The sequence below is a fragment of the Novosphingobium sp. genome (genome assembly GCF_027531025.1).
Taxonomy (GTDB): domain Bacteria; phylum Pseudomonadota; class Alphaproteobacteria; order Sphingomonadales; family Sphingomonadaceae; genus Novosphingobium.
The window spans coordinates 168296-222064 of record NZ_JAPZQX010000006.1 but is presented as its reverse complement, the minus strand read 5'-3'; the positions used below and the strand labels follow the sequence as shown (position 1 = coordinate 222064).

The 53769-nt window shown below is 67.5% G+C and carries 60 protein-coding genes (2 of these 60 only partly in view); 24 read left to right on the top strand and 36 right to left on the bottom strand.

All coding sequences use genetic code 11. The features are described 5' to 3' along the window. From serA to O9281_RS10795, 4 genes are all read right to left on the bottom strand, one after another. Positions 1–1569, bottom strand: the 5' portion of a protein-coding gene (gene serA, locus O9281_RS10810; RefSeq protein WP_298185546.1) for a phosphoglycerate dehydrogenase. 15 nt of this gene lie to the left of the window's left edge; the window shows 1569 of its 1584 coding nt (coding positions 1–1569); the start codon lies at positions 1567–1569; its stop codon lies off the left edge, out of view. A 128-nt stretch (positions 1570–1697) separates the two neighbouring features. Further along, entirely contained in the window at positions 1698–2825 is a 1128-nt protein-coding gene (locus O9281_RS10805) for a phosphoserine transaminase (RefSeq protein ID WP_298185544.1), read from the bottom strand. Between the two features lie 119 nt (positions 2826–2944). Continuing rightward, entirely contained in the window at positions 2945–3265 is a 321-nt protein-coding gene (locus O9281_RS10800) for a PepSY domain-containing protein (protein WP_298185541.1), read from the bottom strand. Positions 3266–3267: 2 nt separating this feature from the next. Beyond that, positions 3268–3828: a ferric reductase-like transmembrane domain-containing protein gene (locus O9281_RS10795; RefSeq protein WP_298185539.1), complete on the bottom strand. Its 561-nt coding sequence runs from the start codon at positions 3826–3828 to the stop codon at positions 3268–3270. 149 nt (positions 3829–3977) lie between these two features. Between O9281_RS10795 and O9281_RS10790 the strand changes: the two genes are divergently transcribed. Further along, a complete protein-coding gene (locus O9281_RS10790; protein ID WP_298185537.1) occupies positions 3978–4640 on the top strand; it encodes an extensin family protein in 663 nt (220 codons plus the stop codon). Positions 4641–4856: 216 nt separating this feature from the next. On the opposite strand, the gene O9281_RS10785 is transcribed toward O9281_RS10790, so the two are convergent. The 4 genes from O9281_RS10785 to O9281_RS10770 form a co-directional block, all read right to left on the bottom strand. After that, on the bottom strand, positions 4857–5471 hold the full coding sequence (locus O9281_RS10785) for a LuxR C-terminal-related transcriptional regulator (protein ID WP_298185536.1): 615 nt from the start codon (positions 5469–5471) through the stop codon (positions 4857–4859). Positions 5472–5690: 219 nt separating this feature from the next. Further along, positions 5691–6447, bottom strand: a protein-coding gene (locus O9281_RS10780; RefSeq protein WP_298185533.1) for an IS5 family transposase whose coding sequence is annotated in 2 segments (ribosomal slippage) — positions 5691–6114 and positions 6113–6447 — 759 coding nt in all. Because the reading frame shifts where the segments join, the coding sequence is not laid out codon by codon here. A 256-nt stretch (positions 6448–6703) separates the two neighbouring features. Continuing rightward, entirely contained in the window at positions 6704–7492 is a 789-nt protein-coding gene (locus tag O9281_RS10775; RefSeq protein ID WP_298185530.1) for an arginine deiminase family protein, read from the bottom strand. Continuing rightward, positions 7489–8016, bottom strand: a complete 528-nt coding sequence (locus O9281_RS10770; protein ID WP_298185527.1) for a DUF3617 domain-containing protein — start codon at positions 8014–8016, stop codon at positions 7489–7491. The genes O9281_RS10775 and O9281_RS10770 overlap by 4 nt, the downstream gene beginning before the upstream one ends. Positions 8017–8224: 208 nt before the next feature. Here O9281_RS10770 and O9281_RS10765 point away from each other — a divergent pair, with 208 nt between their 5' ends. Then, complete coding sequence (locus O9281_RS10765) at positions 8225–9418, top strand: acyl-CoA dehydrogenase family protein (protein ID WP_298185524.1); 1194 nt, start codon at positions 8225–8227, stop codon at positions 9416–9418. Between the two features lie 26 nt (positions 9419–9444). Then, positions 9445–10575: an acyl-CoA dehydrogenase family protein gene (locus tag O9281_RS10760; protein WP_298185522.1), complete on the top strand. Its 1131-nt coding sequence runs from the start codon at positions 9445–9447 to the stop codon at positions 10573–10575. A 21-nt stretch (positions 10576–10596) separates the two neighbouring features. Here the strand turns inward: O9281_RS10760 and O9281_RS10755 are convergent, their stop codons facing one another. Then, positions 10597–11277, bottom strand: a complete 681-nt coding sequence (locus O9281_RS10755; RefSeq protein WP_298185518.1) for a hypothetical protein — start codon at positions 11275–11277, stop codon at positions 10597–10599. Positions 11278–11368: 91 nt separating this feature from the next. Continuing rightward, complete coding sequence (locus O9281_RS10750; protein ID WP_298185515.1) at positions 11369–12145, bottom strand: SDR family NAD(P)-dependent oxidoreductase; 777 nt, start codon at positions 12143–12145, stop codon at positions 11369–11371. On the opposite strand from O9281_RS10750, the gene O9281_RS10745 reads away from it, so the two are divergent. The 6 genes from O9281_RS10745 (at position 12111) to uvrB (ending at position 17783) form a co-directional block, all read left to right on the top strand. Beyond that, positions 12111–14318, top strand: coding sequence for a TonB-dependent siderophore receptor (locus O9281_RS10745; protein WP_298185513.1), 2208 nt, complete (start codon positions 12111–12113; stop codon positions 14316–14318). The genes O9281_RS10750 and O9281_RS10745 overlap by 35 nt on opposite strands. Positions 14319–14622: 304 nt before the next feature. Next, a complete protein-coding gene (locus tag O9281_RS10740) occupies positions 14623–14829 on the top strand; it encodes a hypothetical protein (protein ID WP_298185510.1) in 207 nt (68 codons plus the stop codon). Between the two features lie 82 nt (positions 14830–14911). Then, complete coding sequence (locus O9281_RS10735; protein ID WP_298185508.1) at positions 14912–15079, top strand: hypothetical protein; 168 nt, start codon at positions 14912–14914, stop codon at positions 15077–15079. Between the two features lie 3 nt (positions 15080–15082). Next, a complete protein-coding gene (locus O9281_RS10730; protein ID WP_298185505.1) occupies positions 15083–15322 on the top strand; it encodes a hypothetical protein in 240 nt (79 codons plus the stop codon). Continuing rightward, on the top strand, positions 15315–15551 hold the full coding sequence (locus O9281_RS10725; protein ID WP_298185502.1) for a hypothetical protein: 237 nt from the start codon (positions 15315–15317) through the stop codon (positions 15549–15551). Before O9281_RS10730 ends, O9281_RS10725 begins: the two co-directional genes overlap by 8 nt. Before the next feature lie 45 nt (positions 15552–15596). Next, the gene (gene uvrB / locus O9281_RS10720) at positions 15597–17783 is read left to right on the top strand and encodes an excinuclease ABC subunit UvrB (RefSeq protein WP_298185500.1); all 2187 of its coding nucleotides are present in this window, start codon (positions 15597–15599) and stop codon (positions 17781–17783) included. Between the two features lie 22 nt (positions 17784–17805). Here the strand turns inward: uvrB and O9281_RS10715 are convergent, their stop codons facing one another. From O9281_RS10715 to tsaD, 4 genes are read right to left on the bottom strand one after another with little or no spacing between them, the layout of a single operon-like run. After that, positions 17806–18393 (bottom strand): hypothetical protein, encoded by a 588-nt coding sequence (locus O9281_RS10715; RefSeq protein ID WP_298185498.1) that lies wholly within the window; start codon positions 18391–18393, stop codon positions 17806–17808. After that, positions 18390–19910: a lipopolysaccharide biosynthesis protein gene (locus O9281_RS10710; protein ID WP_298185495.1), complete on the bottom strand. Its 1521-nt coding sequence runs from the start codon at positions 19908–19910 to the stop codon at positions 18390–18392. Before O9281_RS10710 ends, O9281_RS10715 begins: the two co-directional genes overlap by 4 nt. Continuing rightward, complete coding sequence (locus tag O9281_RS10705) at positions 19907–20911, bottom strand: NAD(P)H-dependent glycerol-3-phosphate dehydrogenase (protein WP_298185492.1); 1005 nt, start codon at positions 20909–20911, stop codon at positions 19907–19909. The genes O9281_RS10710 and O9281_RS10705 overlap by 4 nt, the downstream gene beginning before the upstream one ends. Then, entirely contained in the window at positions 20908–22047 is a 1140-nt protein-coding gene (gene tsaD, locus O9281_RS10700) for a tRNA (adenosine(37)-N6)-threonylcarbamoyltransferase complex transferase subunit TsaD (RefSeq protein ID WP_298185490.1), read from the bottom strand. The genes O9281_RS10705 and tsaD overlap by 4 nt, the downstream gene beginning before the upstream one ends. 43 nt (positions 22048–22090) lie before the next feature. Between tsaD and hemC the strand changes: the two genes are divergently transcribed. Genes hemC through O9281_RS10685 form a run of 3 tightly spaced genes read left to right on the top strand, consistent with a single transcriptional unit; the run spans position 22091 to position 24668 of the window. Next, complete coding sequence (gene hemC, locus O9281_RS10695; RefSeq protein WP_298185488.1) at positions 22091–23029, top strand: hydroxymethylbilane synthase; 939 nt, start codon at positions 22091–22093, stop codon at positions 23027–23029. A 5-nt stretch (positions 23030–23034) separates the two neighbouring features. Next, a complete protein-coding gene (locus O9281_RS10690; protein WP_298185485.1) occupies positions 23035–23718 on the top strand; it encodes a uroporphyrinogen-III synthase in 684 nt (227 codons plus the stop codon). 41 nt (positions 23719–23759) lie between these two features. Then, entirely contained in the window at positions 23760–24668 is a 909-nt protein-coding gene (locus tag O9281_RS10685; protein ID WP_298185482.1) for a hypothetical protein, read from the top strand. Here the strand turns inward: O9281_RS10685 and O9281_RS10680 are convergent. Then, positions 24665–25876, bottom strand: a complete 1212-nt coding sequence (locus O9281_RS10680; protein WP_298185479.1) for an FAD-dependent monooxygenase — start codon at positions 25874–25876, stop codon at positions 24665–24667. The genes O9281_RS10685 and O9281_RS10680 overlap by 4 nt on opposite strands. A 1-nt stretch (position 25877) precedes the next feature. Then, positions 25878–27575, bottom strand: coding sequence for an alkaline phosphatase family protein (locus O9281_RS10675; protein ID WP_298185477.1), 1698 nt, complete (start codon positions 27573–27575; stop codon positions 25878–25880). 99 nt (positions 27576–27674) lie between these two features. Between O9281_RS10675 and O9281_RS10670 the strand changes: the two genes are divergently transcribed. Next, the gene (locus O9281_RS10670; RefSeq protein ID WP_298185474.1) at positions 27675–29729 is read left to right on the top strand and encodes a thioredoxin family protein; all 2055 of its coding nucleotides are present in this window, start codon (positions 27675–27677) and stop codon (positions 29727–29729) included. Between the two features lie 141 nt (positions 29730–29870). On the opposite strand, the gene O9281_RS10665 is transcribed toward O9281_RS10670, so the two are convergent. The 11 genes from O9281_RS10665 to ccoN form a co-directional block, all read right to left on the bottom strand. After that, positions 29871–30356 (bottom strand): hypothetical protein, encoded by a 486-nt coding sequence (locus tag O9281_RS10665; protein ID WP_298185471.1) that lies wholly within the window; start codon positions 30354–30356, stop codon positions 29871–29873. A gap of 107 nt (positions 30357–30463) precedes the next feature. Continuing rightward, positions 30464–31777 (bottom strand): radical SAM protein, encoded by a 1314-nt coding sequence (locus tag O9281_RS10660; protein WP_298185588.1) that lies wholly within the window; start codon positions 31775–31777, stop codon positions 30464–30466. Positions 31778–31809: 32 nt separating this feature from the next. Continuing rightward, positions 31810–32061, bottom strand: coding sequence for a hypothetical protein (locus O9281_RS10655; RefSeq protein WP_298185468.1), 252 nt, complete (start codon positions 32059–32061; stop codon positions 31810–31812). After that, entirely contained in the window at positions 32058–32213 is a 156-nt protein-coding gene (gene ccoS / locus O9281_RS10650) for a cbb3-type cytochrome oxidase assembly protein CcoS (RefSeq protein WP_298185466.1), read from the bottom strand. The genes O9281_RS10655 and ccoS overlap by 4 nt, the downstream gene beginning before the upstream one ends. After that, positions 32210–34267 (bottom strand): heavy metal translocating P-type ATPase, encoded by a 2058-nt coding sequence (locus tag O9281_RS10645; protein WP_298185587.1) that lies wholly within the window; start codon positions 34265–34267, stop codon positions 32210–32212. Before O9281_RS10645 ends, ccoS begins: the two co-directional genes overlap by 4 nt. A 77-nt stretch (positions 34268–34344) precedes the next feature. After that, complete coding sequence (locus O9281_RS10640; protein ID WP_298185463.1) at positions 34345–34812, bottom strand: FixH family protein; 468 nt, start codon at positions 34810–34812, stop codon at positions 34345–34347. Next, entirely contained in the window at positions 34809–36257 is a 1449-nt protein-coding gene (gene ccoG, locus O9281_RS10635) for a cytochrome c oxidase accessory protein CcoG (RefSeq protein WP_298185460.1), read from the bottom strand. The genes O9281_RS10640 and ccoG overlap by 4 nt, the downstream gene beginning before the upstream one ends. Beyond that, positions 36244–37182: a cytochrome-c oxidase, cbb3-type subunit III gene (gene ccoP / locus O9281_RS10630; RefSeq protein WP_298185458.1), complete on the bottom strand. Its 939-nt coding sequence runs from the start codon at positions 37180–37182 to the stop codon at positions 36244–36246. The genes ccoG and ccoP overlap by 14 nt, the downstream gene beginning before the upstream one ends. Then, positions 37172–37348: a cbb3-type cytochrome c oxidase subunit 3 gene (locus tag O9281_RS10625; protein WP_298185456.1), complete on the bottom strand. Its 177-nt coding sequence runs from the start codon at positions 37346–37348 to the stop codon at positions 37172–37174. The genes ccoP and O9281_RS10625 overlap by 11 nt, the downstream gene beginning before the upstream one ends. Then, entirely contained in the window at positions 37345–38121 is a 777-nt protein-coding gene (gene ccoO, locus O9281_RS10620; RefSeq protein WP_298185453.1) for a cytochrome-c oxidase, cbb3-type subunit II, read from the bottom strand. The genes O9281_RS10625 and ccoO overlap by 4 nt, the downstream gene beginning before the upstream one ends. A 14-nt stretch (positions 38122–38135) precedes the next feature. Continuing rightward, positions 38136–39794, bottom strand: coding sequence for a cytochrome-c oxidase, cbb3-type subunit I (ccoN, locus tag O9281_RS10615; RefSeq protein WP_298185451.1), 1659 nt, complete (start codon positions 39792–39794; stop codon positions 38136–38138). A gap of 227 nt (positions 39795–40021) precedes the next feature. On the opposite strand from ccoN, the gene O9281_RS10610 reads away from it, so the two are divergent. Then, positions 40022–40705, top strand: a complete 684-nt coding sequence (locus tag O9281_RS10610) for an OmpW family outer membrane protein (protein WP_298185448.1) — start codon at positions 40022–40024, stop codon at positions 40703–40705. Positions 40706–40730: 25 nt separating this feature from the next. Here O9281_RS10610 and O9281_RS10605 read toward each other — a convergent pair whose 3' ends face one another. The 9 genes from O9281_RS10605 to O9281_RS10565 form a co-directional block, all read right to left on the bottom strand. Then, a complete protein-coding gene (locus O9281_RS10605; RefSeq protein ID WP_298185445.1) occupies positions 40731–41429 on the bottom strand; it encodes a Crp/Fnr family transcriptional regulator in 699 nt (232 codons plus the stop codon). A 35-nt stretch (positions 41430–41464) separates the two neighbouring features. After that, positions 41465–42196 (bottom strand): sigma-70 family RNA polymerase sigma factor, encoded by a 732-nt coding sequence (locus O9281_RS10600; protein WP_298185443.1) that lies wholly within the window; start codon positions 42194–42196, stop codon positions 41465–41467. Continuing rightward, positions 42193–44229, bottom strand: a complete 2037-nt coding sequence (locus O9281_RS10595; protein WP_298185586.1) for a flagellar biosynthesis protein FlhA — start codon at positions 44227–44229, stop codon at positions 42193–42195. The genes O9281_RS10600 and O9281_RS10595 overlap by 4 nt, the downstream gene beginning before the upstream one ends. Before the next feature lie 68 nt (positions 44230–44297). Continuing rightward, the gene (locus tag O9281_RS10590; RefSeq protein ID WP_298185440.1) at positions 44298–45113 is read right to left on the bottom strand and encodes a lytic transglycosylase domain-containing protein; all 816 of its coding nucleotides are present in this window, start codon (positions 45111–45113) and stop codon (positions 44298–44300) included. Positions 45114–45169: 56 nt separating this feature from the next. Next, entirely contained in the window at positions 45170–45520 is a 351-nt protein-coding gene (locus tag O9281_RS10585) for a flagellar protein FlgN (RefSeq protein ID WP_298185438.1), read from the bottom strand. Then, positions 45517–45792 (bottom strand): flagellar biosynthesis anti-sigma factor FlgM, encoded by a 276-nt coding sequence (locus tag O9281_RS10580; RefSeq protein WP_298185436.1) that lies wholly within the window; start codon positions 45790–45792, stop codon positions 45517–45519. The genes O9281_RS10585 and O9281_RS10580 overlap by 4 nt, the downstream gene beginning before the upstream one ends. 83 nt (positions 45793–45875) lie before the next feature. Then, positions 45876–46367, bottom strand: coding sequence for a flagella basal body P-ring formation protein FlgA (locus O9281_RS10575; protein ID WP_298185432.1), 492 nt, complete (start codon positions 46365–46367; stop codon positions 45876–45878). Beyond that, the gene (locus tag O9281_RS10570; RefSeq protein ID WP_298185429.1) at positions 46364–46750 is read right to left on the bottom strand and encodes a hypothetical protein; all 387 of its coding nucleotides are present in this window, start codon (positions 46748–46750) and stop codon (positions 46364–46366) included. Before O9281_RS10570 ends, O9281_RS10575 begins: the two co-directional genes overlap by 4 nt. Continuing rightward, positions 46747–47403, bottom strand: coding sequence for a MotA/TolQ/ExbB proton channel family protein (locus O9281_RS10565; protein ID WP_298185426.1), 657 nt, complete (start codon positions 47401–47403; stop codon positions 46747–46749). The genes O9281_RS10570 and O9281_RS10565 overlap by 4 nt, the downstream gene beginning before the upstream one ends. A 188-nt stretch (positions 47404–47591) precedes the next feature. Between O9281_RS10565 and flgB the strand changes: the two genes are divergently transcribed. The 10 genes in view from flgB to flgK are tightly spaced (at most 40 nt apart) and all read left to right on the top strand, a layout consistent with a single transcriptional unit that may run on beyond the window. Next, positions 47592–47939, top strand: coding sequence for a flagellar basal body rod protein FlgB (gene flgB, locus O9281_RS10560; RefSeq protein ID WP_298185425.1), 348 nt, complete (start codon positions 47592–47594; stop codon positions 47937–47939). Then, positions 47936–48346, top strand: coding sequence for a flagellar basal body rod protein FlgC (gene flgC / locus O9281_RS10555; RefSeq protein WP_298185422.1), 411 nt, complete (start codon positions 47936–47938; stop codon positions 48344–48346). Before flgB ends, flgC begins: the two co-directional genes overlap by 4 nt. A gap of 19 nt (positions 48347–48365) precedes the next feature. Next, positions 48366–48653, top strand: coding sequence for a flagellar hook capping FlgD N-terminal domain-containing protein (locus tag O9281_RS10550; protein WP_298185419.1), 288 nt, complete (start codon positions 48366–48368; stop codon positions 48651–48653). Between the two features lie 5 nt (positions 48654–48658). After that, a complete protein-coding gene (locus tag O9281_RS10545; protein WP_298185417.1) occupies positions 48659–49468 on the top strand; it encodes a flagellar hook-basal body protein in 810 nt (269 codons plus the stop codon). A gap of 38 nt (positions 49469–49506) precedes the next feature. Next, entirely contained in the window at positions 49507–50247 is a 741-nt protein-coding gene (locus tag O9281_RS10540; RefSeq protein ID WP_298185414.1) for a flagellar basal body rod protein FlgF, read from the top strand. 40 nt (positions 50248–50287) lie between these two features. Then, positions 50288–51076, top strand: a complete 789-nt coding sequence (flgG, locus tag O9281_RS10535; protein WP_298185411.1) for a flagellar basal-body rod protein FlgG — start codon at positions 50288–50290, stop codon at positions 51074–51076. An 8-nt stretch (positions 51077–51084) separates the two neighbouring features. Then, positions 51085–51735 (top strand): flagellar basal body L-ring protein FlgH, encoded by a 651-nt coding sequence (locus O9281_RS10530; RefSeq protein ID WP_298185409.1) that lies wholly within the window; start codon positions 51085–51087, stop codon positions 51733–51735. 11 nt (positions 51736–51746) lie between these two features. After that, a complete protein-coding gene (locus O9281_RS10525) occupies positions 51747–52847 on the top strand; it encodes a flagellar basal body P-ring protein FlgI (RefSeq protein ID WP_298185407.1) in 1101 nt (366 codons plus the stop codon). Continuing rightward, positions 52844–53158 (top strand): rod-binding protein, encoded by a 315-nt coding sequence (locus O9281_RS10520; protein WP_298185404.1) that lies wholly within the window; start codon positions 52844–52846, stop codon positions 53156–53158. The genes O9281_RS10525 and O9281_RS10520 overlap by 4 nt, the downstream gene beginning before the upstream one ends. Before the next feature lie 3 nt (positions 53159–53161). Beyond that, positions 53162–53769: the start of a flagellar hook-associated protein FlgK gene (gene flgK, locus O9281_RS10515; protein ID WP_298185402.1), read on the top strand. The gene runs 730 nt beyond the window's last position; only the first 608 of its 1338 coding nucleotides appear in the window; the start codon lies at positions 53162–53164; its stop codon lies beyond the right edge, outside the window.

The window sequence follows — 53769 nt, the reverse complement described above, 5'->3', positions numbered from 1 at the left end:
CATGACCCGCTTCACGCCGGGCACGGCGCGGGCGGCGGCAATGACTTCGCCCGGCACCCGGCTGTCGACGCTCAGCAGCAGCACGGCTTCCCCGCCCGCCTCGCGGCGGCCAAGGTTGAAGGTGCCGATGTTGATGCCCGCTTCGCCCAGCAGGGTGCCGATCCGGCCGATGAAGCCGGGGGCGTCCTCGTTGACGATGTACATCATGTGGCCGGCGAGTTCGGCTTCCACCTTGATCCCGAACAGTTCAACGAGGCGCGGTTCGCGGTTGGAGAACAGCGTGCCGGCCACCGAGCGTTCGCCCGCGTCGGTCTTGACCGAAACACGGATCAGGGTGTGATAATCGCCTTCCTTCTCGGTGCGGACCTCGCGCACCTCGATCCCGCGCTCCTTGGCGAGGAACGGGGCGTTGACCATGTTCACCGTGTCCGACTGGACGCGCAGGAACCCGCACAGCACCGCCGCGACGATCGGCTTGATGTTGAGTTCGGCCGCCGCGCCTTCGGCATGGATCGAAATGCGCGGGATCGCGCCGGTGGTCAGCTGGCCGACCAGGCTGCCCAGCTGTTCGGCCAGGGCCATGTAGGGCTTCAGCTTCGGCGCTTCCTCGGCCGAGAGCGAGGGCACGTTGAGCGCGTTGGTAACGCCGCCGTTGACCAGGTAATCGGCCATCTGTTCGGCCACCTGCAGCGCCACGTTGACCTGGGCCTCGTTGGTCGAAGCGCCGAGGTGCGGGGTGCAGATGAAGTTCGGCGTGCCGAACAGCGGCGATTCCTTGGCCGGTTCGGTCTGGAACACGTCGAGCGCGGCCCCGGCGACATGGCCGCTGTCGAGCGCCGCCTTGAGCGCTGCCTCGTCGATCAGGCCGCCGCGGGCGCAGTTGACGATCCGCACGCCCTTCTTGGTCTTGGCGAGATTCTCGGCCGAAAGGATGTTGCGGGTCTGCTCGGTCAGCGGCGTGTGCAGCGTGATGAAGTCAGCCTTGGCCAGCAGGGTATCGAGATCGGCCTTTTCGACGCCCATCTCGACCGCGCGTTCCGGGGTCAGGAACGGGTCATAGGCCACGACCTTCATCTTCAGGCCCAGCGCGCGGCTGGCGACGATCGAGCCGATGTTACCGGCGCCGATCAGGCCCAGCGTCTTGCCGGTCACTTCGACGCCCATGAAATCGTTCTTCGGCCACTTGCCGGCCTGGGTCTGGGCATTGGCTTCCGGGATCTGGCGCGCGAGGGCGAACATCAGCGCAATGGCGTGTTCGGCGGTGGTGATCGAATTGCCGAAGGGGGTGTTCATCACCACCACGCCCTGGGCCGAAGCGGCCGGGATATCGACGTTGTCGACACCGATCCCGGCGCGGCCGACGACCTTGAGGTTCTTTGCGGCGGCGAGCACTTCCTTGGTCACCTTGGTCGAGCTGCGGATGGCGAGGCCATCGTAATCGCCGATCCGGGCGATCAGCTGTTCGGGGGTTTCGCCGGTGATGACATCCACGTCACAGCCCATCTCGGTGAAGATGCGGGCGGCGTTGGGGTCCATCTTGTCGGAAATGAGTACGCGGGGCTTGGTCATTGAATTATCCAATCACAACATCGTCATGCTGAACTTGTTTCAGCATCCATCGCACGTTCGAGAGCGATGGTCTGGACGGAGAAATGGACCCTGAAACAAGTTCAGGGTGACGGGTTCCTAAATCCTGGTCAGGCAGCCTTGGTCACGGCGTAGGCCCAGTCGAGCCAGGGGCCGAGCGCCTCGATATCGGCGGCATCGACCGTGGCACCGCACCAGATCCGCAGGCCCGGCGGGGCATCGCGGTAGCCGGCGATATCAAGGGCCGCGCCTTCCTTCTCGAGGAGGCCGGTCATCGCCTTGATGAAGTCCGCGTCGGCGCCTTCGACCGAGAGGCAGACCGAGGTCTTGGAACGGATGCCCTTGTCCTCGGCCAGGTGGCTCAGCCAGTCGCGGTCGGCGACGATCTTGTTCAGCGCATCGGCATTGGCGGTGCAGCGGGCCTTGAGGCCTTCCAGCCCGCCCAGGCCCCGCGCCCATTCGAGCGCGAAGATCGCGTCCTCGACGGCCAGCATCGAGGGGGTATTGATCGTCTCGCCCTTGAACACGCCTTCGGCCAGCTTGCCCTTGGAAACCAGGCGGAAGACCTTGGGCAGCGGCCAGGCCGGGGTGTATTCCTCCAGCCGCTCGACCGCACGCGGGCCGAGGATCAGCACGCCGTGGCCGCCTTCGCCGCCCAGCACCTTCTGCCACGAGAAGGTGGCGACATCGATCTTGTCCCACGGAATGCCATAGGCAAAGACCGCGCTGGTCGCGTCGGCAAAGGTCAGGCCTTCGCGATCGGCGGGGATCCATTCGCCATCGGGCACGCGCACGCCGCTGGTGGTGCCGTTCCAGGTGAACAGCACGTCATCGGCGAAATCGACCTTCGAGAGGTCCGGCAGCTGGCCATAGTCGGCGCGGTGGACCTTGGGTTCGAGCTTGAGCTGCTTGACTGCATCGGTCACCCAGCCTTCGCCGAAGCTTTCCCAGGCGAGGCAGGTAACGCCGCGTGCGCCCAGCATGGTCCACATCGCCATTTCGAAGGCGCCGGTATCGCTGCCGGGGACAATGCCGATGCGGTGCGTATCGGGCAGCTGGAGCACTTCGCGCATCAGGTCGATGCAGTACTGCAGGCGCGTCTTGCCGATCTTGGCGCGGTGCGAACGCCCCAGCGATTCGGTAGCCAGCTTGTGGAGGGAATAGCCCGGCGGCTTGGCGCAGGGACCGGAAGAAAAGTACGGGCGCGCAGGCTTGCGAGCCGGAATCGTGGCAGTCATGTAGTCTCTCCTTGCAGAGAGCACGCGCGGCGTTGGGACCGCGTGGCCCGGAGCCGCACATAGAGGCGGCCCCGGGCTTGTCAATCGCGCAAAACTACATGGCCGTTAAGCCATTGTAATCAATAGCCCTGCTTGCGGAACAGCACCTTGCCGCGCTGGGCGACATAGAGCTTTTCGAAGCTGACCGGATGGAAATAGGCTTCAACCTTCTCGCCGGTGGGCAGCACGCCATAGACTTCGTAGCAACCGCCATCGACCTTGGCCTTGGTCACCTTCCAGCCTTCGCGGACCAGTTGGGCCTTCAGCGCTTCGACATTCTTCCAGCCCGACTGCGGGCCAGCCTGGCACTTGACCTTGCCGGTCGCCTCGGCGGGGGCGGAAAGGGAAAGGGCAGTGGCACTGGCAAGACCGAAAGCGGCGGCAATGAACAGGGAACGCATGATCAAACTCCTGCTTGGGGGAAAGGACGGTTCGGCCGCAGCCGGCGCAGGGCCAGCACCAGCCAGAGGAAGGCAAGCGGGGCAAAGTGGGCAACAGCGGCATCAGCGCCATCATGCACCCACCACCAGTGCATCAAGGTCAGCACGGCGGCCGGATAGGCCAGCTGCTGCACCCGCTTCCATGCGGCGCGCAGCCACTGCATCGATCGCTGGTTGCTCGTCAGCGCCATTGGCAGCATCAGCGCAAGGGCCAGCCAGCCGGTCCAGATCGAGGCGATCGGCAACTCACCCAGAATCGCGTCGAGGCTGCCCATGTCGATTACATAGAACACCAGGTGCAGCACGGCATAGGCAAAGGCCGCCACGCCCAGCGCGCGACGCCGCGCCAGAAGCCACAGCAGCCAGCGCCGGGGGCCAAGCACACCGGCCAGCGGTCCGATCAGCATGGCCGCGATCATCAGGCGCGCGCTGGTTTCACCCGTGGGGTGCAGCATGTCCATCGTGTCGATCGCGCCGGTCCACCAGCCGTGCAGCTGGAACAGCGCCGGCAGGGCTAAGATCACCCAAACGAATCTGGCGCTATTGATAATCGTTCGCATTAATTGCGCGATAGCCGCCCGCCCGCTCGCTGGCAAGCCCCAGTACACGCGAAGCGCCACGGACTCGGTGCGGGTTAGGAATCCTTAACCATAATCGGGCGATAAGGGCGATCATGCGCAAAGCCCTTGCCCTGCTGCCCGCACTGGCCCTGCTCTCCGCCTGCCTCGAGATTCCGCAGGCGCCCAAGCGCGCCGCGATCAGCCTTCCGGTCAGTGCGGCGTTCACGCCCCGCCCCGAAACGCGCCAGTGCCTGGCCGAGCTGAGCTTTACCCGCGCCAGCTTTACCCCCCTGCCCGACCAGTATTTCGGCGCGGGCTGCTCGACCATCGGGACGGTGCGCCTGACCAGCTTGCGCAGCGACGATGCGCACGTGCAACTCAGTAACCTTGGCCCGGTCACCTGCCCGCTGGCCGACACGTTGGCCGGCTGGGCGCGGTTCGGCGTCGACCGGGCGGCCCGGCAGATCCTGGGCAGTCCGCTGGTGCGGATCGAGACCATGGGCAGCTATTCCTGCCGCAACGTGGCCGGCAGCGAGCGGCGCAGCGCTCATGCCACCGCCAGCGCAATTGACGTCGCCGCCTTCATCCTGGCAGACGGGCGCCGGATCGGGGTGCGCGAACACTGGCAGGGCGGCACTTCTGCCGAGCGCCGCTTCCTGGCCGTGGTGCACCAGAGTGCCTGCAAGCGGTTCGGCACGGTGCTGGGCCCGGAATACAACCTGGCACACCGCGACCATTTCCACGTCGAACTGTCGGGAAGCGGATTCTGCCGCTGATCGGGAAAGGGAGGGGAAGCAGGCCCGGTACGGTCGGCGGGACCAGTGTCCGGGCCTGCTTCCTCGCTTGCTCCGATAGCCCTTGGGAGGGGGTGGTTGGGAGGCCACCGGAACAAGGCGGAGACGCCTTTGCTGTCTCGTGAGAAAAAATGCCCTCAAACAGGGGCCTGGGCCATACGGACTTTAGCCCGCAGCACTTGTGACAGGGTTCTGAGGCTAGAACCCCGCCTCGACCGCCAGCCGCACGGCATCGGCGGATGTGGCCACACCCAACCGCTGGAGCAACAAGGCCCGGTGCATCTTCACGGTCTTTTCCGACAGGTCGAGCGCGAAGGCGATCTGCTTGTTGAGCTGACCCGCTGCCATCAGCTCCAGGATTTCGCGCTGACGCGGGGTCAGGCCTTCGAGCCGCTGCTGCGCGGCCTGCTTGCGTTCGCTGAGCACGCTATCGAGCCGCGGCTCATGCACTTCGACCTGCGAGCCGAGGAAAAAGCTGACCTCACCATTCTCGTCAAACATCGGCGCGACCATCACCGCGTTGCGGAACGGGGTACCGTCCTTCTTGTAATTGACCACCTCGAACAGCACACCGCGCTTTTCCCGCACCGAGATCCCGATCTTCTTCGCGATTTCGGGATGCGGATCGGCGCGCGAGAGGAACCGGCAGTTCTGCCCGATGATATCCTCGATCCGATAGCCGGTAAGGTCGGTGAAGGCCTGGTTGCAGGCGACCACGGGGTTATCATGCAGGCGCGGATTGGTAACGCACATGGCCATGGTGCTGAGTTCGATCAGCGCAGGCAGAGGTGCTTCAAGTTCACCGAAACGCATTGTACCTGCCCCAATCGGCCCCCAAACCAGTGCGGAGACATAGACCAAATACCGTATTGACCGAAAATAGCCAGTGCCAGTCGCTGCCATTTTCGGATCTATCGCGGAAATTTGGGTGGCATGGCCGCGTTCGCAAGTCCTTGCGGTCCGAAAAATCGTCAAAAATGCTCATTACCAGCGCGCCGACGCGCCCGCCCTGGGCCTAGGTTCCAGCCTCGTTCAGAGCCAGAAGGCGACGGCAGCGGCGAGGCTTACGGCGGATAGGAAGTTGCGGGCGAGCTTATCGTAGCGGGTAGCGATGCGGCGGAAGTCGTTGAGGCGGCAGAACATGGCCTCGACCCGCCAGCGGTCCTTGTAGCGGCGTTCGTCATACTGGATCGGGCGCTTGCGGTTGCGCCGTCCGGGGATCACCGGGATCGTGCCCTGCTCTCGCAAGGCGGCCCTGATGCGGTTCGCGTCGTAGCCACGGTCGGCGATCACCCGCTTCATGCCGATAGTTTCACCGATCAGTAGGTCTGCGCCCTTCACGTCAGATGTGTTGCCCGGCGTCAGGATGAGGCGGAGTGGTCGCCCGAGGACATCGACAAGCGCGTGGATCTTCGTCGTCCGGCCCCCACGCGAGATGCCAATGGCATTGGCCCGCGCCCCCTTTTGCGCCACCGGCAGAGCGGTGGGCCTTGATGTAGCTGCTGTCGATCTGGCCGGTCTCCGCAATCCAGCCTTCCTCCGTCAGCGCCGCCAGGATGCGCGTCCAGATGCCCCGGCGGCTCCAACGGTTCCAGCGATTATAGACCGTCGTCGAAGGGCCGTATTCTGAAGGACAATCCGCCCAGCGGCCGCCGCACTTGAGCATGTGAATGATGCCCGAGATTACCCTGCGATCATCGACACGTCGCGCTCGAGGCTGGTTCTTCGGTAAGTGCGGCTCGATCACAGCCCACGCTTCATCCGACAACCAGAACAACAAACGCGACATTTTCAGAACCTCCTGCCTCAGCGGAGACTCCCTGAATCAATGCGCGCGCAGATTTTCAAGAGGCTGATTGGGTTTGGATCCTAACAAGCACATTGCGATGAACACAGTGAATTCAAAGGCGCGTTGGGGACAGCAATTGCATTTGTGAATGCCAATCGAATGGAAGGCCCCTTCACCCCCCCATGCAAGGTTACTTGAACTCCAAGAGTTGCGGTGACAGTTGAAAAACCCCCAACACCTCTCATCATCGCCCAGCTCACCCACCCACCAACCACCGCAGCGACATACACGTAAACCCCGCATCGATCTTCTCGATCTCGCTGTTTTCCAGACAGACCACCCTGGCCCCATGCCCATCCAGCAGGTCCAGGATGCGCGGGAAGCGGCTGCCGGCGAGGATCGTGTCGTTGACGCGCAGCACGTTGGCGCCGGCCTCTTCCCCGTCCGGGATTTCCAGCACGCGGTAGCCGGCATAGACGCCGCTGGCGGCAAGATCGCGGGTGGCGAGGATGGTTTCCTCGTCGACGATCGAGCTGGCGGTCTTGAGGTGCAGGACCGACGCCGGCGTCTGCGCCACCACGGCGCGGCGGCCGGTACTTTCGAGGAGGCGGGCCAGCGCCTCGGCACCCGCGCGGTCGGTCCGGGCGGAGAGGCCGATATAGACGGCATCGACCATCGCCAGCACATCGCCGCCATCGGCATGGCCTTCGGGCAGGGTCAGCACGCGCTCGAACATCGCTTCGAGCTTGGGGCGCAGGAAGGCCCCCTCGCCCGCGCGGCTCTCCGTGCCGGGGTTGAGCAGCACCGCGCAGTCCGGAAAGACCAGCGCCGGATCCTCGACAAAGATCGCGTCGGGGAACTCTTCCAGCGGATCGAGCAGGGTCACGACAAGGCCAGCCGCCTCCAGCGCGGCGACATAGGCGGCATGTTCGGCCAGCACGCCCTCGAGTGAGGGATCGGGCCCACCCCCCGCGCGCAGGCCCTTGACCACCGAGGCGCCGGGGCGGCGCGAAATGGCGCGGTCAAACCGGAAGGGGTGGCTCAAGGGCAGTCTCCGATCCGTTCGGACGCGATCTGCGCGTCCATCGTCATGCCGCCGCCGGGTGCGCCGGGCATCTGGCTTTGCGTCTTGAGCGAGAGGTCGGAGCGGGTGGTGCTGAAAGTGCCTTTCATCTCGCTGCGGGCGGTCATGCCCTGGCCGGTCTGGCAGACCATCACCGCTGCGACCGAGCCGCCGGTGGCGCTGAACGTCTCGTACTTGCAATCGCCCTCGGCGGTGCGCTTGAAGAATTCCTCGCGGCCGCGCTTCGCCTCATCCGGGGTCAGGCAGAACTCGCTGACATGGCCGGTATCGCCGAACATCGTCTTGGCCTGCTGGGCCATGGGCCCGGTCATGCCGGGAAAGCTGATGTCGTTGACCTTCATCGTCACCCGGTAAAGGCCCGGCTGGGGCTGGGCGGCATTGGCGGCGGCAGCGGCGGCAGCCGCGTTCGGGTCCTGCTTGGCGGGTTCCTGGCCGCAGGCGGCGAGCAGCAGGAAGGGGGCGAGCGTAAGGGCGATTCGGCGCATGATTGGCACCTCCGGTGGCGGTAAGGGCACCTTGCTAACAATTGCGCCGCCCCCTGCCAACCGCGCCGCGATCCGGCCAAGGCCAGCTTGCCGTAACGACAACCGGCCCGCCCCGCCCCGGACTTTGGTCCTGGCCTGCAACCGATCCTTGCCCCCCGCGCAAAACCGCGCCAAACTGCGGGCAAGAGCACAATTGAGGATGAGGCCCATGCATATCGATTTCAGCCCCGAGGACCTGGCCTTCCGCGACGAGGTCCGCACCTTCATCGCCGAGAACTATCCCGCCGAACTGCGCGGCAAGCAGGACGAGGGCGACGAGCTTTCGAAGGAAGACTTCCTGTCCTGGCACCGCGTGCTGCACAAGAAGGGCTGGGTCGCCCCGGCCTGGCCCGTGGAATACGGCGGCACCGGCTGGACCCCGACCCAGCGCTTCATCTTTTCCGAAGAAACCGCCCGCGCCGACTGCATCCGGCTGATGCCCTTTGGCCTGTCGATGGTCGGCCCGGTGATCTACACCTTCGGCACGCCCGAGCAGAAGGCCAAGTTCCTGCCCCGCATCCTGTCGGGCGAGGACTGGTGGTGCCAGGGCTATTCCGAGCCCGGCGCCGGTTCCGACCTGGCCTCGCTGCGCACCAAGGCGGAGCGCGATGGCGATCACTACGTGGTCAACGGCCAGAAGACCTGGACCACCATGGCCCAGCATGCTGACTGGGGCTTCTTCCTGGTCCGCACCAATCCCGACGTGAAGCAGCAGGAAGGCATCAGCTTCCTGCTGATCGACATGAAGTCGCCGGGCATCGAAGTCCGCCCGATCATCACCCTCGGCGGCGAGCACGAAGTGAACGAGGTGTTCCTCGACAATGTGCGCGTGCCGATCGAAAACCGCGTCTATGAAGAGGACAAGGGCTGGACCTGCGCCAAGTTCCTCCTCGCCCACGAGCGCACCGGGATTGCCGGCGTTGCGGGATCGAAGCGCGGGATCGAGAAGATCAAGGAAATCGCCACCACCGAAATGGATGGCGAGCGCGCGCTGCTGGCGAACCCGTTCTTCCGCCGCAAGGTGGCCGAACTGGAAATGGACCTGACGGCACTCGAATATACCGAACTGCGCACCCTGGCGGGCGAAGCTGCCGGCAAGGGGCCGGGGCCGGAAAGCTCGGTGCTGAAGATCAAGGGTTCGGAAATCCAGCAGCGGATCACCGAACTCGCGCTCGAAGCGGCCGGCCACTATGGCGCGCCCTACTTCCGCGGCTTTGGCGAGGGCGACAACGAGCACCCGATCGGTCCCGACTGGGCGCACCGTACCGCCCCCAGCTATTTCAACGTACGCAAGACTACGATTTACGGTGGCTCGAACGAAGTCCAGCGCGGCATCATCGCCAAGATGGTGCTTGGGCTCTAAGCAACGCGCGATAAGGAAAACAGAAAATGGATCTGAGCTTCACCGAAACGCAGGGCATGCTGCGCGAAACCCTCGCGCGGTTCCTGGCCGATACTTATGACATCGAAAGCCGCAAGAAGATGCTGACTCGCCCTGAAGGGCGCGATCCCGGCATCTGGAAGGCGATCGCCACCGAGCTGGGCCTGACCTGTGCGCCCTTCGCCGAAGAGCACGGCGGCATGGGCGGCGGCGCGATCGAGAACATGATCATGATGGAAGAGTTCGGCAAGGTAATCGCGATCGAGCCGTGGCTGCAGACCGTCGTGATCGGCGGCGGCGCGCTGAAGCATGCCGGCGGCGCGCTGGCCGAAGCGACCATCCCCGCGATCATCAGCGGCGATTGCGTGATCGCCTTCGCCTATGCCGAGCCGCAGGGCCGCTATAACCTGGCAGACATCGGCACCACGGCCAAGGCCGATGGCGCGGGCTATGTGCTCAATGGCCACAAGGGCGTGGTCTATGCCGCCCCCTGGGCCACCCACCTGCTCGTCACCGCCCGCACCGGCGGTGGCCGCCGTGACCGCGCCGGGGTGGAGCTATTCCTGATCGAGGCCAACCGCCCCGGCATCACCCGGCGCGACTATCCCACGGTCGATGGCTTCATGGCCTCCGAAGTCTACTTCGAGAACGTGGCGATCCCCGGCGAAGCCCTGCTGACCGGCGGAATCGACCTGATCGAGCGCGTGGTCGACGAAGCCACTGTCGCCGTCTGCGCCGAGGCCAGCGGCATTGCCCGCACCATGGTGAACAGCACGGTCGAATACACCAAGCAGCGCAAGCAGTTCGGCCAGCCGATCGGCAAGTTCCAGGTCCTCCAGCACCGCATGAGCGACATGTTCGTCGAAGCCGAACAGGTTTCCTCGATGGCGCTGATGGGCACGCTGAAGCTCGACGAGGCCCCCGAAGCCCGCAAGGCCGCCGTCTCGATGGCCAAGGCGAAGGTCGGCAAGAGCCTGAAGTTCGTGGGCCAGAACGCGATCCAGACCCATGGCGGCATCGGCATCACCATGGAACTGGCGATCGGCCACTACTTCAAGCGGGGCACGATGATCGAAGGCCAGTTCGGCTCGATCGACCATCACCTCGACCGGTTCGAAGCGCTGACCTACCCGGCCTGACCTCCTGCCCGGCCTGAACTGCTAGACCAGCCCCGCGCCCAACTGGCCGAGATCGATCTCGGCCGGTCGGGTGGCGGGGCTGAGCCGCACCAGCCGGGGCCGGGCCGCGAAGGCCCATTGCCAGCCTCCCACCTTCAGGAAGCTGCGGTGCGCCAGCACCCGCGCGCCCATCCGCCGGTGCGCGGCCAGCGCGGGCAGGTTGTAATCCGCCACGCGGCTGAGCGAGTGGCTCAGCCCGCGCGCATCCATCCAGTGCCCCACCCCAGCCCATAGCGCGGCAAAGCTGCGGCCCATGCGGTGTTCGGGCGCGATCCACAGCCCGGTATCCCAGCAACACCGCGGCGGGATGGCAAAGCGCACCGCCACCTCGTCCTCCAGATAGGTGCCCTGCCCCAGCCAGACGAGGCCGGTCAGCCGCCCCTGCGGATCGAACACGCCAAGGCAGGCCAGGCCTGCCGCAAAGCGCTCCGCCTGCACCGCCGGAGCGGCATCGACCGGATGGCCCGCCAGCTCCGCCGCCGCCAGTTCCCGCACCGCATAGCCGCGCGGCATGGCCGGCAGCCCGGCGCGCGGCTGGGCGAGGATCGCATAACGGTGCCAGGCCAGCCCGCCCCCGCGCGCCACGCCCTGCAGCCCCCGCGCCGCAAGGTAAGAGGCCGCCCCGATCAGCCCCAGCATCTGGATGGTGTGCATCGCCGCCATCCGGGCTGTTTACCATGGCTTTCCTAAGGAACCGGAAAGGCTTGTTACTCCACCCTTTCCCGTCCCCTCAGGCCCCAATCAGGCGCCCCCGTCAGGCGTTTCTGGCCATCAACCCGCCATCCACCGGGATCGTCACCCCGGTGATATAGCTGGCCGCAGGCAGGCACAGGCTCAGCGTGATATGCGCCACTTCCTCGGGCCGGCCATAGCGGCGCAGCGCGGTGCGGCGGTGGGCGAAGACTTCCTTGTCCGCCTCGCTCACCTTCTCGGTCATGCCGGTCAGGATCGGACCCGGACAGATCGCGTTGACGGTGATCCCCTCCTTGCCCAGCTCCACCGCCAGCGCCCGCGTCAGCCCCGTGACGCCGGCCTTGGCCGCGGCATAGGGGCTGTTGCGCGATGTCGCCCCCAGCGCCTCGGTGCTGGCGATATTGACGATCCGGGGGGAGGACGATTGCCGCAGGAACGGCAGCGCCGCCCGGATCATCCGCTGGTGCGCGGTCAGCAGCACGGTAACGGCGCGGTCCCACACCAGCTCGTAATGATCGTCATCGTCGATCGGGCAGAAGGCGCTGATCCCGGCATTGTTGACCAGCACGTCCAGCCCGCCAAACTCCGCCGCCACTTCCGCCACCACGGCGCGGATCGCCGCCGCGTCGCTCACGTCCAGCGCCCAGGCCCGCGCCTGGTGGCCCTTGGCGCGCAAGTCAGCCGCGATGTCCTCGATTGCGCTACCCGGCAGGTCGGTCAGCGCGACAGCCGCGCCCTCGGCTGCAAAGACCTCCGCCGTCGCCCGCCCCATGCCGCTGCCCGCCCCCGTCACCAGCACCACCTTGCCCGCGACCGAGCGGCTGAGTTCTCCCGTCATCGTCCTGCCTCCCTTTCAGCCGGAAGTGTGGCGTGAAGGGGGGCCGGAGTCGAGAGGGTGGGCTGGGGTTCGGCCATGGTCCGGCTCCTGGGATAGCAGCAAGCCGCCCATGTTGCAGATTTCGGGATGCAGGAAATTCGGCTTGACCACGCGGCTTGCCTGGACACTAGAGAGCGCAATGACGAAGCCTTTCAATCCGGCCAGGCCCTGCCAGATGCCCCATTTGGGGGTCATCTTGCTCAGCTGCGCCGCCCTGGCGACAACCGCCCCCGCCGCTGCCGAAGAAACCCTTGCTGGCGATGAGGTCGAAGAAGCGGAAGAGATCATTGTCCAGGCCACCCGCTCCGGTCGGCGGGTGCAGGACGAACCTATCCGGGTAGAGGTGATCGGACGGGAGGAGATTGAGGAAAAGCTCCTCATGACTCCGGGCAACATCTCGATGCTTGTGGCGGAAACTGGCGGTGTACGGGTCCAGATCACATCGCCCACGCTTGGCTCATCCAACATTCGGATGCAGGCGATGAACGGGCGCTATACCTCTGTGCTCGCAGACGGACTGCCGCTTTATGGCGGACAGTCAGCTTCGGTCGGGCTGCTGCAGATCGCGCCCACGGATCTTGGTCAGGTCGAGATCATAAAGGGCGCGGCATCGGCGCTCTATGGCCCTTCAGCCCTTGGCGGCGTGATCAACCTTGTCTCACGGCGACCGGGCAGTTCGCCAGAGGCCGAAATGCTGGCCAATGTCACGAGCCGGAACGGGCAAGACCTGACCGCTTATGGCGCAACCCCGCTTGGCAATGGCTGGGGCGCATCGCTGGTCGGCGGCCTGCACCGCCAAAGCCGCCAGGACCTTGATGGCGATGGCTGGATCGATATGCCCGGCTATGACCGTTGGACTGTGCGGCCCCGCCTCTTCTGGCAAGGCGCGACTGGCGCGGAAATCTATGCCACGCTTGGGGCAATGGGGGAGCAGCGCCGGGGTGGGAGCCTGCCCGGCAGGGTCGTTCCGGATGGAACCTATTTCCCGGAAACGCAGGATGCCAGCCGGATCGACGGCGGCCTTGTGGCCAAGGTTCCGTTTGGGACAGACCTCGCACTGCATCTGCGCGGTTCGGCCTCGCGGCTGAACCATGAACATGTTCGCGGACCGACGCGAGAGGATGATCGCCACGGAACGGTCATGGCCGAAGCCCTGGTTGCCGGTGGCAGCAAGGGTACGACCTGGCTTGCCGGCATCGCGTGGCAGCGCGACACTTATCGCTCTGTCGCCTTTCCGAGCTTCGATTACAGTTTCTCGGCCCCGGCGCTGCTCGCTCAGATAGAACACGATGCTCCTGGCGACCTGACCTTGGCTGCAAGTGGCCGGATCGATTTCCACAATGTTTATGGCACCCGATTCAGCCCGCGACTTTCGGCACTTTATCGCCCCGGCAAGCTGACCGTGCGAGCCACGTTGGGCCGTGGCTTTCAGGCCCCGACCCCGTTCGTGGAGGAAACCGAGGCGGCAGGCCTGTCTAGGCTCGCCTCAATCGCGGGGGTGCGGGCCGAAACCGCGGATTCCGCCTCGATCGATGTCGGCTATCGCTTTGGCGCGGTAGAGGCGAACGCTGTGTTCTTCGGCTCAAACCTGCGCGATGCCGTGCGGCTGGAAGAGACCGGCGGGGGCACCGGCGTGCGCCTGGTCAATGCCCCAGGGTTGACCACCACGCGCGGGATCGAACTGTTGCTGCGCTATCGCACCGGTCCGTTCACGATGACCGGCAGCTATGTCAACGTGAATGCGCGAGAACCTGATCCAGTCGGCTCAGCCAAGCGAGCGGTGCCCTTGACCCCACGCCATACGGCCGGGCTTGTTGCCATGTGGGAACAGCACGGGCGTGGCCGCATCGGGTTGGAGGCATATTACACGGGCCGCCAGTCACTGGATGACAATCCCTATCGTACCACCAGCAAGCCCTATGTCGAACTCGGGGTGCTGGGAGAAATCACCATCGGCAAAGTCAGCCTGTTCTTGAATGCCGAAAACCTGCTGAACGTGCGTCAAACGCGCTATAATTCCATGCTGCGCCGGCAGCGCGCCGCAGATGGCCGCTGGACTGTAAACGCATGGGGGCCGCTTGAAGGCTTCACGGTCAACGGTGGAATACGTTCTCGGGTGGGAGGCGGCCACTAGCACCGGCCAACACGCTACCGCTTCCCCTCAGCGCCCCACCCCCTGACTCCCCCGAAACCCCGATCCATCACCCATCGGGGCCTCGACGAGTCCAATTCCCTCGCCGCCTTCCCACCGCACAAAGCAGCACAGCCGGTCCAGCCGCGCGCGCCTGGCATTGTAATCCACCGCCCGCATCCCCATCTTAGTGGGGCTACCTGACATGATGGTTGGCAACCGGCGGCAGAGACCGCCCCTTTCCTTCACTTGTGCCCTCTGGCCGGCATGGCCGATCCCGGCTTGCCGCATGTGAAAGGAATCCATCATGGTTACCACCACCGGCAAGATCGCCAATTATGACAAGACCACCGGATCGGGCTTTATCCTGCCCGAAGCCGGCGGAACGCGCCTGCCCTTCAATCGCGCCGACCTGCCCCAGGGCGGTCAGCCGCCACAGGAGCAGGATCGCTACGAGTACGAGACCACAGGCGAAGGTGACAATTGCTGCGCTGTAAAGATGCGCAAGGTCTGATCCGGGCTGGCCGCCGGGGACGCGGCGCCCCGTTTCCCCAGCGGCCAACTGGCTCGACCGCTCCCGACCTGAAGGACCGCAGATGGACCTCAACCTGTTTTTTGCCGAGCGCCAGAACGCGCTGCTGCACCTTGCCCGCGGGGGTACCGCGCACGAGCAGCAGGGCCACCGGGCGACCCTGGCCCACTGCACCCGCCAGCTGATCGCCTTTCGCCGGGCCAGCGGCCTGCAGCCAGACCGACTGGACTGAACCATGCCCGCCATTCCCCCGATCGAACCCGCCCCGCGCACGCCGCACACCATGGACCGCCGCCAGGCACTTGAAGGGTGGGAGAACGAGGGCGGCCATACCCGGCCGCTCGCGGTTCCGGCCTTGCCCGCCGGGATCATCGCGCGGACCGAGGCGTATTACCTGGTCGGGCCCTATCGCTATACCGACCTCGCCTGTGCCGAGGCCGAATTGTGCCGCCAGCAAGGCCGGCGCGATGGATAACGAATGCACCGAACTGGACCGCCGCGTGCTGGCCCATGCCCGCATCCTGCAGACGCTGATCCGCTATCTGGCCGAGGATCGGCCGGAAATCCTGATCCGCCTGACCTTTGCCTTTGGCATCGGCCACAACATCGGCGCCGATGAGCAGGACTATCTTTCGACTGAGCAATGCGGCGAAAGCTTCATCCGTGCGATCGAGGAACAGATCCTGGAACTGCGGATCCACTGACCGGCCCGGCTTGCGGAACAAACCGCAAACCCCCATACTCCCCCCATGGCTGAACTCATCATCCGCCGCGGTCTGGAAGAGCCCGATACCTCCACCGCCTTCGTGCCGCACAAGCCGGCGCGGCCGGACAAGGCGGAGGGCGGGCGGCCGTTCAAGATCGTCTCCGAATACCAACCCGCCGGGGACCAGCCGACCGCGATTGCCGAGCTGGTGGAAGGGATCAGGGCCGAGGAGAAGACCCAGGTGCTGCTGGGCGTGACCGGCAGCGGCAAGACCTTCACCATGGCCCAGGTGATCGAGGCGACGCAGCGGCCCGCGCTGATCCTGGCCCCCAACAAGATCCTGGCCGCGCAGCTCTATGGCGAGATGAAGAGCTTCTTCCCCGAGAACGCGGTGGAGTACTTCGTTTCCTACTACGACTATTACCAGCCCGAAGCCTATGTCCCGCGCAGCGATACCTATATCGAGAAGGAATCGAGCGTAAACGAGGCGATCGACCGGATGCGCCATTCGGCCACCCGGGCGCTGCTGGAACGCGATGATGTGATCATCGTCGCCTCGGTCTCGTGCCTCTATGGCATCGGCTCGGTCGAGACGTACTCGGCCATGATCTTTGACCTGAAGGTCGGGGCGAGCGAGGACCAGCGCGAGATCATCCGCAAGCTGGTCGCCCTGCAATACAAGCGCAACGACGCCGCGTTCCAGCGCGGCACCTTTCGCGTGCGGGGTGACAACCTGGAAGTGTTCCCCAGCCACTATGAGGACATGGCCTGGCGCATCTCGTTTTTCGGGGACGAGATCGAGCAGATTGTCGAGTTCGATCCGCTGACCGGCAAGGCCGGGGCGAAGCTGGACAAGGTGCGGGTCTATGCCAATTCGCACTATGTCACCCCCGGTCCGACAATGAAGCAGGCGGCCGAGGCGATCCGCTTCGAACTGGCCGAGCGATTGAAGGAACTCAACGCCGAGGGCCGCCTGCTGGAAGCGCAGCGGCTGGAACAGCGGACCAATTTCGACCTCGAGATGATCGCGGCGACGGGATCCTGCGCGGGGATCGAGAATTACTCCCGCTTCCTGACGGGCCGTTTGCCGGGCGAGCCGCCGCCGACGCTGTTCGAGTATCTGCCCGACAATGCCCTGCTGTTCGTCGATGAAAGCCACCAGACCGTGCCGCAGATCGGCGCGATGGCGCGTGGGGACCACCGCCGCAAGCTGACGCTGGCCGAATATGGCTTTCGCCTGCCGTCTTGCATCGACAACCGGCCCCTGCGCTTCAACGAATGGGACGCGATGCGGCCGCAGACCGTCGCCGTTTCCGCTACCCCCGGCCCCTGGGAAATGGAGCAATCGGGCGGCGTCTTTGCCGAACAGGTGATCCGCCCGACCGGGCTGATCGACCCGCCGGTGGAGATCCGCCCGGTCGAGGACCAGGTGCAGGACTGCATCGAGGAATGCCGCAAGACCGCGGCAGCCGGCTATCGCACGCTAGTCACCACGCTGACCAAGCGGATGGCCGAGGACCTGACCGAGTTCATGCACGAGGCGGGGCTGCGCGTGCGCTACATGCACAGCGATGTCGAGACGCTGGAGCGCATCGAATTGATCCGCGACCTGCGGCTGGGGGTCTATGACGTGCTCGTCGGCATCAACCTGCTGCGCGAAGGCCTCGACATCCCCGAATGCGGGCTGGTCTGCATCCTCGATGCGGACAAGGAAGGCTTCCTGCGCTCAGAAACGTCCCTGATCCAGACCATCGGCCGCGCGGCGCGCAATGTGGATGGACGGGTGATCCTCTACGCCGACCGGATGACCGGCTCCATGGAGCGCGCCATCGCCGAGACCGACCGCCGCCGCGAGAAGCAGCGCGCCTATAACGAACTGCACGGGATCACGCCCGAAAGCATCAAGCGCAACATCCACGATATCGTCGCCGACACCGCCAGCCGCGATGGCGTGGTGGTGGAGCTGGAGGACGACGACCGTAACAACCTCGTCGGCCACAACCTGCGCGCTTACATCGAGGAGCTGGAAGGCCGGATGCGCGCCGCCGCCGCCGACCTCGAATTCGAGGAAGCCGGCCGCCTGCGCGACGAGATCCGCCGCCTCGAGGCGACCGAGCTGGGCCTGCCCGAAGGCGAGCGCAAGGCGCCGATCGTCGGCCGCAGCAACGAGGGCAAGCCGGGCACCCGCAAGACCCGGTTCGGCAAGAAGAAGCAGAAGTGGGGGCGCTAGGGTTTTCTGGCGCCCAGGCGACCTAGACTTTCCCGAACTGCGCCTCGAACCCAGCGGTATCCCCGGCGGCGAGGAATTTGGCCTGTTCTACCCAGTTGTCCTTGGCCGGGCGGCCGGCGAAGGCGCCGAGTTTGGTATCGAGTTCGGTCAGGTCCGCCTCGGTCAGGGCGGCGATCTGGGCGAAGGTGGTGATGCCAAGTTCGGGCAGCAGCTTTTGCAGCTTGGGACCGAGGCCCTTGATCCGCGACAGGTCATCGGCGGTAGCGGGTGCAGGCGCAGGTTCAGGCGCGGGTGGCGGAGGCGCGGCCTCAACCGGTGCGGGCGCGGCTTCGACCGGCTCAGGAGTAGCGGCCGGAACCGGCGCAGGCGCAGGCGCAGGTTCAGGCTGCGGCTCGGGCGCAATCACCACCGGCTCGATCTTCGCCGCCGGGGGCGCGTCGATCAGCGCCTGGTTGCGCTGGGCCGGGCCGACGCCTTCGTCCAGCACGTCGGGCTTGTGGCTGCGCTCGCGCGGGGTGCCGGCGCGGCTGAACAGGAACCAGACCAGCATCAGCCCCGCAACCAGCGCGAGCGAGAACCAGATCAGGTTGGGATTCGACAGATCGATCATTGCTTGCCTTCCTGCGTGGCGTCAGTTTCCGAAGTGGCCGGTGCGCCGCCCACGTTCTTGCGGAACAGCACCCGGTCTTCCGGGCCAAAGCCCTTGTGCCAGATCACATAGCCATAAGTGAAGAGGATCGCGGGGATCCCGAACAGCAGTTCCGCCCATTCGGGCAGGAACGTGACCACCGCCCAGCCGACCAGCGTGGCCGGGGCCACCGCCCAGACCAGCGGCCAGCGGAACGGGTTGACCGGCGCCTGCATGATCCGCCCCAGCAGCCAGCCCTTGGCCAGCGAGGCAAAGGCCAGCGCCAGCATCAGCGCGCCCGCGGCAGCGGCGGCGGCGAACTTGTCACCCAGCGCCAGTTCGCGCACCAGCATGATCCCGCCGACAGTCAGCCCGGCCTGGAGAGCGATGGTGGCGAGCGAGAGCCACAGGTTCTTGAGCCGCGCGACATAGACCAGCGCCGCCTCGCTCACCACGGCCGTGGCGGCCACCACTTCGGCCAGCAGCAGGAATGCGAGCGCCCCGGTGCCGCCGACGAATTGCGGGCCGATCAGCCCCATCACGCCCTCGCCGGGGATCGCGAGGGCCAGGGCAATCCCGGCCTGGGCGGCGATGATCCAGAACCCGACCTGGTTGACCTGCGCCGCGATGGCCGCGTGGTTCCCTTCGCGCAGGTTGCGGGTGATGACAGGGCCAAGGATGGGCTCGAAACTGGTCTTGAGCTTCTGCGGCAGCGAGGCAACCTGCTGCGCCGCGTAATAGACCCCCACCGCCGTGGGCGAGGTGAAGAAGCCGAGCAGCGCGATGTCGAGCTTGCGCGTGCCCCATTCGACCAGGTCCGCGCCCGCCAGCGGCATCGACAGCAGCGCCAGCCGCCCGATCCGCAAGGGGTGCGGATACCAGTGGCGCGGCAGGCCATAAGTGCGGATCAGCGGCCAGAAAGCCACGACCAGCGCCGCCAGCTTGGCCAGGATGAACGAAAGGGCGAGGCCAGCGGCGGGGAGCACGAACAGGAACACCACCGCACCAATCGTCTGCACCCAGGGTTCGACCAGCGAGCGGGCGCGGACCGTGGCGGCGACGTTATAGCGATAGGCCAGGGCCGCCAGCGCCACGTCGGTCAGGGCATTGGCAACAATGGCGATCGGCAGCAGCCGGTCCCACTCGGTATACTGGCCGCTGGGGAACATTGGCGCCGGGAACAGGTACAACAGCGCTGCTACGGCCAGCGACAACATCAGCGTCATCAGCAGGCCATCGGCGACGATGTGGGCATCGTGCCGTCCATCCTCGCTGAGCCGTTGGGCCAGGCCCCGGCGCTGGCCGAGGACGCAAAGCTGCGAGATCAGTTCGACGATGACGAGAGCCGAGGCATAGCGCCCCAGCGCCTCCACCCCATAGAACCGCCCGGCGATGAACAGGAAGGGCGCGGTGCCGCCCAGCCGCAGTACGAAGCCCAGGAAATTGGTCCGCCCACCCTTGGCGAGGGCGGCGATGTCCTGATTGTCGTGATTGCTCATGCGCTCTCGCCTTCGGCGCGCAAGGGGCGGGAGAGGAGCTCGGCCACCACCTGCCGGGCTGGCGCTTCACCGGTGAGCAGGCGGCACACCGCATTGACGATCGGCAGGTCGAGCCCGGCCCGCGCGGCAAGATCGGCCAGCACCGGTGCGGTCGCCGCGCCTTCCGCGACCGAGGACTTGCCGGCCAGTGCCTGTTCGGCGCTCTGCCCTTCGCCCAGCGCCTTGCCGAGCGCGAAGTTGCGGCTGGAAGTGGAGGAGCAGGTCAGCACCAGGTCGCCGAGGCCGCACAACCCCGCCAGCGTTTCCGCCCGCGCGCCGCGCGACAGGCCGAACCGGGTCATCTCGGCATAACCCCGCGCGATCAGCGCCGCGCGGGCGTTCTGGCCCAGCCCCAGCCCGTCGACCACGCCGCAGGCAATCGCCAGCACGTTCTTCACCGCCCCGCCGATTTCGGCCCCGATCACGTCATCCGAATAATAGGGCCGCAGTGTCGGGCGCGAGAGCGCCGGAGCCAGCCGCTGCCATTGCGCCTCACCCCCGGCACAGGCCAGGGTCACGGCGGTGGGAAGGCCGGCGGCAACTTCATGGGCAAAGGTCGGGCCTGACAAGACCGCAATTTCCGCTCCCGGCAGCGCAGCCTGCGCCACATCGGCCATCAGCCGCCCGGTGCCCGCCTCGATCCCCTTGGCGCAGAGCACCAGGTCTTGCGGCGGCTGGCCCAGTCCGGCGAGCACCCGGCCAAGGTGCTGCGCGGGCACGACCGCAAGCAGAACCGGCAGGGCTGCCATATCACCAATCTGGTTCGTGGCTTTAATAGATCGCGCTAATTCGGCACTTGGCAGGAATAACGGGTTACGGTGCTGGGTATTGACCGCCTCGACCACGTCCGGCTCGCGCGCCCAGAGTCGCACCGCCGTGCCATCGCTGGCCAGCGCCTGGGCCAGCGCCGTGCCCCAGGCCCCGCCGCCCAGTACGCCGATTGTGGCGGCGTGTGCCGTCATGCCTTCACCCCCGCCCCGCGCACCGGTGCGGCATCGGGATCGAGCGGCCAGCGCGGGCGCGCGGCAATGTCGAGCGGATCGGGCGCAAATTCGGCCAGGGCCAGCCGTTCCTGCCCGGCCCAGGCGATCATCGCGGCATTATCCGTGCACAGCGCCAGTGGCGGGGCAACGAACGGCAGACCGAACTGCGCCGCCAAGGCTTCCAGCCCGGCGCGGATTGTCTGGTTGGCGGCCACGCCCCCGGCCACGACCAGCGCGGTCAGCCCCTCGCTGCCTTCCAGCGCGCGGCGGGTCCGGTCGATCACGCAATCGAGCGCGGCCTGCTGGAAGGCGGCGGCAATATCGGCGTCGGTATAGGTCGGGCGCGGCGGCTGGCCTTCGACAAGCTCAGGCCGAACGGACTGGGGATTGCCCGCCTTCTCTGTTCGTGCTGAGCCTGTCGAAGCACCATTCTCCACCATCGCCTGCTTGGCCCGCAAAACCGCGCTCTTGAGGCCAGCAAAGGAAAAATGCGGTTCGGCGCTGCCCAGCAAGGGGCGCGGCAGGGTCACGGCTTTCGGATCGCCCTCGCGCGCCAGCCGTTCCACCGCCGGACCGCCGGGAAAGCCCAGGCCCAGGATCTTCGCGGTCTTGTCGAATGCCTCCCCCAGCGCATCGTCGATCGTGGTAGCAAGGCGGCGGTACTGGCCGACTCCGTCCACGCGCAGCACCTGGCAATGCCCGCCGGAGACCAGCAGCAGCAGATAGGGGAATTGCAGCGCCGGATCGGCCAGCCGGGGCGACAACGCATGGCCCTCAAGATGGTTGACCGCAATCAGCGGCTTGTCAGCGGCCATGGCCAGCGCCTTGGCCGTGACCAGGCCGACCATCACCCCGCCGATCAGGCCGGGACCGGCCGTGGCGGCAATGGCATAGACATCGTCCAGCGTCATCCCGGCGTCGGCCAGCACGGCTTCCACCAGCGGTGCGATCCGTTCGGCATGGGCGCGAGCGGCAATTTCGGGAACAACGCCGCCATAGGGGCGGTGGGCATCGTCCTGCGAGGCGATCCGCTGCGCCACGATCCGGCGCTCGCCATCGACCAGCGCGGCGGCCGTTTCGTCGCAGGACGATTCAATTCCGAGGACAATCCCCATCGCGGCTTTCCTCTAGCCTGATTGCGCATTAGCACAAGCGCCCATGCCTGACCGTCCACTGCGCCTTGGTACCCGTCGTTCCCCCCTCGCCATGGCCCAGGCCCATGAAGCGCGCGATCGGCTGCAAGCGGCCCATCCCGATCTGGCGATCGAGATCGTCCCCGTGTTGGCGAGCGGCGACAAGGTGCAGGATCGCCCGCTGGCCGAAATCGGTGGCAAGGCGCTTTGGACCAAGGAACTGGATGCCTGGCTGCTGGCGGGCGAAATCGACCTGGCAGTCCATTCGGCCAAGGACGTCGAAACGCTGCGCCCGGCCGAGATCGCCATCACCGCCGTGCTGCCCCGCGCCGACGTGCGCGACGTGCTCGTCCTTCGACAAGCTCAGGATGAGCGGGGCTTGAGCGGCCTCGCCGCCCTGCCGCCCGGCGCGCGGATCGGCACTAGCGCGCCGCGCCGCGCGGCCCAGGCGCTGCATGCCCGGCCTGACTGTAGGATCGTGCTGTTCCGCGGCAATGTCGCGACACGCCTCGGCAAGCTGGAAGCGGGCGAGGCCGACGCCACCCTGCTCGCCGCCGCCGGGCTGGAGCGGCTGGGCGAGACCGGGATCGGCACACCGCTCGATCCGCTGGACTGGCTGCCTGCCCCGGGTCAGGGCGCCATTGCCATCGAATGCCGCGCCCGCGATGCCGTCACCCGCGATCTCGTGGCCGCGATCGATCACGGCCCAAGCCATTCCGCGCTGCAGGCCGAGCGTGGCTTGCTCGCCGCGCTGGGCGGCAATTGCCACAGCCCGATTGCCGCGCTGACCGAGCATGGCGACAATGCGCTGCTGCTGCGCGCCGCCTTGTTCAGCCCCGATGGGGCGCACCGGGTGGATGGTGCGCTGAGCTTCCCACCCGGTGACCCGCAGGGGCCGGTGCGGCTGGCCCGGCAGTTACTCGATGCCGCCCCGCCAGCCGTGCGGGAACATTTCGCAGGATAGTGCCGATGCTGCCATTGATCGTGATCCGACCCGAGCCTGGCTGCACCGCAACGGTGAGCGCAGCGCGCGCGGCGGGGCTCGATCCGCATGGCTTTCCCTTGTTCGCGGTGGTCGCGCGCTCGTGGCAGGCCCCGCCGCCCGACCAGTTCGATGCATTGCTGCTGGGCAGCGCCAATGCCCTGCGCGCCGCCGGGCCAGGCCTTGCCGCGCTGCGCCACCTGCCGGCCTATTGCGTGGGCGAGACCACTGCGGCGGCCGCGCGCGAAGCTGGCCTCAGCGTTGCCGCGACCGGCCGGGGCGGCTTGCAAGGCGCGCTGACGCTGCTGGCATCGGAGCACCGCAGTCTGCTACGTCTGGCCGGTGAGGAGCGCGTGCCGCTGACCCTGCCCGATGGCGTCACCATGACCGAGCGCGTAGTCTATGCCAGCCGCCCCCAGCCGATGCCGCCGGAACTGGCCGCGCTGCTGGCCCGGCCCGCGCTGGTCGCGCTGCATTCGGGCGAGGCCGCCCATCACTTTGCCGCCGAATGCGTGCGGCTGGGGCTGCGCCGGGCGCTGCATTCGCTCTGCGTGCTGGCCCCGCGCGTTGCCAGCGCCGCAGGACCAGGCTGGCGCGAGGTGGCCGTAGCAGCCGAAGCCAGCGATGCCGCGCTGCTGGCCTTGGCCCGGCAGATGTGCCAAGAACCGTAAGAGAACAGGGTAACAGCCCCGCAACCGGGTCAGACTGAAGCATGGACGAAGACTATCTCTCCCGCCGCCGCGCCGCCTCTTCGGGTGTCTCCATGCGCGCGGTACTGGGCACCAGCCTGCTGGCCTTCATCGGTGGGGCCGCTCTGATCGGCTGGCTGGCCTGGGATGGCAAGCTGCAGTTTGGTCCCGATTTTGCCCAGCCGGCCGCGAGCGCACCCGCCGCCGTAACCGGCCCGCTGCCCAAAGCCGTGCCCGCGCCCAGCGCCAGCCCGGCACTGGAAGCCGTGGCCGGGGGCATGGACCAGCGGATCGCCGCGCTGGAACAGCGGCTGGCCCGGATCGACCTGCAAGCGGCTGCCAGCGAAGGCAATACCGCCCGCGCCGAGGCCCTGCTGGTCGCCCTCGCCGCACGGCGCGCGATCGAACGCGGGGTGCCGCTGGGTTACCTCGAAGACCAGTTGAAGCTGCGCTTCGGCGATGCCCAAGCCAATGCCGTGACCACCGTGATTGAAACCGCACGCCGCCCGGTCACGCTCGACCGGCTGGCTGGCGGGCTCGATGCCCTGGCCCCGGCCCTGCTCGGCACCCCGCCCAACGAGGGCGGCTGGGATCGCTTTACCCGCGAACTGTCGGGCCTGTTCGTCATCCGCCGCGGCGATGCCACCTCCGCCCGGCCGGATGACCGGCTGGACCGGGCACGGCTGATGCTGCGTTCCGGCCAGGTCGAGGGGGCACTCGACGAGGTGCAGCGCCTGCCCGGCGCGGCCCTGGCCAATGACTGGAGCGCCGAGGCCCGGCGCTATGCCGCCGCGCAAAAGGCGCTCGACCTGATCGAGACTGCCGCGCTGCTTGAACCGGAAAAGCTGAAGGATGCGACCGGCGCGCAGGTTCGCCAGCCGGGACCGGGTGCGCCGCCGGCAACCGACGCCGAGCCGCTGCGGGCGCTTTAGGCCCTGAGCAGCCTCGGCAGGTCGCCCGACATGCCGCGCGCTTCGTCCATGAAGAAGCGCTTGAGCCAGCCCGAACGCTGCACCGCGCCCATGCCCAGCCGCCGGATCGCGCTGGGCAGGCGGCCGGGGATCGCAAACAGGCGATTGATCGCATCGGTCGCAAAACCGACCGAGAAGCTGTCAACCGAGCGCCAGCGTTCATAGCGCGACAGCAGCTGGGCATCGCCCGGCTCCAGGCCGAGCCGCATGCCGTCGGTCAGCACCTCGACCAAGGCGCCGACATCGCGCAGGCCCAGGTTCAGGCCCTGCCCAGCGATGGGATGGATCCCGTGGGCGGCATCGCCAATCAGCACGAGGCGATGATCGACGATCCGCGGCGCGCGGTGGAAGTTGAGCGGATAGCTCATCCGCGGCGCGGCCAGTTGCAGCGCGCCGAACATCCCGCCCATGTGGCGGTCAACCTCGGCGAGGAACATCCCCTCGGGCATGGCCAGCACCCCGGCAGCATCCTTTTCCGCAACGGTCCAGACCAGGGCCGAGCGGTGCTTGCCGCCTTCGTCGAGCAGGGGCAGCAGGGCGAAGGGACCGGCAGGATAGAAGATTTCCCATGCGACGTTCTCGTGCGACTTCTCGTGGTACAGCGCGGTGACGATGGCGCGGTGGTGATAGTCCCACTTGGCCTTGGCCAGCCCTGCTTCCTCGCGGGTGGGGGATTGCCGTCCTTCGGCCGCGATCAGCAGGCCGCCGGTCAGCTCCGCGCCATTGTCCAGCACCACGCGCACGCCGTGCGCCCCGCGCTCACGCTCCACGGCCTCCGCCCCGGAATGCCAGGCAATCGGGCTTTCGGCCCGCGCCGCCTCGAACAGGGCCACGCGGATATCGCGGTTGGCATACATCCGGCCGAGGCTGCCATCCTCGGCCCCCGGCTGGAAATCGATCCGGCCGGGCTTCATCTGGTCGGTCACCGCGATGGCATCGATCGGACAGCCCAGCGGGGCCAGCTTGTCGGCCAGGCCGATATTGGCGAACAGGTTCCAGCTGGCGGTCGAAATGGCCGAGGCACGGCCATCGGCACCTTCGGCGGTGAGCTGTTCGGGGGTGGCCTTGTCCACCACGTGGCTGGTGATCCCCTGGCGCGCGGCGGCCAGGGCCAAGGTCATGCCGACCAGCCCGCCGCCGAGGATCACAAGGTCGCGCCGTTCGCTCATCCTACTTCACCCGCTCGCAGCTGTTGCCGGCCCCGGCATCGAGATCGAGGCAACGCCCGTCAAAGACCCCGTCGCTGACCTTGAGGCCAAGCTGCGCAGCCAGGGTGGGCGCGATATCGACCGTTTCGATCGGGTTGGGCTGTTCGAACCCGGCCATGCCCTTGCGCCAGAACAGGATCGGCACGCGCCGGTCATAGTCCCAGACGCTGCCATGGGTGGCGACATAGGCCCCGGGCATTGGCTCCGGGATCGGAGTGATGGCGCGATCGAGCAGCACCACGACATCGCCCGACCGTTCAGCCATGAACGAGGCGCGGGCGCGCTCGCGGATCGTCCAGTCCTGGGGATTGCCGGTCGGCATCGGCGTGGCAGCTAGGTCCGCGGCGGTGTAAACGGCGGCGACCTGGGGGTGATAGCGGGTCAGGTTGACCAGTTCGCGGACCACCTTGGCCTTGGCCTCGCCGGTGATCGCGGCGTTGACATACATGTCGCCGAACGGGCCATCACCATAGATCAGCGGGCCTTGCGGCGCGGCAATGCCGGTGCGGCGGGTGATCTCGACCCCAAGGGCCGCCGGCATCAGTGCCTTGTCGGCCCGCGCCGCGCCCGGCAGCGCCTGCTGGCGCAGCCGTTCGGGCGCATCGTGGCCGCCATGGTCGGCGGTCAGCACCACCATGTAATCGATCTTGCGCGCATCGAGCGCGGTGAACAGCCGACCTAGATTGCGGTCAAGCTCGGCCAGCTGGATGCACATTTCCACCCCTTCGGTGCCAACCGCATGGCCAATGTAATCGCTGGCCGAGAGGCTGACCGACAGCACATCGGGCACGGCGCCCTGGCCCAGCTTCAGCTGATCGACCAGCCCCAGCGCCAGGTCCACCGTTGCCCCGTCCATCCGGGGCGAGACCCGCAGCATGTCCGGCTTGGCCCCCTTGGGCAGGGCGAAGCGGAACGTGCCGACGCTGCCATTGCCGATCGCCACGGCCCGGTCGCGTGCGCCGCACCAGACCGGAACCTTGAGCGCCGGGGCGCCCTTGGCCAGCAGGGCCGCAGCAGCGGCATTGGCGCGCTGCGCGGCTGGGGACAGCTCGCGCCCCTTGAAGGTGGTGAAGCCGCTGCCTTTCCACCAATAGCCCGCGTCGATCTGGTGCCCGCCCATCATCACCACGGCGCGGTCCTTGGCCGAAACGGCGACATTGCGGGTGGCGGGATTGGCGCGCTTCATCATCTCGCCCAGGGTCGGCACCTTCAGCAGATTGGCCGAAACCACCGGTTCGCGCGAAGTGCTGGCCGGATCGGACAGGTCTTCGGAACAATAGATCTTCTTGTCAGCCCGGGCGATGCGCGGATCGAACCAGTTGTTGGCGATGATCCCGTTGCGGGCCGGCCGTACACCGGTCAGGATCGTGGAATGGCCGGGGCAGGTCTCGGTCGCGGCGTGCGACTGGTATCCCGATGGGAACACTGCCCCGCCCAGCAGGCGAGCAAAGCCATCGGTGAAGTGCTCACGGTACTGGGCGAAGAGATCGGACGAGAGCTGATCGATAGACACGGCCAGCACCAGCTGCGGGCCCGGCCGATCCACTTGCGCGGGGGCCGTCGCAGCGGCGGCAGGCGCGGCCTCCTGCGCTTGAGCCGGAGCAACAATCGCAAGCCCCAGAGCGGCGGTGGCAAGCAGGCTGGCGAAGGTGCGACGCATGGGTGAATCCTTGCTTTGGGCGCTGAAATCGGCAAGGCCCTGATGGCGCTGCGAGGGCGCGAGTGCAAGGCCTGCCAAAGGCCAAGGAGCAAGTAATCGATGCTGCGTTTCGCCAAGTGGCTTGCCGGGTTGTTCCAGCTCGCCGCACTGATGCTGGCTGCGCTGCTGGCTGCACCACTGGCGGCCCGCGAAACCAACATTTCCGCCACCCTGCTGGCCGAAGGCAGCGCCATGCCGGGCGGCACGGTGACCCTGGCCATCGACATGAAGCCCGCGCCCGGCTGGCACGGCTATTGGCTCAATCCCGGCGATGCCGGCCAGGGCATGACGCTGGACTGGACCTTGCCGCCCGGCCGCAAGGTCGGTGCGCTGCAATATCCGGTGCCCGCCACGCTGACCATCGCGGGGCTGATGAACCACGTATACAAGACCGAATATGCCGTGCTGACCAGCTTCACCGTTCCGGCCACCGCCCGACCGGGTGACGTGCTGGAGCTGACGGCGCGCGGGCGCTGGCTGGCCTGCACCGACGAGATCTGCGTGCCCGAGGAAGGCGAACTGGCCACCAAGGTAACGGTGGGCCAGCCGGGCGCAGCCGATGCCCGGTTTGACCGCTGGCGCGCGGCCCTGCCCGCGCCGCTTGGCAGCCCGGCCCGGTTTGCCTTTTCAGGCGGAAAGCTGCGGGTGGCGATCCCGCTACCGGCCGCGCTCAAGGTCGCCAGCCCGCACCTGTTCCTTTCGACCGAGCGGGTCGTGGACTACGCCGCGCCCCAGGCCTTCTTCCGCCAGGGCGATCTGCTGGTGGCCGAACTGCCCGTGGCAAAGTTCGCGCCGGAACAGCCCGATGCAATCGAGGCCGTGCTGCGGCTGAACCCGAATGGCGACGGCGTGATCATTGCCGCCGCGCCCGGTGCGGTGCCGACCGGCGGCGAGCCGCTGCAAGTGGCGGGCGAGGCCCCGGCCACCCCGGCGCTGGGCTGGCTGCTGCTGGCGGCCCTGGCGGGCGGATTGCTGCTCAATGTGATGCCCTGCGTTTTCCCGATCCTCAGCCTCAAGGCGCTGAGCCTGGCCCGCGCGGGCGAGAGCCAGGCCCAGGCGCGGGCCGAGGGATTGGCCTATACCGCCGGGGTCGTGGTCGCCTCTCTCGCGCTGGGCGGGCTGCTGCTGGGCCTGCGCGCTGCGGGCCAGGAGGTGGGCTGGGCCTTCCAGTTGCAGGAACCACTGGTGGTGGCCGCGCTGCTGCTGCTAGCCGTGGCGATCACCGCCAACCTGCTGGGGCTCTACGAATTCATGGTGCCTGGCTTTGCCAGCGAGGGTTCGCCGCAGGGCGCCTTCGCCACCGGACTGCTGGCTGCCTTTGCCGCCACGCCCTGCACCGGGCCGTTCATGGCTGCCGCGATGGGCGCGGCGCTGCTGCTGCCGGTCGGCCCCGCCCTGCTGCTGTTCGGCGCGCTGGGGCTGGGGATTGCCCTGCCCTTCCTGGCGATTGCCTGGGTCCCCGCCCTGCGCCGCCGCCTGCCCAAACCCGGGCCGTGGATGGGCCGGTTCCGCCGCTGGATGGCCCTGCCGATGGGGCTGACCGCGCTGGCCCTCGCCTGGTTGGCCAGCCGGATCGGCGGCAATGGCTTTGCCTTCGCCCTGACGCTGCTGGCCGTGATCGTGGTTGCCGCGCTGGTCCTGCTGGGCCGCCGCCAGCGCCATGGGCTGGCCGCCGGGGCGCTGTGGTGGGGCGCGCTGGCTGCTGTGCTGGGCCTGTCCGCGCTGGGCCTGCCGGGCATGGTCCGCGCGCCGGAAGCCAGCGCCGAAGCCAGCCTACTCGATGCCCAGCCGTTCAGCGAACAGGCGCTGGCGCGGGTGCGGGCCAGCGGCAAGCCGGTCTTCGTCTACATGACCGCGGACTGGTGCCTGTCCTGCAAGGTCAACGAGCGGGTCGCGATCGAGCGCGAGCCGACCCGCGATGCCTTTGCCAAGGCCGGGGTGATCGTGCTGCGCGGGGACTGGACCCGCCGCGATCCGGAAATCACCCGCTTCCTGACCGCCCAGGGCGCGGCCGGTATCCCGCTTTACCTGTGGTATCCTGCTGGCGGCGGCGCACCACAGCAATTGCCGCAGGTGCTGGGGCCGGACAGCCTGGTGAAATTGGCGGATAATTGACCGCGATCAATGCACATTAGCGAAAGGTGATTCACAAGGGAGATCAGTCGGACACCGCAGGGTTTCCGGCGCAGGTTCTCCCCACCTGGAGCGGCTGTGCAACTGCATCAGCCGCTCATTTTTTGGCGCTGGCGCGGGGCGTTAGCCGCGGCGGCGAAGCCAGACCACTTGCGCTGCATAGCCAACCACGAACAGCGCGAGGAACAGGAGGTAGAACCCGCGCAGCAACGGGTCGTCGAACCGGTCAACCACCGGATCGCCCACCGGCAGCCGGCGCAGGCCATCGGTAATCGCGGGGATCATGTGGAACAGCAGCGTGCCCGAAAAGCACAACGCCTGAAGGTAAGCTGCAAACTTCGCCAGCAGCGGGATCCGCATGACGATGAAGCCGCCCGCCAGCGCCAGCAGCGTCAGCACGGCCAGGGCATGCGCCGGGCCAAAACCGGTGCCCTGGTTGTAGATCATCAGCGCGGTTGCCGCCGCGATGAAGGTGCAGGCCAGATAGATTCGCCCCGAGCGCTGCCCCGGCGTGATCACCTTGTACTTCGCCAGGGCAACGACCCCGGCCAGGATGGCGATGATCGCGATGATCGTGTGAAACCAACCCAACAGTGTGATCGGCGGCATGGCGAAGTCCCCTCCTTGGCTGGCAACGCGGCAGGCGCGTTGTCCAGGATTCGCCATATCTATGCGTTATTTAGGCCTGTCGCGCAAACGGACGGCCGGGCGGCCCTTCAGACTGCCGAGCTGAAGCGGCGGACGGAATCCTGGCGATAGGGATCGAACAGCGCGGCGATGCTGCGGGCATAGGGCAGCGCGCCGGGTTCCAGCCGCAGCTTGCCGTCGACCACGCTGGCCAGCCCGCGTTCGACAAAGGGCACCAGCCGTCCGGCCACTTCCCCGGCCAGATCGGCGTCGATCCGGGCCTCGCCCCGGCAAAGCAGTCCCTCGATCACGGCGGCGCGGCGCTGGTCATCGGCGCTGCGACGGATGCCGTGAGCGGCGGGTAGCCGATCCTGCGAGAGCAGCATGCGATAGCGCCCGGCGTTCTTCTCGTTCTGCCACAGGATATCCGGCAGGCAGGTAATCGCCGAGGCGCCAAGGCCGACCAGCGAGGCTGCCTGATCATCGGTAAAGCCCTGGAAATTGCGCCGCAGGGTGCCGCCTTGGGCGGCGCGGGCCAGCGGATCGCCGGGCCTGGCAAAATGATCGAAGCCCACCGGCACATAGCCCTCCGCCAGCAGCAGGGCATGGCCGAAGGCCGCCATGGCAAAGCGCGCCGCCTGATCGGGCAGGGCGCTGTCATCGATCCGGCGCTGGCGCGGGATCAGATGCGGCACGTGGGCATAGCCGAACAGGGCGATCCGGTCCGCCCCCAGTTCCACCGTGCGGCGCAGGGTGGCTTCCAGATCGTCGAGGCTCTGGCCCGGCAGGCCGTACATCAGGTCGAAATTGAGCGAGGTGACCCCCGCATTGCGCAGCATATCGGTACCGCGCGCGATCAGCACATCGTCCTGCACCCGGCCAATCGCGGCCTGGAGGTGCGGGGCGAAGGTCTGCACGCCCATCGAGGCATGGCTGACGCCAACCCAACCGAGCACATCGGCCCAGTCGCGCGTCAGGGTGCGCGGGTCGATCTCGATCGACCAGACCGGCTCCTCCAGCGCGACGTGCAGCGTCAGCGCATCGACCAGCCGGACGAAATCGGTCGGCGCAATGGCATTGGGGCTACCCCCGCCAAACGATACGCGGCGGACGGAAACGCGGCCATCCAGCCGCACCCCGGTCAGCGCGATATCGCGGTGCAGCGCATCAAGATAGCTGGCCAGGCGCTGGCGGCGGTTGGCAGCCCCCGTGTTGCAGCCGCAATACCAGCAGATCTGTTCGCAGAACGGCACGTGGACATAGAGCGAGACATCGCCCGCAACCCTGCGCAGGGCGGCGTCGGCATCGGCCGCTCCCACCCCGTCCCCAAATTCGGCGGCAGTCGGAAAGCTGGTGTAGCGCGGCACCGGAACAGAGAGCAGATCGGGATAGTACGGCCACATGCCGCGGTTATGCGGCGGTGGCACCGGCGGCGTCATTGCGCTGGCTCAAGAAACGGCAAGACACCGCGTTTGCGCGAGGTTCCGCCGTGGCAACCCTTGGCGCATTCGCGGCTGTCGCCGCCCTGGCCGGAGCCTTCGCCGCCCGTGGGAATCGCCACCAGCCGGGTCTGCCCATCGCCCGTGCAGATCGGCACCAGCAGGCGCTCGCCAGCGAAGGCAGGGGCGGCGTGGAGCGCGGCAGGCATGATTGCCAGCAGGGCAAAAAGGCGGATGGCGCGGCTCATGCCGGGCGGTCATCCTCCTCGTCGATCAGGATCCGCGCGGCGGCCCCGTCAAGATCCTCGAACTGGCCGCGCTTCAGCGCCCAGAAGAAGGTGACGAGGCCCAGGAGGCCCAGCCCCAGCGCCACCGGGATCAGGACGACGAGCCCGTTCACCGCGCCGCTCCATAAAGCCGCAACGAATTGGCGATGACGATCAGCGAGCTGGTCGACATGGCAATGGCGGCGATCAGCGGCGTGACATAACCGGCCATGGCCAGCGGCACGGCCAGGGCATTGTAGCCAATGGCGAGGACGAAGTTCTGCTTCACCACCGCCATGGTCCGGCGGGCGGCGCGCACCCCGCGCGGCAGGGCCAGCAGCGAATCGCCCAGGAACACGAGGTCCGCCGCCTGCCGCCCGGCATCGCTGGCCGATCCCGGCGCGATCGAGGCATTGGCCGCAGCCAGCGCCGGCCCATCGTTCAGCCCGTCCCCGGCCATTAGCACCTTGTGCCCCGCGGCCTGCAGGCGGGCGATAGCGGCCTGCTTGTCGACCGGGCTGGCCCCGGCTTGGGCGGTGAGGCCCGTGGCGCGCGACACCTCGGCCACGGCCCCGGCATTGTCGCCCGACAGGATCGTCGCCTCGATCCCCAGCGCCTTGAGTTCGGCCAAGGCCTGTTCGGCATCGGGCCGCAGCCGGTCGGCAAAGGCAATAAGCCGGACCGGACGGTCGCCGATCACCAGCGCCGTCGCAATGCCGCTGGCGCTGTCCGGGCGGCGCAGGGCTACGGCCTGCCCTTGCCAGGTGGCCAGCACGCCGCGTCCGGGCTCCTCGGTCACATCGGTGAGCACGGCAGCCTCGTATCCGGCGGCGCCCAGCGCTTCAGCGAGCGCCCGCGACAGGGGATGGCGGCTGTGCGAGGCCAGCGCGAGGGCCACGGCGGCCTCCTCGGCTCCCAGCGCGGCCAGGCTCGCCGGATCGGGCAAGGGGCGACCCAGGGTCAGGGTGCCGGTCTTGTCGAGCAGGGCGCGGTCGATGCTGGCGAGCCGTTCCAGCGCCGCGCCATCCTTGACCATGATCCCGGCGCGCATCAGCGCCCCGCTGGCCACCACTTGCGCCACCGGCACGGCCAGGCCCAACGCGCAGGGGCAGGTGATGATCAGCACGGCAATCGCGATCACCAGCGACTGGTGCAGGCCCAATCCGGCAATCAGCCAGCCAGACAGCGTCACGGCTGCGAGGGTATGGACCGCCGGGGCATAGAGCCGCGAGGCCCGGTCCGCGATCCGCACATAGCGGCTGCGCACTTGCCCAGCGGACTCCATCAGCCGGGCGATCTCGGCCAGCGAGGTATCGGCCCCGGCGGCGGTCACGGTCACGTCCACCGGCGCATCGAGGTTGAGCGTCCCGGCGTGAACCGGATCGCCCGGTCGCATCATCACGGGGGCGCTTTCGCCGGTCAGCAGCGACTGGTCGAACTTGCTCTGCCCGGTGGCGATGGTGCCATCGGCAGCCAGCCGTTCCCCGGCAGCAACCCGCATCACCATGCCCGGCACCAGATCGCGCGCCGCCACCCATTCGATGGCGCCCGTCCGGCCCACAACCATCGCCCCCGGCGCAGCCTGGCGCAGCAGGGCATCGACCCCGGCCCGCGCCCGATCCCGCATCATGGCATCAAGCACGCGGCCCGCGAGCAGGAACAGCAGCAGCATCAACGTGCCATCGAACCAGGCATGCTGGCCGCCCATTGCCGTCTCGTACAGGCTCAGGCCCGTGGCGGTGACGACCCCGATTGAAATCGGCACGTCCATATTGGTGCGCCAGTGGCGCAGCGCCGCCCAGGCCGAAGTGAAGAACGGCATGCCCGCATAGACAATCGCGGGAACCCCGATCATGGCCGACAGCCAGTGGAACAGGTGCTTGGTCGATCCATCAGCGCCCGACCAGATGCTGACCGACAGCAGCATGACATTCATGCAGGCAAAGCCCGCGACGGCCAGCGGGGCCAGCAGCGGCTTGACCGCCGAAGGCGGCGGCGCGAGCTCTTCCCCGCGCGGCTGGCTGGCGAACCCGGCCTCGGCCAGGGCGGCGACCAGCGCCGGTTCGCGCACGGCGGGATCGTGCTCGACCCGCACCTGCCGCGCGGTCAGGTTGACCCGCGCGGCATGGACGCCGGGCAATCCGCCAAAGGCCCGTTCCACCTTGGCCATGCAACCGGCGCAGTGCATCCCCGGCACGACCAGCACGGTCGAATCCAGCGGAGCGGCGCTGGCCCGCAGGGCTTCGGTCAGGGGCGCAGGGGCGTTCACCGGATTTCCTGCTCGTCGCGATAGACCTTGTCGCCTTGCCGCACTTCAAAGCGGACCATCCAGCGCCCGGCGGGCAGCGGGGCAGCCGAAATGAAGCTGCCATCGGCAGCGGGGGCCAGGTTCAGTTCCTGCTCGGGGGCGCGGCCCAGCGGGTGACGGGCGCGGGCGATCACGCCCAACCCCTCGCCCGAAGCCCCGGCCACCTGCACCGCCACCCGGCCATCGGCCAGGCGGCTGACCACTGGGGTCCAACCCAGCTTCTTCTGCTCGCGCGCTGCGGCCAGCCAGCCGTTGTACTTCTGGCTGGCGACATAGGAGTTCTTCACCACCACCCCGCCGAAGGTCGAGCTGGCGAAACTGGCCATGGTGAAGTTCACCGCCATGATCACGCCGAAGAACACCACGAAGATCGCGGCCACTTTGCGGCCGGTCAGTTCGCCGGGTTCTGAAGTCTTGCTGGTCATTGGCCATCCTCCGGCGCGTCAAAGCGCGTTTCACCGCGATCGCCGCCGCCGTCGCGATCCTGCGCGGCGAGAGCGAACACGAAATCCTGCTGGGCGGTCCCTTCCGGCGCGACGACATAGACCCGGACCGGCTTGGTCTGATCGGCCGGAACGGTGAAATCGAGCCGCCGCGCGGCGCGGTCCTGGCCCATCTCGTCAGTCCACATTCTGGCCCCCGGCAGCCCTTCCAGCGTGACCGACATTGGCCGCGGGCGGGCTTCCATGTTGCGCAGCTTGATCGTGTAATCGTTGCGCACGTCGCCATTGGACAGCAGCAGGAAGGGCGGGTTGCGATCCTTCGCCACGGTCAGGTCGATCCGCTCGCGCGTGCCGAGCGCGAACAGCAGCGCCACGCCGATGGCGGCCCAGACGCCGAAATAGGCGAAGGTGCGCGGGCGCAGCACGGTCTTCAGGATCGAGCGGCGCTCACCCCCGGCCCGCTCGTGCTCGCAGTCTTCCAGCGTGGCATAGTCGATCAGCCCGCGCGGGCGGCCGATCTGGCCCATCACCGTATCGCAGGCATCGATGCACAGGCCGCAGGTGATGCAGGCAATGTCCGGCCCGTTGCGGATGTCATAACCGGTCGGGCAGACGGCCACGCACTGGTTGCAATCGATGCAGTCGCCGATCCCACCAGGGTTCTTTTCGCGGGCCTTGACCGAGCCGCGCGGTTCGCCGCGCCAGTCCTTGTAAGTGACGATCAGGCTGCTTTCATCGAGCATCGCCGTCTGGATGCGCGGCCAGGGGCACATGTAGATGCAGACCTGTTCGCGCATGAAGCCGCCGAAAATGAAGGTCGTGGCGGTCAGCACTGCGACCGTCGCATAGGCCACCGGCGCGGCCTGCCCGGTCCAGAAATCGACCGTCAGCGTGGGCGCATCGGCAAAGTACATGATCCACGCACCGCCGGTCCAGAAACTGATCGCGAGATAGATCGACCACTTCAGGCCGCGCTTGAAGACCTTGGTCGCGCCCCACGGCGCGGCTTCAAGCCGCAATTGCGCGTTGCGATCGCCATCAATCAGGCGGTCAACATGCTGGAACAGGTCGGTCCAGATCGTCTGCGGGCAGGAATAGCCGCACCAGGCGCGGCCAAAGGCGCTGGTGATCAGGAACAGCCCGATCCCGGCCATGATCAGCAATCCGGCCACGAAATAGAACTCGTGCGGCCAGATCTCGATCGAGAACATGTAGAAGCGGCGGTTGGCCAGATCGACCAGCACCGCCTGGTCCGGGGCGTGCGGGCCCCGGTCCCAGCGCAGCCACGGCGTGGCGTAGTAGATCGTCAGGGTAACAACCAGCATCAGCCACTTGAAGCGGCGGAAGGGGCCGTCCATCACCTTGGGAAAGACGGCCTCTCGCGGAACGTAATGGGGGGCAGAGCCCGCCGGTTCAGTCTTGGCCATTACCCGCCCCTGCGGCCGGAGCCGCCGCCGCTGCAGCAGCAGCGGCAACCGGAGCGGGGGCGAAATCCTCGCCGCCGCCGAGCGAGTGGACATAGGCCGCCAGCATCTTGATCGTCACCGGATCAAGCTTGTCGTTCCAGGCCGGCATCACCCCGGCACGGGCCTTGTAGATGCTGGCTTCCACCTGTTCGCGCTTGCCGCCGTAAAGCCAGATCGCGTCCGACAGGTTCGGCGCGCCGAACTGGCGCAGGCCCTTGCCGTCCGGGGCGTGGCAGGTGGCGCAATTGTTGGCGAACAGTTCCGCGCCGCGCGCATTGGCCGGACCCTTGCCGCTGAGCGACAGGACGTGATCGGTGACTGCGGCGATATCGGCTGCGGGGAGGATCCCGTCCTTGCCGAAGCTCGGCATCAGGCTCTGGTGCGTGGCATCGTTGCCGGGGTGGCGGATGCCGTTGATCAGGGTGTATTCGATTTCCTGCAGGTTGCCGCCCCACAGCCAGTCATCATCGCGCAGGTTGGGATAGCCGGTGCTGCCCGCCGCCCCGCTGCCGTGGCACTGCACGCAGTTGACGCGGAAGGCCGCGCGGCCACCCTCGATCGCGGCGCGCATCAGTTCGGGCTTGCCGGGCAGTTCGGTGATTGGCGTCGTTGCCAGGGCGGCGAGCGTCGCTGCGCGACGCGCCTCCTCGGCCTTCAGTTCGCCCGCCAGCTGGCCGCGGCTGGACCAGCCCCACAGGCCTTCGGTGGCCCGGTTGACCATCGGCCAGGCCGGGTAGACGATCACATAGCCGATCGAGAACACGATCGTCGCGTAGAGCGTCCACAGCCACCAGCGCGGCAGGGGGTTGTTGAGTTCCTCGATCCCGTCCCAGCTGTGGCCGACGGTTTCAATCCCGGTTGCTTCATCGATGCGCTTATTCGCCATCGCCGTCATCCTTGAAGATCATGGTCTTGGCCGCCTGGTTGGCGGAGCGGGCGCCTGGCCGGAATGGCCAGAGCACGAGGACGAGGAAAGTCACCGTAAGCATGACCAGTCCCCAGCTGTCGGCAAAGTGCCGCAGCGTCTCGTAAGTGGAGTGGGGTTCGCTCACCGGCCCTTCTCCTTGGCCAGTTCCTCCTGCGCCTTGGCGCTGTTCACATCGACCAGCGTGCCAAGGACCTGGAGATAGGCCACCAGCGCGTCCATTTCGGTCAGCCGGTCGGGCTGGCCATCAAAATCGCGGACCTGGGCCTTGGGGTAACGCTTGTTCAGATCGGCGGCATCGCCCATCGGATCGGCCTGGGCCTTGAGATCGGCATCGGCCTTGTCGAGCTGTTCCTTCGTGTAAGGCGTGCCGGCCCGGTACAGCGCGGTCAGATCGGCCTTGATATTGGCCGTGTCGAGATCGCGCTTCGCCAGGAAGGCATAGCCGGGCATGATCGATTCCGGCACCACGGCGCGCGGATCGATCAGGTGCTGGACGTGCCATTCATCCGAATAGCGCCCGCCCACGCGCGCCAGGTCCGGCCCGGTGCGCTTCGAACCCCACTGGAACGGCCGATCGTACATCGATTCCGCCGCCAGGCTGTAGTGTCCGTAACGCTCCACCTCGTCGCGGAAGGGGCGGATCATCTGGCTGTGGCAGACATAGCACCCTTCGCGGACATAGATGTCGCGCCCGGCCTGTTCGAGCGGGGTGTGGGGACGCATCCCCTCCACCTTCTCGATCGTGTTGTCGATCCAGAACAGCGGGGCGATTTCCACGATCCCGCCGATCGTCACCGCCGCGAAGGCGGCCAGGCCGAACACCGCGACATTGCGCTCCATCTTCTTGTGGCGGCCCCAATCTTCCTTGGGGGCGGCGTCATTTGCTTGTGCAGTCATGGTCTCTGGCCCCCTTATTCGGCCGGAACGGCAGTGAGCGGACGGTCGGCGGCGGGATCGTGCTTCGGCTGGTAGAGCGGCAGCTCATCCCGCAGGCGGCCGGCGATGGTCTGCCAGACGTTGTAGGTCATCACCCCCGCGCCGATCAGGAACAGGCCGCCGCCAAAGGCGCGCAGCAGGTACATCGGGTGCAGCGCGGCGACCGTTTCGACGAACGAGTTCACCAGGTAGCCATCGGCGCCATATTCGCGCCACATCAGGCCCTGGGTGATCCCCGCCACCCACATCGAGGAAGCGTAGAACACGATCCCCAGCGTCGCGAGCCAGAAGTGCCAGTTGACCATCCGCAGCGAATAGAGCCGTTCACGCCCCCACAGCCGCGGGACCAGGAAGTAGATGCACGAGAAGGTGATCATCCCGTTCCAGCCCAGCGCGCCGGAATGGACGTGGCCGATGGTCCAGTCGGTATAGTGCGAGAGCGAGTTGACGCTCTTCACGCTCATCATCGGGCCTTCGAAGGTGCTCATGCCATAGAAGGCCAGCGCGAGGACCATCATGCGGATGATCGGATCGGTGCGGACCTTGTCCCAGGCGCCGTTGAGCGTCATCAGGCCGTTGATCATCCCGCCCCAGCTGGGCATCCACAGCATGACCGAGAACACCATGCCCAGCGTCTGCGCCCAGTCGGGCAGCGCCGTGTAGTGGAGGTGGTGCGGACCCGCCCAGATGTAGAGGAAGATCAGTGACCAGAAGTGCAGGATCGACAGGCGATAGGAATAGACCGGACGCTGGGCCTGCTTCGGCACGAAGTAATACATCATGGCGAGGAAGCCGGCGGTCAGGAAGAAGCCCACCGCGTTGTGGCCATACCACCACTGCACCAGCGCGCCCTGGACCCCGGCCCAGAGCGGATAGCTCTTGGAACCGAACAGGCTGACCGGCACGTTCATGTTGTTGACCACGTGAAGCATGGCCACGGTCAGGATGAACGAGAGGTAGAACCAGTTGGCGACGTAGATATGCGGTTCGGTCCGCTTGACGAGCGTGCCGACGAAGACCGCGAGATAGGCCAGCCAGACGATCGTCAGCCACAGGTCGACGTACCATTCGGGCTCGGCATATTCCTTGCCCTGGCTGATGCCGAGCAGATAGCCGCTCGCCGCCAGGACGATGAACAGCTGGTAGCCCCAGAAGACGAAGCGGGCGAGGCCGGGGAAGGCCAGCCTCGCCCGGCAGGTGCGCTGCACCACGTAGAACGAGGTGGCAATCAGCGCGCTGCCTCCGAAGGCGAAGATCACGGCCGAGGTGTGCAGCGGCCGCAGGCGCCCGAAGCTGGTCCATTCAAGGCCCAGGTTGAGCACCGGGAAGGTCAGCTGCAGGGCTATCACCAGCCCGACCAGGAACCCGGCCATGCCCCAGAACACCGTGGCGATCACGCCGAACCGGATCAGGTCGTCATCATACCGCGTCTGGTCATCCGGCAGGCGCAGGATTCCGCGCGCGGCCGCGTGGAAATCGGTGGTGCGCAGCGAGATGACCAGGCCGATCAGCGCCGCCAGGGCAAAGATGCCCATGTGGACGGCAAAGCCCCAGTCGATCGCCTTGGCCATGGCAACGGTCGAGATAAACAGCGCGGCGAGCCACCAGCCGCTTCGGGAAACTACGGATTCCATGAGCCTTCCCTCTCAGGAAATGTCAGATAGGATCGTGCCTGCCCGCCCCGCCGCAATGCAGCATTGACCCGGATCAAATTTCCCGCGGCAGTGCGAAAATGCCTGTGGGCAATCCGAAAATTGCGCAGGATCAATGTCCGCCGGTCTGTCTGGCGGCATTTGCCCGTCCTGCGCCGTAAACAACCTGGGCTGCACAGGGCAGCTGCTGCGGCGCCGGATGAGGGATTATGAAAAAGCTGATTGTCTCTGCCCTGCTGGGCGCCACCGCCATGATCGCTGCCACCCCGGCACATGCCGGCGACAGCGAAGGCAAGCTTCAGGTCAAGCTGCTGGCCACCGGCGTTCTGCCCGATGGCAAGATCACCAAGGTCACGGTCGATCCGGGCCTGCCGGTTGGCACCGACACCAAGGCCAATGACAATTGGGTGCCGACCCTGGCGATCGAATACTTCCTTTCGCCCCAGGTTTCGGTCGAAACGATTTGCTGCCTGACCCAGCACGATGTCGATGCGGTTTCTCCGGCGGCGCTGGCCGGCGGTGAGCTGGTGGCCGATGCCAAGATTCTTCCTGCCACGGTGACGCTGAAGTACCACTTCACCAAGTCCGGGGTGCGGCCTTATGTCGGGGTGGGACCGACCTGGTTCCTGTTCATCGACGAAAAGCCAGGTGCAGCGGCCGTGACGCTGCTTGGCGCAACCCGGCAAAAGCTCGACAACCGGGTTGGCGCAGTCCTGCAGGCCGGGGTCGATATCCCGGTCAACGATCGCGGCCTAGGCATCAGCTTCGATGCCAAGCGCTATTTCCTGAGCACCACCGCCCACTGGTACAATGGGGCGGGAACGGAGGTCTTGTCGACCCGCCACAAGCTTGACCCGTGGGTCATCAGCAGCGGTGTTTCCTATCGCTTCTGAGGCCCGAGGGAGGTCGGGGCTGGTCCTATCCGGCCTCGATCACCAGGCCTTCGCGATCGACGATGGCCACTTCGCGGCGCGAGGGCAGGTCGATCAGGCCTTCGGACTTGAGCCGGGTGAACTGGCGGCTGACGGTTTCGATCGTCAGCCCCAGCACATCGGCCACCTGCTGGCGCGAGAACGGCAGGGTAAAGCGGGCCAGCGGATGATCGTGCGTGCCCTGGCAGCCCTGCTCAACCAGCCGTTCGGACATTTCGAGCAGGAAGCTTGCCACCCGCTCCCCGGCTGACTTGCGACCCAGGAGCAGCATCCAGCGCCGCGTCCGATCGAGTTCGCCAAGGGTGCGCTGCAGCAGCTTGTGTTCCAGCGCCGGATGTTCGCGGGCAAAGGCATCGAAATCGCGCCGCGTGAACACGCAGACCTGCGCTTCGGTCAATGCGGTCACACCGTGGCCCGTGGTCGAGCCAAACGGGCGGCCAATGAAATCCGATGGATAGACCACTCCGACGATCTGCTCGCGCCCGTCCTCGGTCCCGGTCGAGAGCTTGAGCACGCCATCGATGACATTGGCGACGAGGATCGAATCCTCCCCTTCCCACATCAGCGATTCACCCGGTGACAGGCTGCGGCGACGGCTGATCGAATTGAGCGCCGCCAGTTCCCCCGCATCAAGCGCCGAACAGATCGCCCGGTTCCGGACAACACAGGTATCGCAAGCGGTCATGGCACCATATTGCCGATCACCACTCTGGCTTGCAACTAAGCAATGTCCGCAAAGTCGGCGAGTTGCGCCCGCAACCGGTCCAGCGCCTGCGCCTTGAGCTGGTGAACCCGCGGCACCGAGACATCGAGCGTGGCCGCGATCTCCGCAAGGTTCAGTTCTTCCACGAAATAAAGCTGCATGACCAGCGCCAGTCGCTCCGGCAGAGCGGCAATCGCCCCAGCCACCGCCTCGCGCAGTTCCGCTCCGGCCAGCAGGTCGAGACTGTCCGGCATCGGATCGGCAAAGGCCGGATCGTGGTCGGAATAAGCCTCGTCGATCGATTCCAGCTGGGGCTGGCGGGCCTCGCCGCGCAGCATGGCCAGTTCGCCGGGCGCGATCCCGAGCGCCGCGGCCAGTTCGGCCTCGCTCGGCGGGCGCCCAAGCTCGCCGGTCAGCCGCCGCTCCTCGGCGGCGATCCGGCGGGCCCGCTCCATCCCGCCGCGCGACAGCGGCACGGCGCGGCGGATCAGGTCCACCATGGCCCCGTGCACCCGCAGCTTGGCATAGGCGGCAAAGCCATCCTCGCCCGGCCCCGTGTGGCGCTGGGCGGCCTCGGTCAGCGCGAGCAGCCCGGCCTGCATCAGGTCCTCCAGCTCGATCCCCCGGCGCCCCCCGCCATGCAGGTGCCAGGCCTGGCGCCGGACCATGGGCAGGAACCGGCGAACCCGGTCGGCGGTCGCATCGCGATAGGCCTCGGCGGCGACAATGGACTTGTGATCGTGGATCATGCGGCAAGCACCTCGACGTGATCGGAAAGGGCAGGTGGCGCGCCGATTACCGCCACCACCTCGATCGGCTGGCTGGCGGGCAATTCGGCAATGGACAGGACAAGCACCGAAGGCGCGCGCAGCTTCAGCAGCCCCGCCAGCGGTCGCCGCGCGCGGGGCTGGACCACCAGCGCCAGCGGCGCGGCATTGGCACCGCGATCGGCCACCAGCGCAGCGACATGATCGCCGATGTTGCGGGCCAGGTCCGGCTCGACCATCGGTTGGCCGGTCGCGGGGTCGGTCAGCCCCTGGACAATTGCCCCTTCGAGCTGGGCATCGAGCGTCAGCACTGGCAAGCGCTCGCCGGGCGCGCAGATCCGCCCGACGATCAGCCCGCCCAGATCGGCCCGGACCAGATCGACCAGCCGCTCGTGATCGGGGGCCACCTGCACCGCATCGGCGAGGCTCGAGAGGATCGGCAGCGGGTGACCGATGGGAATGCCATCGTCCAGCAGGGCGCGCAGCACGCGGGTCAGCGCGGCAAGGCTCAGCGGCTGGGGGTGGATCGCCTCGACCAGTCCGGCGTTGTATTCCTTGATGGCATCGATGATCGCGCGGACCTGGTCGGGGCCCAGCAGCTCTCCGGGCCGCGCCCCCAGCAACTGGTTGAGCTGGGTGGCAATCACCGTGCTGGCGTCGACCGTCAGGAAGCCTTCGGCAATCGCAAGGTCGCGCTGGACCGGCACGATCCACCGGGCCGGACAGCCGAAGCTGGGATCGCGGGTCTCCTCGCCAGCGAGCGTGTAGCCTTCGCGGACATCGCCAACATCGATCGCCAGAATCCGGTCGGGCCGGATCGATCCTCCGCCCAGCGGCACCCCGCCCAGCAGGATGCGATAGTCCTGCGGAGCCAGGTCGAGGCTGTCACGCACGCGAAACTGCGGCACGACGAAGCCGAAGGCCTGGCTCAACTGCTTGCGCACGCCGGTGATCCGGCCAACCAGCGGCGCGCCGCGCCCCTCGTCGACCAGCTGCACCAGGCCATAGCCGAGCTCGATCGTGACCAGCGTGTGGTCCGACACTTCGCCCAGCGCGATGCGGCCCGGATCGGCCGGGGCTTCGACCACCGGCACGGGCCTGCCAGCCAGTGCCGCGCGGCGCGACAACGCACGCCACAAGGCCAGCGCGGCGACGGCAGCGGGCAGGAAGATGGTCTGCGGCATGGCCGGGATCAGGCCAATGGCGGCCAGGATCAGCGCCACCGGCAGCCAGGTGCGTGGTTCGGCCAGCTGGCCGCCGATCTGGCCGGACAGGTCGCTGCCCTGGCCATCGCGATCATCGGCCACGCGGGTCACGATCACGGCGGCGGCGATCGACAGCAGCAGCGCGGGCACCTGCGCCACCAGCGCATCGCCCACCGCCAGGGTGATGTAGACCTTGGCCGCCTCGCCCGCGCTCATGCCGTGGCTGATCATGCCCAGGGCAAAGCCGGCGATGATGTTGACCGCCAGGATCAGCAGGGCAGCGATCGCATCGCCCTTCACGAACTTGCTGGAGCCATCCATCGCGCCATAGAAATCGGCCTCGGTCGCCACTTCCTTGCGCCGCGCCTTGGCCTCGTCGGCGGTCAGGATCCCGGCGGCAAGGTCGGCGTCGATCGCCATCTGCTTGCCGGGCAGGGCATCAAGGGTGAAGCGGGCGGAGACTTCCGAGACGCGGCCCGCGCCCTTGGTGATCACCACCATGTTGATGATCACCAGGATCAGGAAGACGAACAGCCCGACCGCGAAATTGCCGCCGACCAGGAAGGCGCCGAAGGCCTCGATCACATGGCCTGCTGCCGCCTCGCCCTCGTGCCCGTGGACCAGCACGACGCGGGTCGAAGCGACGTTGAGCGCCAGGCGCAGCAGGGTTGCGAACAGCAGGACTGATGGGAAGGACGAGAAATCGAGCGGCTTCGCGGCGTTCATCGCCGCCATCAGCACCGCCACCGACAGCGCGATGTTGAGCACGAAGAACACGTCGAGCAGCAGCGCCGGAACCGGCACCACCATCAGGCAGATCAGCGTCAGGATGCCGACCGGCAGGGCGACCGTGGCCAGCTTGGGGCGCGCCAGGTCGATCACAGGCCCAGAGCCATCAACTGGCCATAGGCGGCGCGGACATGGGCCGGGGCATCATTGCCGCTCGCGCCAAGGCCGAAGGTGCCAGCCAGGGTTGCCGCCATCGACGGGCGCTGGTTGGTCGGCACGGCAGGCGCGGACAGGCCACTGCCGGAAGGGGCCGGATAGGCCGCCCATTGCGGCGCGGCGGGCAGTTCTCCACCCATCGCCCGCTCCACCTTGCCGCGCAGCAGGCCCATCACCTCGCCGACCGAGCGCGGCTGGTTATCGGCATAGAAGATCGTGCGGTTGGCGGCCGCCGCTTCGGGAAGCAGTCCGGCCGCGCTCTGGCCCGGGTCCACGGACAGCGCGGTCAGGAACCGGGTCGCCCCGGCCGAGCCGAGGAAATGGGCCAGGTAAAGCTCGGCCGCATCGGGCTCGCGGCCCAGCACTGGCAGCAGCGCGGCACGGTTGTCATTGGCCAGTTCGGCCGCCATGCGGGCGGACAGATCGGGATCGAACCGCATCGCCAGCACTTGCTGGCGCAGGGCGGGATCATCGATCCGGCCGCGATCGATCGCGGTGCTGGCCCAGTCGAGGCCATGATTGGCGCCATGCCGGTCAAGCGTTTGCAGCCAGGTACCGCGGGTGAACTGGTAGAGGCCCGCTGCGCTCGAAGTCTCAGCGCGCGCTGCGGGGTCAAGGCTCGATTCCAGCTTCGCCTGGGCCAGCAGGTAATTGAAATCGACCCCGGTCGCCCGCGCGGCCCGGGCAATCGCGCCCTGAACATCAGGACGCGCTGGCGCGGCGGCGGCAATGACATTGGGCTGGCTCACGCCAAACCTCCCCTTCAGGCAAGTGCTGGGGGTGGTTCAGCAAGGGGCGTGCCAATTCAGCTGGTCGGCATCCTGTAGGCATGGGCAGCGGTGCCCGGACGATAGAGCGCCGGGCTGCCCGCCAGCACTTCCAGCCGGGCCGCGACATTGGCGGCCAGCAGGTTGCGAACCTGGCGGTTTACCTCGTTTATGCGCTTGGCCGCGTCGAGCAGCCCACGGCATTCCTCGTCCAGCGCGAAGTCGCTGCCAAACGGCCCGGCGGCGTCGATCCGGCCGCACAGTGCGCGCTTGTCGTTCGCACAGCCCAGGATCGCATCCAGGTCCAGCCCGGCAAGCGCCTGCCGCTCGGCCTGCAGGACGGCAACCATCTGCCGCAGATTGTCGCGCAGGTCTTCGCTGGCGGTCATTGTTCAATCCTCAAAAGCAGGCCGCTGGCGATCAGTGCATCGGCAACGCGCATCGGAATGACGGGATAACGGCCCTGTTCGAGCGCCTTGCGGATCTCGCTGACCCGCTCGTGGTCGATCGGCGCAGTGCCGGGATCGGCCGCACCGCTCAGTTCGACTGCCGGGCCGGCTGGCGCACCCTGGGCAGGCCCGGCGCGACGCTCGGCACCCGGCCGGGGGGTACGCGGATCGAGCGCGGCGGCGCGGATCGGGTTAAGATCGATCGAAGGCATGATCGGCTCCTGGCTTGGTCATCGGCAGTCAGAACGGCAGATCATCGGGCTCATTAAGGGTGCGGCGGCAATTTTTTGCCGGGTCACGGCAATTCGACGCCGACCACACCGGGGCGCAGCACCCGGCCGCGCAGGACCGGGGCCTTGGGAGCCAGCCCGCGAACCTTGATCCAGGTGCCGCCCGCGCCGCCTTCAAGCGCCTCGCCGGGTTGCGACAGGGCGAAGCCATCGCCCGCAACGACAATGCTTACCGCGTCGCCCCGCTGGACCAGCGGCGGCTGCGCCAGACCGGCACCATTGCCCATGACCGGCACATAGAGCGTCCAGCCGCCCGCGACCGGACAGCGCAGTTGCACCGCCTCGCGCCGCGTGCCGTGCCAGCTCAGCAGCGGCTCTGCCGGGCAGCGGGCCAGCCGCAGCCGGCGGTCGAGCGGCGCGGCGGCCCCACCGGGCTGGCCGATTGGCAGACCGGTGAACGTGGCCACGGCCCGGTCGAGCGCAGCCAGATCGACTGGCGCATTGGCCAGGGCGGGTGCGGCCAGCAGGGCCAGCGCAAGGGGAACAAGGGCTTTCATGGTTGGTCCTCCACCTGGGGGGCAGTGTCGTAAGTCAGGGTCGCCTGCGGCTGGAACGGCAGGCCGGGCTCAAGGATCACCCGCACCGGCCGGTCGATCCCGGCGATCAGCGCGGCGGCTGCGGACGCGGCGGCCGGATCGGCCAGTACGGTCAGCCGCTGGCGCGGATCGGCGGGCTGGTCCGCCAGCCATTGCCCCAGGTCCGGGCCACCCGGCGCAGCGCTCCATACGGCCACTGGTTCGGCGGTTGTCGGCAACGCCGCGATTGTCGGCGGGTTGGCCGCAGCCGGGGCTTGCTGCACCGCCGCCGCCATGACCATGAACAGGATCAGCGACAGGTCGGCGAGCACGGTCTGCCAGCCGCTGCCGGCGCGGGCCATCATGCCGCCCGCCCGCGCCCGGCGGCGCGCAGCTCGTCACAGGCCGGGCCGACCTGCGTTGCCAGCCAGTCGATCAGCTGCTGGCGCTGGCTCTCCTCGGCCTGGGCGGCGCGCTCCACCATCCGGGCCAGCGGAGCGAGCAGGAGGTTGGCGGCCAGCAGGCCATAAAGCGTGGTGGTGACCGCCATCGCGATCGCCCCGGTGATGCCGTCTTGCGCCAGCCCCGTCGTCGACAGCTGACTAAGCGAAACAAGCGTTCCCGCGAGGCCGAAGACCGGCGCCAGTTCTGCCGCCTGGGCCAGGGTCCGCACCGCGCGCTCGCTTTCGGCCAGCCGCCGGGCGCGGTGAGCGCGATGGGCCGCCAGCAGCGCCGGGACCGAGCGCCGCGCGATCAGTCGATCGGCCACCTCGTCGAATTCGGCATCGCCCGAATGATGCGGCACGGCCCGCAGCAAGCCGTCGCGGTGGATTTCCTGGACCTGCTGCGCCAGCTCGGCCCGGGTCCGTTCGAGATCGAAGTGGCGGCGGCCAAGCTGGGCAAGCTTGGCCAGGGTGACCTGGCAATCCCGCCAGCCGCTGCGCAGCACCGTGGCGAACAGCGTGCCCCCGCCCACGATCAGCGCGGAAGGTCCATCGATCAGCGTCGCGAAGTCCATCGGGCAAGCTCCTTTGCCTGCGAAGGACGGTTGCCGCCCGGCGCACTTTACCCGGTGGCGGCAGATTGCCGGATGGCGGCAAGACCTTGCCGGTTGCCGGGGTCGCGACCCACGCAAATCGGGCATTTCGGCATTTGGCACGGTGCTTGCGAAAAGGCGGGCACGCATTCGTTGCAAAGGACTCGCACATGACTTCGGGCCTGTTCGGAATTCACGCCACCGCCCTGGAGCTGCGCTCGCAGCGCCTGGCGATGATCACCAGCAACATCGCCAATGCGGCGACCCCCGGCTACAAGGCGCGCGACCTCGATTTCGCCGCCGCGCTCAAGGCCAGCAATGAAGGGCTGGGCACCGATGGCGCGGTCAGCCAGGCGACGCGCTACCGCGTGCCGGTCATGCCCAGCCTTGATGGCAACACGGTCGAGATGGCGACCGAGCAGACCGCCTTTGCCGAGAACGCCGTGGCTTACCAGGCCACGCTGGGCTTCCTGCGCGGGCGGATCGAAACGCTGACCCGCGCGCTGAAGGGCGAATGACCATGGCCCAGCCGCTGACCCTGTTCGGTGCCGCCCAGCGTGCCATGTCGGCCCAGCTGGTGCGGATGAACGCCGCCGCCTCGAACCTGGCCAATGCCGGGACCGTGACCGGCAGCGAGGCCGAGGCCTATCGCCCGATCCGCACCGTTTTCGCCGCCGAGCTCGACAATGCCTCGGGCCTCAGCACCGTGCGCGTGGGTGGCATGCTGCGGGAAAACGCCGCGCCGGTGAAGAGCTACCAGCCCGATCACCCGCTGGCCGATGCCGAGGGCAATGTCTGGACCGCGCCGGTCGATGAGAATGCCGAGATGGTCGAGATGCTCGACGCCTCGCGCCAGTATCAGAACCTGGTCGAGGCGCTGTCCACCGCCAAGCAGCTGATGCTTGAAACCCTTAGAATGAAATGATTTCTGAAAGGATCATGCCATGGTCGATGCCGTAACCGCCAGCGGGAACAAGCCGCCAGCAGCCCCACCGAAGATGCCGGCGCTGGGCCAGGCCGATTTCATCCGGCTGCTGACCACCCAGCTCAAGCAGCAGGATCCGACCGATCCGGTCGATAACAAGGAGATGATCGCGCAGATGGCGCAGTTCTCCTCGCTGTCCGGGATCGACCAGATCAATTCGACGCTGAAGGACATCGCCACCCGGCTCGACCAGGTGATTGCCGCGCAAGGTGCCCTCAACGCCGCCCCAACCGTCACTCAGGAGTAACTGCAATGTCCTTCTACACATCGCTCAACGGGCTGAAGAACGCCCAGACGGGACTGTCGGTGATCGCCAACAACCTGGCCAATGCCGAAACCACCGGGTTCAAGAAAAGCCGGGTAAACTTCTCCGACATCGTGTCGGGCACCTCGGCCTCGAACCCCAAGCTGGTCAAGGGCATCGGCTCGTCGGTCCAGTCGATCGACCAGAACTTCTCGCTGGGGCCGACCCAGCAGACCGGCGCGGCGCTGGACCTGGCGATCAATGGCGAAGGCTTCTTCACCAAGGTTTCGCCCGTGACCGGCAAGACCTTCTTCACCCGCAACGGCAACTTCAACCTGGAAGGCGGCTTCATCACCGATGGCCAGGGCAACCGCCTGCAAGTGCTGCCGGTGGATGCGGCCGGCAATGTCACCGGCACCACCCCGCAGGATGCCGCCGTGCCGGCCACCAATGCCGCCGGGGCCGAGCTTCTGTCAGTAACGGTCAAGGTCGATGGTTCGGTCGTGGCCGCCTTCGAGGACGGCACGAGCCAGTCGGTCGGCAAGATCGCCCTGGCCGGGTTTGTTGCCCCCAGCGGCCTGCTGCAGCTTGGCGGGCAGGATTGGCAGGCGACCGGCATTTCCGGCCCGCCCAGCTATGGCCAGCCCGGCGCGGCCAAGTTCGGCACGATGCTGTCGGGCAGCCTCGAGGGCTCGAACGTCGACATTGCCGAGGAAATGGTCGGGCTGATCACTGCCCAGCGCTATTTCCAGGCCAATGCCAAGGCGATCGATACCGCGACCCAGCTGTCGCAGACGATCATCAACCTGCGGAGCTAAGGCCCGACCCGCTCGTTCGGGCCAATTAGGAGACTTCCATGGACCGCCTGATCTGGACCGCGGTGACCGGCATGAACGCGGCGATGACCCGGCAACGGGTGATCGCCAGCAACATGGCCAATGCCCAGACCACCGGCTTTCGCGCCGAGGTGCTGCGCGCCAGCGCCATGACGCTGAAAGGCCCGGCCGTGGAAGCCCGCGCCATGACCATGGCGGAAGTGCGCGGCGCGATCATGACCCCGGGCACGATGGTGGCTACCGGTCGCCCGCTCGACGTGGCGATGCAGGGCGATGCGCTGCTCACGGTCCAGGCCCCGGATGGCACCGAAGCCTATACCCGGCGCGGCGACCTGTCGGTTTCGCCGGCCGGGCTGCTGGTCAATGGCGAAGGCTTTGCCGTGCTGGGCGATGGCGGGCCGATCAGCCTGCCACCGGGCACGGCGGTGACGATTGCCGAGGACGGCGCGGTCCTGACCCGCGATCCGGCCAGCCCCGATGCCCCGGCCACCCAGGTCGCCCAGCTCAAGCTTGCCAGCCCCGCCGGCAGCGAGACCGTCAAGGGGCTGGACGGCCTGTTCCGGGTCGCGGGCGGCGGAATCCTGCCCGCTGACGCCCAGGCGCGGCTGGCCATCGGCACGCTCGAACAATCGAACGTCAAGCCCAGCGAGGTGCTGGTCGAAATGGTCGAGGCCCAGCGCGCCTTCGACATGCGGACCAAACTGATCGCGACCGCCAAGGAACTCGACGAGGGCGGCGCCAGCCTGATGCGGCTGGGCTGAGCCCGGCGCGCCTGAAGCCCATTTTCACGGAGACCAACCCATGCCCTCTTCCGCCCTCCATGTCGCCCGCACCGGACTTGAAGCCCAGGATGCCCGGATGCGCGTGATCGCCAACAACCTGGCGAACATCGGCACGACCGGATTCAAGCGCGACCGCGCCAATTTCGCCACGCTGGCCTACCAGGAAAACCGCGTCGCCGGGCAGCAGAGCTCGACCGAGACGGCCTATGCCACGGGGCTCAACCTGGGCACCGGGGTCAGCCTGCAATCGACCACCAGCATCACCACGCAAGGCACCCTGTCGAACACCGGCAACCCGCTTGACCTCGCGCTGGATGGCGAAGGCTATTTCCAGGTCCAGCTGCCCGGCGGCCGACTGGCCTATACCCGGGCGGGCAATTTCACCCGTTCGGCCGAGGGCGCGCTGGTGACGGCGCAGGGTTATGCCGTGCAGCCCGCGATCGCCATCCCGGAAGGCGCCAGCGCCATCTCGATCGGCACCGACGGCACGGTTTCCGCGCTGCTGCCCGGATCGGGCGAGCCGACCGAACTGGGCCAGATCACGCTCGCCAGCTTTGCCAACCCGGCGGGCCTGCAGGCGCTGGGTGACAACTTCCTGTCCGAAACCGCTGCCAGCGGCCCGGCCCAGCTGGGCGCGGCCGGCGATGGCGGCCGCGGCCAGATCCGCCAGAACATGCTGGAAGGATCGAACGTCAACGTGGTCGAGGAGCTGGTCGACATGATCGAGACCCAGCGCGCCTACGAGATCAATTCCAAGCTCATCTCCGCTGTCGACGAGATGCTGCGCAACGCCAACCAGACGCTGTGAGGCCGCCCGTGAAACGCCTTTGCCTGCTGCTGGCGGCACTCGCCGCCCCCGCCCTCGCCAAGCCCAAGCCGGCGCCCGGTTTCGAAGCCGCGCTGCCCGCCCCGCCGCCAGCGGCAAAGGCCGCAGATGGCGCGATTTTCAACGCCAGCACTGGCTATGCCGCGCTGACCCAGGGCCACCGCGCCCGCGCGGTGGGCGATCCGGTCACCATCCTGCTGGTGGAAAGCACCACCACGGCGAAATCGGCCGGTTCGAAGACCCAGCGCGGCGGCGGGGCATCGATCACCCCGCCTACGGCGGGGCCGCTGTCATTTTTGAACCCCGATGCCCTTAAAGCTTCGAGCCAGTCGTCGTTCAAGGGCGATGGCACGGCCAGCCAGACCAGCACGCTTTCCGGCGAACTGGCGGTAACCATTGCCGAAGTGCGGCCCAACGGAACCGCGCTGGTACGCGGGGAAAAGCGCATGTTGCTGAGCCAGGGCCACGAGTGGATCCAGTTTTCGGGAATCGTGCGGCTGGCCGATCTCGATGCCGAAAGCCGGATCGTCTCGTCCCGCGTGGCCGATGCCCGGATCGAATATGCCGGCAACGGCGCGATCCAGCGGGCCAGCCGCGAAGGCTGGCTGAGCAAGTTCTTCAACTTCATTTCGCCGTTCTGAGGAGGACCGTCATGATCCGCCTCATCACCCTCATCGGTCTTGCCCTGGCCTTCGCGCTGCCTGGCCCGGCCCAGGCCGAGCGCGTGCGCGACCTTGGTGCCTTCCAGGGCGTCCGCTCGAACCAGCTGACCGGCTATGGCATTGTCGTGGGCCTTAACGGCACCGGCGATGATAGCCTGGAATATGTCACCCAGGCCATGCGCGGCGTTTCGGGCCGGGTCGGCGTGCAGCTGCCCGCCGGGGTCAACCCGGCGCTCAAGAACGCCGCTGCCGTGATGATCACCGCCGACCTGCCGCCCTTCGCCAAGCCGGGCCAGCGGATCGACGTGACCGTTTCGGCCATCGGCAAGGCCAAGTCCTTGCGCGGCGGGGCCCTGATCATGGCGCCGCTTTATGGCGCCGATGGCCAGATCTACGCCATGGCCCAGGGCAACCTGGCAGTCGGCGGTCTCGGCATTTCCGGGGCGGACGGATCGAAGCTGACCGTCAATGTGCCGACCGTTGGCCGGATCGCCGATGGCGCCAGCGTGGAACGCGCCGTGGCCACCGGGTTCGATGCCGGCGACGTGCTGCGCTGGAACCTGTTCCAGGCCGACTTCCTGACCGCCGCGCGGGTGCGCGATGCGGTCAATGCACGCTATCCCGGCGCGGCCAGCATCGAGGACGGGGTGACCCTCGCCCTGCGTTTGCCGGCCGAAGCCAATGCCCGCGCCAGCATGATGGCCGGGATCGAGATGATCGAGGTTACCCCGGCGGAAACCCCGGCGCGGGTGGTGGTCAACAGCCGCACCGGCACCGTGGTGATCAACAGCGCGGTGCGCCTGTCGCCCGCCGCGATCAGCCACGGCAAGCTGACCCTGCGGGTCGATGAAAGCCCGACCGTGGTCCAGCCCGCCCCGTTCAGCCGCGGCGTGACTGCAATCCAGGAAGACAGCATGCTCTCCGCAGAGGAAGAGGGCGGCCAGCGCGTTGCCCTCTTCCGCCCGGGCGCCTCGCTGGCCAAGGTGGTCGATGCGCTCAATCTGCTCGGCGTCAGCCCTTCGGATCTCGTTGCGATTCTCGAAGCGCTGAAGCAGGCCGGGGCGCTTAAGGCGGAGATGGTGGTGATATGACCCCGGTTTCCGCGCCCCTGCTGGCCAATGGCTCGGTGGTCACCGGTTCAGCGGCCTCCGGCCAGGGCGGCGAACGCGCCCGGCTGGCCGAAGCCGCCAAGGCCTTCGAAGCGATCTTCGTGCGCCAGATGCTGGCCAGCGCGCGGCAGGCGAGCTTCGGCGAACCGCTGCTGGGCGGGCAGGGGCTGGAAACCTTCCGCTCGATGCAGGACAGCCACTTCGCCGACCTGGCGGCCGGCACCGGCGCACTGGGCCTCGCCAAGCAGATCGAGGCCCAGCTGGCCCGCCATCTGCCCCCGGCGGGAGCCTAGACCATGGCCTCCAGCCTCATCAATATCGCCACCAGCGGGGTGCGCGCCGCGCGCGCCGGGCTGGAACTGACCGCGCAGAACATCGCCAATGCCGGGAGCGAGGGCTATGTCCGCCGCTCGGTGCGGCTGGGCGAAGTCGCAGCGGCCGGATCCTGGCGCTATCCGGGTGACCTGTCGCTTTCGGGCGTGCGGGTCGAGGGGATTGCCCGCAACGCCGACCTGTTCCGCCAGGTCGAGGTGCGCCGCACCGGCAGCGATGCCGCGCGCGCCGGGGCCGAGCTCAAGGGTCTCGAGAACATCGAGGCCGCGCTGGAGCAGGCCGCGCTGTTTCCAGCAATGACCGCCTTCGAGGCCTCGCTCGCCCGCCTGCAGGCCGATCCGGTCGATCCCGCGCTGCGCGCCGGAGCGCTGGAGAATGCGCGGACGCTGGCCCGCACCTTCAACGTGGCGGCCGGTGCACTGGGCACGGTCGGCGATGGCCTGCGGTTCGAAGCGGAAGCGGGCGTCGCCGGGTTGAACCGCGATGCGACCGAGCTGGCCCGCGTCAACCTGCAGCTGGGCCGCGCCCTGGCCGGATCGAGCGACCAGACTGCACTGCTTGACCAGCGCGA

What these genes read in the sequence shown, in the direction of transcription:
- O9281_RS10805 (WP_298185544.1), bottom strand. Translation starts at nt 2,825, where the DNA reads ATGACTGCCACGATTCCGGCTCGCAAGCCTGCGCGCCCGTACTTTTCT.
- O9281_RS10800 (WP_298185541.1), bottom strand. Translation starts at nt 3,265, where the DNA reads ATGCGTTCCCTGTTCATTGCCGCCGCTTTCGGTCTTGCCAGTGCCACT.
- O9281_RS10790 (WP_298185537.1), top strand. Translation starts at nt 3,978, where the DNA reads ATGCGCAAAGCCCTTGCCCTGCTGCCCGCACTGGCCCTGCTCTCCGCC.
- O9281_RS10785 (WP_298185536.1), bottom strand. Translation starts at nt 5,471, where the DNA reads ATGCGTTTCGGTGAACTTGAAGCACCTCTGCCTGCGCTGATCGAACTC.
- O9281_RS10770 (WP_298185527.1), bottom strand. Translation starts at nt 8,016, where the DNA reads ATGCGCCGAATCGCCCTTACGCTCGCCCCCTTCCTGCTGCTCGCCGCC.
- O9281_RS10765 (WP_298185524.1), top strand. Translation starts at nt 8,225, where the DNA reads ATGCATATCGATTTCAGCCCCGAGGACCTGGCCTTCCGCGACGAGGTC.
- O9281_RS10760 (WP_298185522.1), top strand. Translation starts at nt 9,445, where the DNA reads ATGGATCTGAGCTTCACCGAAACGCAGGGCATGCTGCGCGAAACCCTC.
- O9281_RS10755 (WP_298185518.1), bottom strand. Translation starts at nt 11,277, where the DNA reads ATGGCGGCGATGCACACCATCCAGATGCTGGGGCTGATCGGGGCGGCC.
- O9281_RS10750 (WP_298185515.1), bottom strand. Translation starts at nt 12,145, where the DNA reads ATGACGGGAGAACTCAGCCGCTCGGTCGCGGGCAAGGTGGTGCTGGTG.
- O9281_RS10740 (WP_298185510.1), top strand. Translation starts at nt 14,623, where the DNA reads ATGGTTACCACCACCGGCAAGATCGCCAATTATGACAAGACCACCGGA.
- O9281_RS10735 (WP_298185508.1), top strand. Translation starts at nt 14,912, where the DNA reads ATGGACCTCAACCTGTTTTTTGCCGAGCGCCAGAACGCGCTGCTGCAC.
- O9281_RS10730 (WP_298185505.1), top strand. Translation starts at nt 15,083, where the DNA reads ATGCCCGCCATTCCCCCGATCGAACCCGCCCCGCGCACGCCGCACACC.
- O9281_RS10725 (WP_298185502.1), top strand. Translation starts at nt 15,315, where the DNA reads ATGGATAACGAATGCACCGAACTGGACCGCCGCGTGCTGGCCCATGCC.
- uvrB (WP_298185500.1), top strand. Translation starts at nt 15,597, where the DNA reads ATGGCTGAACTCATCATCCGCCGCGGTCTGGAAGAGCCCGATACCTCC.
- O9281_RS10715 (WP_298185498.1), bottom strand. Translation starts at nt 18,393, where the DNA reads ATGATCGATCTGTCGAATCCCAACCTGATCTGGTTCTCGCTCGCGCTG.
- O9281_RS10710 (WP_298185495.1), bottom strand. Translation starts at nt 19,910, where the DNA reads ATGAGCAATCACGACAATCAGGACATCGCCGCCCTCGCCAAGGGTGGG.
- O9281_RS10705 (WP_298185492.1), bottom strand. Translation starts at nt 20,911, where the DNA reads ATGACGGCACACGCCGCCACAATCGGCGTACTGGGCGGCGGGGCCTGG.
- tsaD (WP_298185490.1), bottom strand. Translation starts at nt 22,047, where the DNA reads ATGGGGATTGTCCTCGGAATTGAATCGTCCTGCGACGAAACGGCCGCC.
- hemC (WP_298185488.1), top strand. Translation starts at nt 22,091, where the DNA reads ATGCCTGACCGTCCACTGCGCCTTGGTACCCGTCGTTCCCCCCTCGCC.
- O9281_RS10690 (WP_298185485.1), top strand. Translation starts at nt 23,035, where the DNA reads ATGCTGCCATTGATCGTGATCCGACCCGAGCCTGGCTGCACCGCAACG.
- O9281_RS10685 (WP_298185482.1), top strand. Translation starts at nt 23,760, where the DNA reads ATGGACGAAGACTATCTCTCCCGCCGCCGCGCCGCCTCTTCGGGTGTC.
- O9281_RS10680 (WP_298185479.1), bottom strand. Translation starts at nt 25,876, where the DNA reads ATGAGCGAACGGCGCGACCTTGTGATCCTCGGCGGCGGGCTGGTCGGC.
- O9281_RS10675 (WP_298185477.1), bottom strand. Translation starts at nt 27,575, where the DNA reads ATGCGTCGCACCTTCGCCAGCCTGCTTGCCACCGCCGCTCTGGGGCTT.
- O9281_RS10670 (WP_298185474.1), top strand. Translation starts at nt 27,675, where the DNA reads ATGCTGCGTTTCGCCAAGTGGCTTGCCGGGTTGTTCCAGCTCGCCGCA.
- O9281_RS10665 (WP_298185471.1), bottom strand. Translation starts at nt 30,356, where the DNA reads ATGCCGCCGATCACACTGTTGGGTTGGTTTCACACGATCATCGCGATC.
- O9281_RS10660 (WP_298185588.1), bottom strand. Translation starts at nt 31,777, where the DNA reads ATGTGGCCGTACTATCCCGATCTGCTCTCTGTTCCGGTGCCGCGCTAC.
- O9281_RS10655 (WP_298185468.1), bottom strand. Translation starts at nt 32,061, where the DNA reads ATGAGCCGCGCCATCCGCCTTTTTGCCCTGCTGGCAATCATGCCTGCC.
- O9281_RS10645 (WP_298185587.1), bottom strand. Translation starts at nt 34,267, where the DNA reads ATGCACTGCGCCGGTTGCATGGCCAAGGTGGAACGGGCCTTTGGCGGA.
- O9281_RS10640 (WP_298185463.1), bottom strand. Translation starts at nt 34,812, where the DNA reads ATGACCAGCAAGACTTCAGAACCCGGCGAACTGACCGGCCGCAAAGTG.
- ccoG (WP_298185460.1), bottom strand. Translation starts at nt 36,257, where the DNA reads ATGGCCAAGACTGAACCGGCGGGCTCTGCCCCCCATTACGTTCCGCGA.
- ccoP (WP_298185458.1), bottom strand. Translation starts at nt 37,182, where the DNA reads ATGGCGAATAAGCGCATCGATGAAGCAACCGGGATTGAAACCGTCGGC.
- ccoO (WP_298185453.1), bottom strand. Translation starts at nt 38,121, where the DNA reads ATGACTGCACAAGCAAATGACGCCGCCCCCAAGGAAGATTGGGGCCGC.
- ccoN (WP_298185451.1), bottom strand. Translation starts at nt 39,794, where the DNA reads ATGGAATCCGTAGTTTCCCGAAGCGGCTGGTGGCTCGCCGCGCTGTTT.
- O9281_RS10610 (WP_298185448.1), top strand. Translation starts at nt 40,022, where the DNA reads ATGAAAAAGCTGATTGTCTCTGCCCTGCTGGGCGCCACCGCCATGATC.
- O9281_RS10605 (WP_298185445.1), bottom strand. Translation starts at nt 41,429, where the DNA reads ATGACCGCTTGCGATACCTGTGTTGTCCGGAACCGGGCGATCTGTTCG.
- O9281_RS10600 (WP_298185443.1), bottom strand. Translation starts at nt 42,196, where the DNA reads ATGATCCACGATCACAAGTCCATTGTCGCCGCCGAGGCCTATCGCGAT.
- O9281_RS10595 (WP_298185586.1), bottom strand. Translation starts at nt 44,229, where the DNA reads ATGGTGGTGCCGGTTCCGGCGCTGCTGCTCGACGTGTTCTTCGTGCTC.
- O9281_RS10585 (WP_298185438.1), bottom strand. Translation starts at nt 45,520, where the DNA reads ATGACCGCCAGCGAAGACCTGCGCGACAATCTGCGGCAGATGGTTGCC.
- O9281_RS10580 (WP_298185436.1), bottom strand. Translation starts at nt 45,792, where the DNA reads ATGCCTTCGATCGATCTTAACCCGATCCGCGCCGCCGCGCTCGATCCG.
- O9281_RS10575 (WP_298185432.1), bottom strand. Translation starts at nt 46,367, where the DNA reads ATGAAAGCCCTTGTTCCCCTTGCGCTGGCCCTGCTGGCCGCACCCGCC.
- O9281_RS10570 (WP_298185429.1), bottom strand. Translation starts at nt 46,750, where the DNA reads ATGATGGCCCGCGCCGGCAGCGGCTGGCAGACCGTGCTCGCCGACCTG.
- O9281_RS10565 (WP_298185426.1), bottom strand. Translation starts at nt 47,403, where the DNA reads ATGGACTTCGCGACGCTGATCGATGGACCTTCCGCGCTGATCGTGGGC.
- flgB (WP_298185425.1), top strand. Translation starts at nt 47,592, where the DNA reads ATGACTTCGGGCCTGTTCGGAATTCACGCCACCGCCCTGGAGCTGCGC.
- flgC (WP_298185422.1), top strand. Translation starts at nt 47,936, where the DNA reads ATGACCATGGCCCAGCCGCTGACCCTGTTCGGTGCCGCCCAGCGTGCC.
- O9281_RS10550 (WP_298185419.1), top strand. Translation starts at nt 48,366, where the DNA reads ATGGTCGATGCCGTAACCGCCAGCGGGAACAAGCCGCCAGCAGCCCCA.
- O9281_RS10545 (WP_298185417.1), top strand. Translation starts at nt 48,659, where the DNA reads ATGTCCTTCTACACATCGCTCAACGGGCTGAAGAACGCCCAGACGGGA.
- O9281_RS10540 (WP_298185414.1), top strand. Translation starts at nt 49,507, where the DNA reads ATGGACCGCCTGATCTGGACCGCGGTGACCGGCATGAACGCGGCGATG.
- flgG (WP_298185411.1), top strand. Translation starts at nt 50,288, where the DNA reads ATGCCCTCTTCCGCCCTCCATGTCGCCCGCACCGGACTTGAAGCCCAG.
- O9281_RS10525 (WP_298185407.1), top strand. Translation starts at nt 51,747, where the DNA reads ATGATCCGCCTCATCACCCTCATCGGTCTTGCCCTGGCCTTCGCGCTG.
- O9281_RS10520 (WP_298185404.1), top strand. Translation starts at nt 52,844, where the DNA reads ATGACCCCGGTTTCCGCGCCCCTGCTGGCCAATGGCTCGGTGGTCACC.